The 52272-nt window shown below is 47.0% G+C and carries 49 protein-coding genes and 1 pseudogene; 12 read left to right on the top strand and 38 right to left on the bottom strand.

All coding sequences use genetic code 11. The features are described 5' to 3' along the window. Nucleotides 1-155: 155 nt before the first annotated feature. The 3 genes from FC20_RS02610 to FC20_RS02620 all read right to left on the bottom strand — a co-directional run bounded on the left by FC20_RS02610 (nt 156) and on the right by FC20_RS02620 (nt 5634). Nucleotides 156-2780, bottom strand: coding sequence for a cation-translocating P-type ATPase (locus FC20_RS02610; protein ID WP_008462377.1), 2625 nt, complete (start codon nt 2778-2780; stop codon nt 156-158). A 174-nt stretch (nt 2781-2954) separates the two neighbouring features. Next, a complete protein-coding gene (locus FC20_RS02615; protein WP_008462380.1) occupies nt 2955-4721 on the bottom strand; it encodes a hypothetical protein in 1767 nt (588 codons plus the stop codon). Between the two features lie 328 nt (nt 4722-5049). Further along, entirely contained in the window at nt 5050-5634 is a 585-nt protein-coding gene (locus tag FC20_RS02620) for a hypothetical protein (protein WP_008462384.1), read from the bottom strand. 404 nt (nt 5635-6038) lie between these two features. On the opposite strand from FC20_RS02620, the gene FC20_RS02625 reads away from it, so the two are divergent. Continuing rightward, entirely contained in the window at nt 6039-6650 is a 612-nt protein-coding gene (locus FC20_RS02625) for a DedA family protein (protein ID WP_008462385.1), read from the top strand. Nucleotides 6651-6702: 52 nt separating this feature from the next. Here FC20_RS02625 and FC20_RS02630 read toward each other — a convergent pair whose 3' ends face one another. The 5 genes from FC20_RS02630 to FC20_RS02650 form a co-directional block, all read right to left on the bottom strand. Continuing rightward, nucleotides 6703-8562 carry an FtsX-like permease family protein gene (locus FC20_RS02630; protein ID WP_008462387.1) on the bottom strand — a complete coding sequence of 620 codons (1860 nt, stop codon included), beginning with the start codon at nt 8560-8562 and terminating at the stop codon, nt 6703-6705. Between the two features lie 16 nt (nt 8563-8578). Beyond that, entirely contained in the window at nt 8579-9331 is a 753-nt protein-coding gene (locus FC20_RS02635; protein WP_008462390.1) for an ABC transporter ATP-binding protein, read from the bottom strand. A gap of 330 nt (nt 9332-9661) precedes the next feature. After that, complete coding sequence (locus FC20_RS02640) at nt 9662-10162, bottom strand: hypothetical protein (protein ID WP_008462392.1); 501 nt, start codon at nt 10160-10162, stop codon at nt 9662-9664. A gap of 87 nt (nt 10163-10249) precedes the next feature. Further along, entirely contained in the window at nt 10250-11101 is an 852-nt protein-coding gene (locus FC20_RS02645) for an alpha/beta hydrolase (RefSeq protein ID WP_008462393.1), read from the bottom strand. Nucleotides 11102-11424: 323 nt separating this feature from the next. After that, nucleotides 11425-12468 carry a zinc-binding dehydrogenase gene (locus FC20_RS02650; RefSeq protein ID WP_008462395.1) on the bottom strand — a complete coding sequence of 348 codons (1044 nt, stop codon included), beginning with the start codon at nt 12466-12468 and terminating at the stop codon, nt 11425-11427. Between the two features lie 179 nt (nt 12469-12647). Between FC20_RS02650 and FC20_RS02655 the strand changes: the two genes are divergently transcribed. Beyond that, nucleotides 12648-13988, top strand: a complete 1341-nt coding sequence (locus FC20_RS02655; RefSeq protein ID WP_008462397.1) for an MATE family efflux transporter — start codon at nt 12648-12650, stop codon at nt 13986-13988. Between the two features lie 131 nt (nt 13989-14119). Further along, on the top strand, nt 14120-15118 hold the full coding sequence (locus FC20_RS02660; protein ID WP_008462398.1) for a D-2-hydroxyacid dehydrogenase: 999 nt from the start codon (nt 14120-14122) through the stop codon (nt 15116-15118). 90 nt (nt 15119-15208) lie between these two features. Here FC20_RS02660 and FC20_RS02665 read toward each other — a convergent pair whose 3' ends face one another. From FC20_RS02665 to FC20_RS02675, 3 genes are all read right to left on the bottom strand, one after another. Then, on the bottom strand, nt 15209-15769 hold the full coding sequence (locus FC20_RS02665; RefSeq protein WP_008462399.1) for a hypothetical protein: 561 nt from the start codon (nt 15767-15769) through the stop codon (nt 15209-15211). 143 nt (nt 15770-15912) lie between these two features. Then, nucleotides 15913-16689: an alpha/beta hydrolase family protein gene (locus tag FC20_RS02670; RefSeq protein WP_008462400.1), complete on the bottom strand. Its 777-nt coding sequence runs from the start codon at nt 16687-16689 to the stop codon at nt 15913-15915. Between the two features lie 146 nt (nt 16690-16835). Next, nucleotides 16836-17885, bottom strand: coding sequence for an IS30 family transposase (locus tag FC20_RS02675; protein ID WP_008462401.1), 1050 nt, complete (start codon nt 17883-17885; stop codon nt 16836-16838). 303 nt (nt 17886-18188) lie between these two features. Here FC20_RS02675 and FC20_RS02680 point away from each other — a divergent pair, with 303 nt between their 5' ends. Then, the gene (locus tag FC20_RS02680; protein WP_008462402.1) at nt 18189-19019 is read left to right on the top strand and encodes a site-specific integrase; all 831 of its coding nucleotides are present in this window, start codon (nt 18189-18191) and stop codon (nt 19017-19019) included. Between the two features lie 97 nt (nt 19020-19116). On the opposite strand, the gene FC20_RS02685 is transcribed toward FC20_RS02680, so the two are convergent. Beyond that, nucleotides 19117-19500 carry a hypothetical protein gene (locus FC20_RS02685; RefSeq protein WP_008462403.1) on the bottom strand — a complete coding sequence of 128 codons (384 nt, stop codon included), beginning with the start codon at nt 19498-19500 and terminating at the stop codon, nt 19117-19119. A 217-nt stretch (nt 19501-19717) separates the two neighbouring features. Here FC20_RS02685 and lepB point away from each other — a divergent pair, with 217 nt between their 5' ends. Beyond that, entirely contained in the window at nt 19718-20281 is a 564-nt protein-coding gene (lepB, locus tag FC20_RS02690) for a signal peptidase I (RefSeq protein WP_008462404.1), read from the top strand. An 84-nt stretch (nt 20282-20365) separates the two neighbouring features. Continuing rightward, nucleotides 20366-20551: an LBP_cg2779 family protein gene (locus FC20_RS02695; RefSeq protein WP_008462405.1), complete on the top strand. Its 186-nt coding sequence runs from the start codon at nt 20366-20368 to the stop codon at nt 20549-20551. Between the two features lie 364 nt (nt 20552-20915). Here the strand turns inward: FC20_RS02695 and pepT are convergent. From pepT to FC20_RS02710, 3 genes and pseudogenes are all read right to left on the bottom strand, one after another. Continuing rightward, nucleotides 20916-22153: pseudogene (gene pepT, locus FC20_RS02700) on the bottom strand (peptidase T). Between the two features lie 30 nt (nt 22154-22183). Continuing rightward, nucleotides 22184-22981: a Nif3-like dinuclear metal center hexameric protein gene (locus FC20_RS02705; RefSeq protein ID WP_008462408.1), complete on the bottom strand. Its 798-nt coding sequence runs from the start codon at nt 22979-22981 to the stop codon at nt 22184-22186. A 9-nt stretch (nt 22982-22990) separates the two neighbouring features. After that, the gene (locus FC20_RS02710) at nt 22991-23674 is read right to left on the bottom strand and encodes a tRNA (adenine(22)-N(1))-methyltransferase (RefSeq protein WP_008462409.1); all 684 of its coding nucleotides are present in this window, start codon (nt 23672-23674) and stop codon (nt 22991-22993) included. 136 nt (nt 23675-23810) lie between these two features. Between FC20_RS02710 and FC20_RS02715 the strand changes: the two genes are divergently transcribed. Together FC20_RS02715 and FC20_RS02720 are read left to right on the top strand one after the other, a co-directional pair. Then, nucleotides 23811-24251, top strand: coding sequence for an 8-oxo-dGTP diphosphatase (locus FC20_RS02715; RefSeq protein WP_008462410.1), 441 nt, complete (start codon nt 23811-23813; stop codon nt 24249-24251). Next, the gene (locus FC20_RS02720; protein WP_008462411.1) at nt 24251-25099 is read left to right on the top strand and encodes a M23 family metallopeptidase; all 849 of its coding nucleotides are present in this window, start codon (nt 24251-24253) and stop codon (nt 25097-25099) included. The genes FC20_RS02715 and FC20_RS02720 overlap by 1 nt, the downstream gene beginning before the upstream one ends. A 28-nt stretch (nt 25100-25127) precedes the next feature. Here FC20_RS02720 and FC20_RS10280 read toward each other — a convergent pair whose 3' ends face one another. Then, nucleotides 25128-25283, bottom strand: a complete 156-nt coding sequence (locus FC20_RS10280; protein WP_008462412.1) for a hypothetical protein — start codon at nt 25281-25283, stop codon at nt 25128-25130. A gap of 140 nt (nt 25284-25423) precedes the next feature. After that, nucleotides 25424-27154: an FAD-dependent oxidoreductase gene (locus FC20_RS02725; protein WP_082610472.1), complete on the bottom strand. Its 1731-nt coding sequence runs from the start codon at nt 27152-27154 to the stop codon at nt 25424-25426. A 129-nt stretch (nt 27155-27283) separates the two neighbouring features. On the opposite strand from FC20_RS02725, the gene FC20_RS10800 reads away from it, so the two are divergent. Together FC20_RS10800 and FC20_RS10805 are read left to right on the top strand one after the other, a co-directional pair. Next, on the top strand, nt 27284-27661 hold the full coding sequence (locus tag FC20_RS10800) for a hypothetical protein (RefSeq protein ID WP_008462416.1): 378 nt from the start codon (nt 27284-27286) through the stop codon (nt 27659-27661). Between the two features lie 195 nt (nt 27662-27856). Beyond that, nucleotides 27857-28168: a helix-turn-helix domain-containing protein gene (locus FC20_RS10805; protein ID WP_236697625.1), complete on the top strand. Its 312-nt coding sequence runs from the start codon at nt 27857-27859 to the stop codon at nt 28166-28168. 164 nt (nt 28169-28332) lie between these two features. On the opposite strand, the gene FC20_RS02735 is transcribed toward FC20_RS10805, so the two are convergent. From FC20_RS02735 to rpsU, 13 genes are all read right to left on the bottom strand, one after another. Then, complete coding sequence (locus FC20_RS02735) at nt 28333-29067, bottom strand: LrgB family protein (protein ID WP_008462419.1); 735 nt, start codon at nt 29065-29067, stop codon at nt 28333-28335. 300 nt (nt 29068-29367) lie between these two features. Next, nucleotides 29368-30504, bottom strand: coding sequence for a sigma-70 family RNA polymerase sigma factor (locus FC20_RS02740; RefSeq protein WP_008462421.1), 1137 nt, complete (start codon nt 30502-30504; stop codon nt 29368-29370). Between the two features lie 36 nt (nt 30505-30540). Beyond that, nucleotides 30541-31662 (bottom strand): RNA polymerase sigma factor RpoD, encoded by a 1122-nt coding sequence (rpoD, locus tag FC20_RS02745; protein ID WP_008462422.1) that lies wholly within the window; start codon nt 31660-31662, stop codon nt 30541-30543. A gap of 57 nt (nt 31663-31719) precedes the next feature. Then, the gene (rpoD, locus tag FC20_RS02750; protein WP_056945306.1) at nt 31720-32844 is read right to left on the bottom strand and encodes an RNA polymerase sigma factor RpoD; all 1125 of its coding nucleotides are present in this window, start codon (nt 32842-32844) and stop codon (nt 31720-31722) included. Then, complete coding sequence (gene dnaG / locus FC20_RS02755; RefSeq protein ID WP_008462424.1) at nt 32834-34654, bottom strand: DNA primase; 1821 nt, start codon at nt 34652-34654, stop codon at nt 32834-32836. The genes rpoD (FC20_RS02750) and dnaG overlap by 11 nt, the downstream gene beginning before the upstream one ends. A gap of 30 nt (nt 34655-34684) precedes the next feature. Continuing rightward, nucleotides 34685-36751: a glycine--tRNA ligase subunit beta gene (glyS, locus tag FC20_RS02760; RefSeq protein WP_008462425.1), complete on the bottom strand. Its 2067-nt coding sequence runs from the start codon at nt 36749-36751 to the stop codon at nt 34685-34687. Beyond that, the gene (gene glyQ, locus FC20_RS02765; protein ID WP_008462426.1) at nt 36744-37655 is read right to left on the bottom strand and encodes a glycine--tRNA ligase subunit alpha; all 912 of its coding nucleotides are present in this window, start codon (nt 37653-37655) and stop codon (nt 36744-36746) included. The genes glyS and glyQ overlap by 8 nt, the downstream gene beginning before the upstream one ends. 248 nt (nt 37656-37903) lie before the next feature. Then, nucleotides 37904-38668 carry a DNA repair protein RecO gene (gene recO, locus FC20_RS02770; RefSeq protein WP_008462427.1) on the bottom strand — a complete coding sequence of 255 codons (765 nt, stop codon included), beginning with the start codon at nt 38666-38668 and terminating at the stop codon, nt 37904-37906. Then, nucleotides 38668-39573 carry a GTPase Era gene (gene era / locus FC20_RS02775; RefSeq protein ID WP_008462428.1) on the bottom strand — a complete coding sequence of 302 codons (906 nt, stop codon included), beginning with the start codon at nt 39571-39573 and terminating at the stop codon, nt 38668-38670. Before era ends, recO begins: the two co-directional genes overlap by 1 nt. Next, complete coding sequence (gene cdd, locus FC20_RS02780; RefSeq protein ID WP_056945307.1) at nt 39557-39976, bottom strand: cytidine deaminase; 420 nt, start codon at nt 39974-39976, stop codon at nt 39557-39559. Before cdd ends, era begins: the two co-directional genes overlap by 17 nt. Beyond that, the gene (gene ybeY, locus FC20_RS02785) at nt 39976-40500 is read right to left on the bottom strand and encodes an rRNA maturation RNase YbeY (RefSeq protein WP_008462436.1); all 525 of its coding nucleotides are present in this window, start codon (nt 40498-40500) and stop codon (nt 39976-39978) included. The genes cdd and ybeY overlap by 1 nt, the downstream gene beginning before the upstream one ends. Further along, nucleotides 40500-41447, bottom strand: a complete 948-nt coding sequence (locus FC20_RS02790; RefSeq protein ID WP_008462437.1) for a PhoH family protein — start codon at nt 41445-41447, stop codon at nt 40500-40502. The genes ybeY and FC20_RS02790 overlap by 1 nt, the downstream gene beginning before the upstream one ends. Nucleotides 41448-41606: 159 nt before the next feature. After that, entirely contained in the window at nt 41607-41783 is a 177-nt protein-coding gene (gene rpsU / locus FC20_RS02795) for a 30S ribosomal protein S21 (RefSeq protein WP_002880182.1), read from the bottom strand. Nucleotides 41784-41951: 168 nt separating this feature from the next. On the opposite strand from rpsU, the gene FC20_RS02800 reads away from it, so the two are divergent. Next, on the top strand, nt 41952-42812 hold the full coding sequence (locus FC20_RS02800) for a pyruvate, water dikinase regulatory protein (RefSeq protein WP_008462555.1): 861 nt from the start codon (nt 41952-41954) through the stop codon (nt 42810-42812). A gap of 308 nt (nt 42813-43120) precedes the next feature. Here the strand turns inward: FC20_RS02800 and FC20_RS02805 are convergent, their stop codons facing one another. Then, on the bottom strand, nt 43121-44005 hold the full coding sequence (locus FC20_RS02805) for a YitT family protein (protein ID WP_008462560.1): 885 nt from the start codon (nt 44003-44005) through the stop codon (nt 43121-43123). Nucleotides 44006-44191: 186 nt separating this feature from the next. Here FC20_RS02805 and FC20_RS10285 point away from each other — a divergent pair, with 186 nt between their 5' ends. Beyond that, nucleotides 44192-44563 (top strand): hypothetical protein, encoded by a 372-nt coding sequence (locus FC20_RS10285; protein ID WP_156402946.1) that lies wholly within the window; start codon nt 44192-44194, stop codon nt 44561-44563. A gap of 152 nt (nt 44564-44715) precedes the next feature. On the opposite strand, the gene FC20_RS02815 is transcribed toward FC20_RS10285, so the two are convergent. From FC20_RS02815 to lysA, 7 genes are all read right to left on the bottom strand, one after another. Next, on the bottom strand, nt 44716-45021 hold the full coding sequence (locus FC20_RS02815) for a hypothetical protein (RefSeq protein ID WP_008462564.1): 306 nt from the start codon (nt 45019-45021) through the stop codon (nt 44716-44718). 388 nt (nt 45022-45409) lie between these two features. Next, nucleotides 45410-46177: a glycosyltransferase family protein gene (locus tag FC20_RS10810; RefSeq protein WP_008462565.1), complete on the bottom strand. Its 768-nt coding sequence runs from the start codon at nt 46175-46177 to the stop codon at nt 45410-45412. Between the two features lie 17 nt (nt 46178-46194). Further along, on the bottom strand, nt 46195-46752 hold the full coding sequence (locus FC20_RS10815; RefSeq protein WP_236697626.1) for a glycosyltransferase family protein: 558 nt from the start codon (nt 46750-46752) through the stop codon (nt 46195-46197). Further along, entirely contained in the window at nt 46745-48253 is a 1509-nt protein-coding gene (gene gtfA, locus FC20_RS02830; RefSeq protein WP_008462568.1) for an accessory Sec system glycosyltransferase GtfA, read from the bottom strand. Before gtfA ends, FC20_RS10815 begins: the two co-directional genes overlap by 8 nt. 281 nt (nt 48254-48534) lie before the next feature. Continuing rightward, entirely contained in the window at nt 48535-49245 is a 711-nt protein-coding gene (locus FC20_RS02835; protein WP_008462572.1) for a hypothetical protein, read from the bottom strand. A 178-nt stretch (nt 49246-49423) separates the two neighbouring features. Further along, nucleotides 49424-50608: an aminotransferase class I/II-fold pyridoxal phosphate-dependent enzyme gene (locus FC20_RS02840; RefSeq protein ID WP_008462573.1), complete on the bottom strand. Its 1185-nt coding sequence runs from the start codon at nt 50606-50608 to the stop codon at nt 49424-49426. A gap of 182 nt (nt 50609-50790) precedes the next feature. Continuing rightward, nucleotides 50791-52095 (bottom strand): diaminopimelate decarboxylase, encoded by a 1305-nt coding sequence (gene lysA, locus FC20_RS02845; RefSeq protein WP_056945308.1) that lies wholly within the window; start codon nt 52093-52095, stop codon nt 50791-50793. Between the last annotated feature and the right edge of the window lie 177 nt (nt 52096-52272).

The following is a 52272-nucleotide window of genomic DNA, read 5'->3' on the forward strand; positions in this document are numbered from 1 at the left end:
AAATGGTTCCCCCAACCTTTGTTAGCCATGGCCTTTTTAGACAAAATAATTCCCCCAAACTTTGTTAGCCAAAATACCAAAAAGATCATGCAAACTTTGTTGCATGATCTTTTAGCGACTCGATATCTTTTTATAAATATTAATTATTATGCTAATTAGCTCTTTTCACGAATCACTTTCACCGCCTGAATGACCACCGTTGGCAAGAATGCCAGCAAGGCAATCATCCCGACCTGACCTCCTGCAAGCGGCGTTACCGTAAACAGGCTGTGGAGACTTGGGACAAACAGGATCAAGCCCAGTAATAAGCCGCCAGCCACAAAGGCAGCCAAGCTGTACCAGTTATTTTTAAAACCAATCTTGAAAATGCTGTGCTCTGATCGGCAGTTGAAGCCGTGAAAGAGACGTGCAAAGGTCAAGGTTGAAAAGGCCATGGTGCAGGCTACAGCAGAGCTGGTCTTCAGCCCAATCAAGAAGGCCGCAATAACGCTGACCGCAATCAAGGCGCCTTGCACAGTTACCCTAGTTACCATCTGCTTGTTCAAGATCCCTTCCTTAGGGTCACGCGGTGGCCGGTTCAAGATATCGTTAGCCCCGGGTTCCATCCCAATTGCCAGGGCTGGCAGAGAGTCGGTTACCAGGTTGATAAAGAGCAGCTGAACGGCCATAAATGGCACTGGCAAGCCCGCAATTGAGGCAAAGAGCACGGTAATGATGGCTGACAGGTTGCCGGACAAGAGATACATCACGGCATTTTTGATATTTTCGTAAACCGTCCGGCCGTTGGCCACGGCCTTGATGATGGTCGCGAAGTTGTCGTCAGCCAAGATCATGCTGGAGGCATCCTTAGAAACTTCGGTCCCGGTAATCCCCATGGCCACCCCAATGTCCGCCTTCTTCAAGGCTGGGGCGTCGTTCACCCCGTCACCAGTCATAGATACGATCTTGCCCTTTCTTTGCCAGGCGTCAACGATCCGGATTTTGTTTTCAGGAGAAACTCGGGCGTAAACGGAGATTTTTTCAATCTTGTCGTCCAGTTCTTTATCGCTCATGGCGTCAAGTTCTAAGCCAGTTACCGCCAGGTCGCCCTCTGCAAAAATTCCGATCTTCTTAGCAATTGCAACAGCCGTCACCTTGTGGTCACCAGTGATCATCACCGTCTTAATGCCGGCCTTCTTTGCTTGGGCAACGGCAGCAACACTTTCTGGTCGTGGTGGGTCCATTTCAGAAATGAGACCGATAAAAATCAAGCCGTTTTCGGCATCCAGGTTTAGCTCTTCGTCACTTTCCTTGTAGGCAAAGGCCAAAACCCGCAAGCCGCTTTCAGAAAAGGCTTGGTTTTGGTCCAGGATTTGCTGCTTGGCTTCTGCCGTCATCGGCTTGATTTCATCGCCGATCCGGTAGCTGACGCAGCGGTCTAAGAGAACGTCCACCGCCCCCTTGGTAAAGATGGTTGGTACGGTATGGATCAGGTGCTTGGTGGACATGAGCTTGCGGTCCGAGTCAAACGGTACTTCTTCTTGTCGGTCCAAAAAGTCCCGCAAATCGTCCTCGCTTAAGGCAATTTGGTCATCCCCCATATCAATGCCTGGTACCTGGCGGTACATTTCTAAGAGTGCATATTCAGTTGGGTCACCAATCCCCTTGCCATCTGCTTGTAGGCGGGAGTCGTTGTTTAAAACTACGTCGTACAAAAGATAGCGGTGGAGCTGGTTGTCAAGGCGCAACTCGTTAGGCTGTAAGACTTCCCCGCCAATGTAGATATCTTGGACGGTCATCTTGTTTTGGGTCAAAGTCCCTGTCTTGTCAGAGGCAATGACGGAAACTGAGCCCAAGGACTCAACGGCAGCCAGATTTTTAATAATGGCGTGCTGCTTAGCCATCTTTTGGGTCCCCATGGCTTGCACGATGGTGACGATTGAGGAAAGTGCTTCTGGAATAGCGGCCACCGCTAAGGCTACGGCAAAGAGCAAGGCATCCATGAGCGGCTGCCCTCTCCAAATTTGGAGGCCAAAGACCACCAAGCAGATTAACAAGATGGCAGTAGCTAATTTTGATGAAAACTTATCTAAGGACTGCTGGAGAGGGGTCTTCTTTTCCTTGGTGTCGTTCATCAGCTTGGCAATCTTGCCAATTTCAGTACTCATCCCAGTGCCAGTCACTAAGACATTGGCCCGGCCGTAGGTTACCAGAGAACTGGAATAGACCATATTGAGCCGGTCACCCAGGGGCCGTTCTTGGTCAAAATCCATATCGGCCTTGTCAATATTGGTTGATTCCCCGGTCAAGGAGCTTTCGTTGACTTGCAAAGAAAAGTTGTCCAAGATTCGCCCGTCAGCGGTAACCAAGTCCCCGGCTTCAAGCACCAAGATATCGCCTGGCACCAGCTTTTTCGAATCAATTTCCACCTTTTGCCCATCGCGCAAGACCTTGGCGCTTGGTGAAGACAGTGATTTCAAGCTTTCTAGCGACTTCTCGGCCTTCACATGCTGGACCGTCCCCAAGACCGCATTCAAAATTAAAACGGCGATGATGACAATGGTGCTTTCCGCGTCCCCGGTAAAGGCCGAAATCAAGGCGGCGATGATCAAGATGATGACCATCAGGTCTTTGAACTGGTCTAAGAAAACCTGGAAAACGGTCTTTTTCTTCCCTTCTACCAAGGCATTTTCCCCATATTTGGCCAAACGTTCCTTGGCTTCACCGCTACTCAAACCATTAGGGCTTGCCTTGAATTCCTTCAAGACCTCGTCTTTACTTTGCAGATAAAAATCCTTCAAAAAATTCCTCCTAATCTGCCCGGCAATAAAAAAGAGACTATTGCTAGGCTAAAAAAGTCTATACAATAGTCTCACCATTTAAACTCACAGCGGAAATTACTTTCGAGCTTGACGCCATGAGTGCACGTGTAATGCCGGTTACTCCCTACGCATATTTGTATGATAGGCTATAGTTTATCTGAATTCCACCTTGCTTGCAAGTCTTTTGCCAAAAATTAGCCAAATGGCCGCCAGGATATTCAGGAGTAGCGATAAGGCAATTCCAGCCTTGACCCAACAAGGATCGTTAAAGGATAAGATGGCAGTATTCTTCCCCTGCTTGCTCAGCACCGTCGGGCAGCCGACCAGAGACTTCTTATAGTTAGTTACCTTCTTTCCATTCACGGTTAGGCTAGATTGGGCGTAGGTGACCACTGGCAATTGCTGTTTACCTGCTTGCCTTTTGGTCCAAGTCAATTTAATCCGGCCACCACTGATCACAGTCTTTTTTACACCCTGATTTTTCCAAACGACTGAGTTAAAAAAGGAATAGTTAACCTTTTTAGTCGTTGCCTTTTTCTTGACCGCCAGGTAGTCTGGCACAATTTTTTGAGCCTCAAAGATGAAATAGCCCGGGTGATCAGTATGACTGGTATTTTGAACAATTTCAAAATCGTCAGGGTCATTGTCTTCTCCTAAAAAAGTCGTGTGACTCTTTTTAACCCCTGGCATGTAGCCCCAGCCAGAATTGGAGTAGATCTGGTTGTTGACCATCTTGACTCGGCTCCCGGTGAAGAAGATCAGAGAAGCAACTAAGAGTAGCTGAAGCATGGCCTCATCATGCTGCTTGGCCCAAGCAATTAGGTATTCGGCACTGATTCCAGCCCCTAAGAGCAAAAGCGGATATGCAATAGACACCAGTCTTGATGGAAATTGTAGATCTTTTGACAAAAAGCTCGTCTGGAACAATTGCCAAGGAAATAGCTTAGAACTGATGAACAGTAGCAAGAGGCCATATGCCGTAATAGCCAAGTTGAATTTTTGCTTTTTCCGCAAAATAACTGCAGCTGCTGCTTGGAGCAAGAAAAAGAGCAGGACCCAGCGGCTTAAGATGTCTCGGGTATTGGAATCAATCAGCAGTCCGGTTTTAATCGACCTTGACGGCTGGGCCAAGTGCAAGGCATTAGCAATTAGGCTCATGCGCTGGGGCATGTGCAAGAGGTTGGTTTTAGAAATCAACAAAAGCGGCAAGAGCACCTGAAGACTCAGGATAACCGTTACGGCAACTGCCTTGGCAGTATCCAGAATGAACCGCTTCTGCTCTTCGCTTTTACGCAGGCCGTACAGCCAGAAAGGCAAGAAGAGCAGCGAAAGGAGCAGTGCCGTCAAGAGGTGGCTTTCAACGGATATTGTCATTAAGGCCGCTAGTCCAATCCAGGGCAGCTTTTTTTCTTCCAGCATCTTAATGATGACTACCAGCATGTAAGGGGCCAGCATCCCGGTAATGGCCGAATAGTTGCTCCCCATCTGCCAGCGGGGCACCCAGCCCATGGTCATGTAGATAGTGGCAATTAGTGCACCAATCCAAGGTCTCACCTTGGCCTTTTTCAAGGCCCAGTACATGCCGCAGCCTGCCACTAAATAGACTAAAAAGCTCGTGATTACCTGCAGCCGGTACCAGCTCTTGACTGCCAAGAGCAAAGCGCCAAGCAGATAGGTCAAAATCGGGCCATAAACAGCGTTGATCACCCGCCCGCTTTGGTGAAAGGCGTAAATCGACATGAAGTAGCTGAAATTATGATTCTTGATTTGCTGCTCTGCTTCATAAATTTGGTTAAAGTGAAAAATACTGTCTGAACCAATGATCAAGCGTCCTGTCCGCATCTGGATGAAAACAAACTCCATCGCCATCATAGTCAAAAATAAGTACGGCAGCCACTTGGCTAATCTTTGATGATTCATTTACCCTCCTCGGGAATTCCCTTTCAGTAATAAATTACTGTTTTCATCATATACCATTTTCTTCACCTTGTTCATGACTTTTTCACACTTAATCAACATTTTATAAATATTTAAACTATTATTCTCTCAATCCGCATGTTATGAACGCGAATGTAGACCTGGCTGGTCTTGATTTCCCAATGGCCAACTGCCAGCACGGTTAAGAGGCCAAACAGGAAGGTTGCCAAGGTTAGTAAAATCAGGATATTTTTAAGTAGAATGGCAAAATAAAAAAGACGTTCTTCACTTAGAAGAACGTCTCGTTAATCTCTTATTTGTTGTTTAGGAATTAGATAGCCATCTTTACGCTGTCTTCAACTGCGCCAAGTCTAGCCAAAACTACGGCTGGCGTGTTTTCGTTAGCAGCAACAGCTTGCTTGACCAGGCTGAACTGATCCTTAGCTAAATCAGCCAAAACGTCAGCTGGAGTTGCCAGATTTTCTGCCAGATTCTTGCGGACAGCTTGGTTCTTATCCTTAGCTAGTTCACGCAAAACTGCTACATCTTGGCTGACCTTGGCTACCAAAGCACGCAGACTTGCACAGTTGGAGTTAGCCTTAGCACTGATGGCTTCTGCCCACTTGCTCTTTGGTACGATTTGGTCCAGCTTCAGCCATTCAGTGACCTTGCTGTCGCCAAAGTCGGTTACTTCGCCCCAGCCGCTTACTTCGTAGATTACCAGCTTCTTGCTGCTTGGGTATTGGCTGGCGTTGACTGCAGCCTTGGACAAATCTTCAAAGATGCCCACGTAGCGGTTGTGGTAGCTCTTGCCTACGAAGTAGGAGCGACCTTCACGGAAAAGCTTGCCCGTGCTTGCTTCTACTGAAAATACCAGGTAACCCTTAACAGCTTGTTCAATGTTTACTTTAGTCATATTTACCTCTCCTTGGATAAATTTAATGATCCTTAAACGAACGATATTCAATTTTCTTACCTATAAGGTTTGGCTTTTGCTTGGCAAAAGTCCTTTTTAACAGTTTTTTCTACTAAACTTAGGCTGTTTCCGTACAGGTATTGAGATGATTATAGCAGAAAGATTCTCAAAAATGTGCATAAAAATTGTTTTCAGCTAAAAAAATGTCTTCTTTTTACTTTTTAAAGTGCTTAGGTTAGTTTTCTTAAAAATTATCGCTCTTCACTTAAGATGATTAGGTAAACTTTAAGTTAAACAAATCAAACAATTTCTTAAGCTTGCAGCCACTTAATCCTTTAAGTGGTTATTTCTGCTATGCTATTCTGCATAAAAGAAAAATTATTCCATATAACCGAGGTCAACCGATGTTTAACGAAACCATAACCGAGCTGATTTCCAGCTACGGCTACCTGGCCATTGGCGGCTTGATCGCCCTTGAAAATCTCTTTCCCCCGCTTCCATCAGAATTAATCCTAACCTTTGCCGGCTATTTGACATTAACGACTGCCATTACGGTTCCAGGCGCCATCGTTGCTGCCACCATCGGGGCAGTGGCCGGTGCCTTGCTCCTCTATCTGGTTGGAACTTTTTTCAACCGGGAAAAATTGACTGCCTTTGCCCAAAGCAAGGTCGGCAAGGCCTTGGGCCTCAGTCCGGAAAAAGTTGAAAAAGCCGAAAACTATTTTTTAACCCATGGCAAAACCGCAAGCTTCTTTGGTCGCTTTATCCCAGTGGTCCGCAGCCTGATCTCCATCCCAGCCGGGATGAGCCGGTATTCCTTGCCGAAATTCCTCCTCTTCACTAGTTTAGGGACAGCGGTCTGGAACACGGTCTTGATTATGGCGGGCCACTTTGCCGGCAACGCCTACCAGGAATTTTTGCAAGGCTACGAGCAGATCTTCATGCCGGTCGTTTTAGCAATCTTAGTAATCGCTGGTATTATTTATCTCTTGAAGAAAAGAAAAGCTTCCACTTAGCGGAAGCTTTTTTGCATAGATAAAATAATGTAAAATAATTAGTTTTAGATTCTTAATCCTCAATTACCAAGCCTTCATACAGCTTAACCGTGATCAGGTAGTAGACCAAGTAAAGGATGAAAAAGATTACAAAGGGAATCCAGATCTGGCTGTATGGGTTTGGCAGCAGCAGCTTAAAGAACTGGAGACCAAAAAGCACATCGATGGCGCCTAAGAGAGCCGGGGCTAAGAACAAGACGCCAATTTCTTTTCGAAGGGACGCCTTCAGGACGCGCGCCTGCGCCCCAATCTTGTGCAGCATCTCATAGCGGAGCTTGTCGCTAGCCGCACCGGACAGAACCTTGAACATCAAGGTTGAGGCCAGCATCATGAGGAAGGCGAGGCCTAAAAAGAAGCCCATGAATTCAAAGCCAGAGCACATGGAGGCTACTAATTGGTAACTAACCGGCTTGGTCATTTCTAGGAGCAAATATTCGTTGCTGCCCTCTTTGTAGCGCTTTTCCTGTTTTTGGGTAATCTTGAATAAGGCTTGAGCCTTTTGGGCAAAATTATTCACCTTGTAAAAGGTAACAGTTTGACTTTGAGCCTTGATTTTGGCAAAGGCGGCACTGTCCAAAGCAACAGCCCTAGAGGCAGTTTGAGAGAAAAGCTGGGCCGCACTATAAGAAGCCATCAAGCCCTGCTTGGCTGCTTTTTCCGTTAATTGGTCTGCCTTCACCGTTACCGTCTCATAAAGACCGGATTGAGTTCTTGATTCCGACTTTTTGCTAGACAAATTCTTAATGTAACGCTTAATCTTGAGCGGGTTCTGTTCAACTTCGGCCTTTAACAAGTAAATTCGGGCATTGTTGCTATCATACTTATATGTGTAACTAGCTTGAGCTTTGCCGCCAAGCTTTTCGATCTGCTTATTAGCAGTTTGGTCATTATTTAAGATGATTGCATCGTAATACTGACTGTCAGTCAGGGCGTCTTTTAGGCTATTAAAGTTCAGCCCAACCGTAATGGCTCCCAGGGCCAGGGCAAACATGATGGAAATTGCTGACAAGATTCGGGTATAGTCGTGCAAGCGGAACTTGAGCTGTCCCAGGGTAAAGGGCCGCATGCCCTGGTAAAAGAATTTTTTCTGTTTCCGCAAAAAGTCAATAATGTTGATAAAGGTAGCTGAAATTAGGAAGTAGCTGCCAAGAACAATGGTCACCAAGGCAATTGGCAAGGCTTTTAACACCAGTTTTTCAACATTAGCCATGGCCAAGTAGCCAATCGCCAAAAGGATCAGACCAGCGATCCCTTCGATCGCCCGCAAGACGGGACGGTTCTTGATCTGGCTAGGCTTTTGGTCATCTTTTAAGAGCTTGATCACTGCCGTCTTGGTCAGCTTAGCCGCATTCCACAAAGCTGCCAGGAAAAAAAGCGCCGTGAAAAAGGCAAGCGTCCAGAGTAAGGCTGGCAGGTAAAGCGGATTGAAGTGCTTTAAAGTTAGGCCTAGCTGGGCGACCATCAGGCCCGACACCAGCTTGGTTAAGATGATCCCTAAGATCAAGCCAATCCCAGTTGCCAAAAAGCCAGTAACCAGGGTTTCCAGAAAGATCAGCTGGCCAATCTTAGAAGCTTGCGCCCCCAGCATCATGTACATGCCGTAGTCGCGCTTGCGCATGCTGAGCAAAAAGCCATTAGCATAAAATAAGTAAACCAAGGTCAAGATGGCCAAAAGGACCGTTCCAAAGCCAAAGGTAACCGTAGTCGTTTGGGCACTGATCAAGCCGCCACCACTGCTTTTCAGAAATTGCGGGTTAGTGGCCAGACTCAAAAACATATAAAAGATCATGCTGGCGGCTGCGAGACCGGAGAAAAGAACCGTATAGTCCTTTAGCCGGCTCTTTACCCCAGTAAGCGATAATTTAAATAACATACTCTCCTGCCCTTTCTTAGTCTTCTATTTCTCCCAAATCAGCGATCAGCTTCTTGTAAAAGTCCTGTCGGGACAAATCGCCCTTCTTGACCTCTTTGCCGATGATCCCATCTTGGATAAAAAGAATGCGGTCAGCAAAAGAAGAAGAAAATGGGTCGTGGGTCACCATCAAAATGGAAACCTGGTCGCGGCGATTTAACAGTTCCATGGTGTCCAGCATGGCGCGAGAAGACTTAGAGTCAAGCGCCCCAGTAGGCTCGTCAGCCAGCAGGATGGCAGGTTCATGAACCAGGGCCCGGGCAGCGGCCACCCGCTGCTTTTGCCCGCCAGAAATAGCTGCTGGGTACTTATCAAGCAGGTCTTGGATGTTCAGCTTTCCAGCAATTTGCTCAACCAAGGGATCGATCCGGTTAGTGGATAGGCCTTGCAAAGTCAGGGGCAGAGCAATATTCTCTCTAGCAGTTAGGTTGTCCAGCAAGTTGAATTCCTGGAAGATAAAGCCAATTTCCTTAGCCCGGAAGTTAGCCAGCTTCTTTTTATTGAGGCGGGTAATGTCGTGGCCGTTAACCAGGACTTCTCCGCTCGTTGCCTGATCAAGGGTTGACAAGATATTCAACAGAGTTGACTTACCAGAACCCGACGCCCCCATGATAGCGACGAATTCACCCTTTTCCACCGTGAAGCTAACTCCCTTTAAGGCTTGGTACTGCTTTTCCCCCTTCTTACCGTAAGTTTTGGTAACGCTAGTAACTTTCATTACCTCTTCCATATGTGTCCTCATTTCTATTCCGTAGTATCTAGTATTTAGTAATCAGTGTACTATGATTAGTGATACACTTAGTATAGCAGTTGGGATTAAGTTGTCAACAAGGATTTTTTGAAAAAATAAAAACTGAGAAGCATAGCTCCCCAGTTTCAAGGCGATGATTACTGCATTCCCAGCTGCTCCAGGTCATTCTGGTCCAGCAAAATATTGTCTTCCACAATGTTATAAAGGTGATTTTTCAAATTTTTTAATATTGCTCCAATTCTACCAGATTAGACCGACAAAAAGAAAGCAAAGACACTCAAAAAGGCGACCTAATAGGTCGCCTTTTCTTTAATAGTCAAAGAAGAAGTCACTGTCATCATCAAAGTTGTTAAACTGGGCCATTTCTTCTAGCCAGTATTCCTTGTTGTCCTTGACCATTTCCAGGAATTCTTGATATTCCACCTTTTCAATCACGCCCTTGTCCAGCATTAGCTTGAAAAAGCGCTTGAGACCGGCAATGGTGTCCTTGACGGTGCTTTCGTCGCTGTACATCAGGTGGCTCGGCATCCAGGAGAAGAAGCTGTTCAAGTTGTCAACGTCGCAGCCCTCACCCGGGCCTTCACCTAGCCGCAGAGCCAAGAAGTCATTTAAGTAAACTTCGACATTTGACAAGTGCTTACGGACGGTTTTCTCCGTAAACTTTGCTTCCAGCTCTCTAGTAAACATTTCAAGGCAATCCTTGTTGTCCAGCAAGATCTGCCCAAATTCCGGACTATCTTCGATAATCGGACCATAATTGTCCTCAAAATCGATGTACTTGTCCAAGTGATAGTTTTTAAATTTAGCCATCGCTCTTACCCCACTTCTTGCCAAAAGCTGCTCTTTTTGAGACCAAAGGTTTTCAGCTTAATTTTAGCATTTTTAGCAAAAAATAGCTTATTTGCCCCACAAAAACTTGATCAAGACCTTGTCAACTTTAGGATTTTCGTGGAGCTTGGAGTGCTGGGCCATTTTACCAGTAAATTTAACCACCTTGTAAGACTTGGCCCGGTCTGCTACTAGGTATTTTAAAGTAAGGGAAGAGATGTTTTCAACTGTTCCATCTGTCCCATGGCCCTTGTCGCCAATGATGTTCAAAACGCTAACTTGACCTTTTGGATAAGTTTTGCGGACGCCAGTCATTTCTTTATAAGTAGAATTCATCTTGTTAGGCTTGCCGTTTTTGTCCAGCTTAAGACCAGCTGGCTGGCGAGTCGCTGCCGGCAGTCCTTCAAAGTTCAGCCCATCAAAGTGTCCAGCCATGTCCACTTGTTTGACTAGCTTTGGCATCTTCTTGTTTTGGCCATTTTGCAGCATATAGTAGATGATGGAAACATTGCCTTGGGAGTGACCAACCATATTCATCTTCTTGATGCCGTAGCGCTTTTGCAGCTTTTTAACAACATTAGTCGCATATTGGCCTAAAAGCTCGTAGTTTTGAGAGCGGTTATTGTCATAGCCCACTTCCACCACGGGATTTTTGGCATCCTTTTTCCAGGTGCCGTAAAGAGTGACCTTGCCCGACTTGGCTACCTGCGCCCGGATAACAGAGTCGACAGCGCCGGCCTTTTTAGCGGCATTCACCATGTGCTCTTCAGCGTGGTAGCTGGACCCATAGCCATGGAAGAAGATGGTCGGGGTGCCGGTAACGACGGTCTTTTTGGTACTAGTGTCAGCTTGACTAGAGCAGGCCGTTAAAAAGAGGCTGGCAATAGCCAATATACCTAAAAGTACTTTTTTCTTTTTCATTTGATTTTTCCCTTCACTATACAGATTAGCTTTTATTTTATTGTATTACTTAAAGTGAGCTTTAAGTCAATGCTTTTAACGTCCCTTATGCCTTCCAGGATGATCTCTGGACCAAGAACAGTGCCTGGGCGGTAGCACAAGCCAATAACTACATGGGCCACCCAAAAGTTATGAAACTTAGTCCAGCTGACTCCACCATGCTCAATCTGATGAAGTCCAAGCTTACCCACTAATTTGAATCGTAAAAGCAAAGATCCGAATCAATGATTCGGATCTTTTTTACTTCTATAACTCAAATTATTTCAATATTTACACTTGTTCTTTTAGTCCACAACAACATAAGACTTGATGGTCTTGCGGTCAGCCATGTCCCGGTAAGCTTGGTTGATGTCATCCAGCTTGTAGGTCTTGGTGAAGACCTTGCCAGGGTTGATGTCGCCGTCCAAAACCGCCTTCAGCAAAAGCTGCTTGTCGTAAGTCGTAACGCTGGCACTGCCGCCGGCAACTGAGATGTTGTGGGAGAACAGCATCCCCATGTTTAAGCCATCTTCGTGTGGCGCGCCCACGTAGCCAACCCGGCCGCCCTTGTGCAAAACGCCCAAGGCTTGGTCCATAGCTGCTTGAGAGCCCACGCACTCTAAAGCAGCATCCGCGCCGCCACCCAAGATTTCCTTGACCTTGGCAATCCCGTCTTCGCCTCTTTCAGCGACAAAGGCCGTTGCCCCTGATTCCAGAGCCATCTGCTGGCGGTCTTCATGCCGGCTCATGATCACGATTTGGGAAGCCCCGCGCATCTTAGCCGCAATGACAGCGCATTGGCCAACTGCCCCATCACCAATGACCACGACCTTGTCGCCGGGCTGAACGTTAGCAGACCGAGCAGCGTGGTAGCCAGTCGCCATAACGTCAGCCAAAGTCAAGAGATTCTTCAGCATCCCTTCGGTGTAGTCTTCTGGCTTGCCTGGTACCTTAACCAAGGCCCAGTTGCCGTATGGGAAGCGGATGTATTCACTTTGTGACCCATTGCCCCAGTTGGAGTAGCCTGGGTGGTTGTCGCAAGTCCCGTCATAGCCAGCTAGGCAGGCTGCACAGTGGCCGCAGCCGTGGGTAAAGGGCACAATGACGAAGTCGCCCTTCTTTACCGTCGTAATGGCGCTGCCTGTTTCTTCCACAATTCCAATTGCTTCGTGGCCATCGTTGACGGAGTGCTTTTCCTTGGCATCGCCAGCTGAATAGGCCCACAGGTCTGACCCGCAGACGCAGGTTCTCACCACCTTGATGATGACGTCTTCTGGATCTTGAATGGTCGGCATTGCCACGTCTTCAACTTCAACCTTGCCTGCTTCTTCAAATACCGCTGCTTTCATGTTTTCCCTCCTGTAAAAATCTATTGATCAATTACTTGCAATTCTTTTCAACTTACAAGCTCATTCTAATACTTAAAGCTAAGTTTAAGTCAAGATTTTTTTGAAAAGTCTATCCTTTAATATTTAGTCAACTATGTTAGAATTGGTTAGATATTCAATGTTTTAGGAGAAAATAGAAAATGGATGAACTCTTTGCCAAGGCTCCAGTGAAGAAGGTCTACTTTCAGCTGTCCTTGCCCCTGGTCTTAGCCATGATTACCTCGATGATCTACAACCTGGCCGATACCTTCTTCGTTGCCCAAACCGGCGACACCAAGCTCGTAGCCGGCGTTACCGTTGGCGCGCCGCTCTTTACTTTTTTGATCGCCATCTCGGATATTTTTGGTCTTGGCGGGTCTTCACTCGTTTCCCGCCTCTATGGCAAAAAAGACTTCGCTTTAAGCAAGCGGGTTTCCAGTTTTTGCCAGTATGCCGGGATTATTTCTGGCCTTTTAACCACGGCCCTCATGCTGGCCTTTGAAAAGCCGATCCTGGGCTTCTTAGGGGCCAAGCCTGCCACCTACCAAGCAGCCAGCGACTTTTACCAGGCCATCGCTCTTGGCGCCGTCTTTATCGTTTATTCAGTAATTCCGCAAAACTTGATCCGGACCGAAGGCCTGGCTAAAGAATCGATGGTAACCACCTTGGTCGGCACCATTACCGCCATCATCTTAGACCCCATCTTCCTCTTTGTTTTCAAGATGGGGGCCTGGGGCGTAGGGATTGCCAACGTGATCGGCTATGCCGTAACTTCTTTCATGCTGGTTTACTACGTCAATAAAAAGGCCCGCTACATCACCTTGAATCCCAAGTTGGTCAAAATCAATGGCGCCAGCATCAAGGAGATCATGGAGATCGGGATTCCCGGATCAATTACGAATTTTGCCCAAAGCTTTGGCATGGCCCTGTTAACTTCTTCTTTAGCTGGCTATGGAGCTAGCCGGGTCGCGGCACTTGGTATTACCCAGAAGATTTATAATATCGTTGTTTTAGTCATGGTCGGCTTTGCCTTTGGGTCCCAGCCGCTGATTGGCTACAACTACGGGGCCAAGAACTGGGAACGGCTAAAAGCAATCCTTCGCTTTGACATGCTGGTTGAAGTTGTCTATGCCGTGATTTCAGTTGCGATCTTGCTTATTTTTGCCCACCCAATTGCGGCCCTCTTTATGAACAAGCCGGCCATTATTACTAGCACCTCTTACATGCTCTTGGCCACCTTGATCACTACGCCCTTGGTCGGCTTAATCCTGGTTTACACCACTGTCTTTCAGTCTACCGGCAACGGCTTTGCAGCCTTAATCATGGCCCTGTCAAGACAAGGCGTGATCTACTTCTTTGCCTTAGAGCTATTAAAAAATGCTGCCGGCTATCACGGTATCCTCTGGGCCCAAGCGGTCAGTGACGTCCTCACTTGTCTAATCGGCTACGCCCTTTACCGGAAAAATCTCAACTTCAAGAAACTAGAAAAGCCATCAGCTTAAGCTGATGGCTTTATTCTTTTGGCTGAAGTCCATTTTCGCCAGTTTCAAGGCAGGAAAAAGCCCTTTCTAATAGTTTTCTTTTTTACTACAATAGACTTGGAAAACAAAGCAAAAGTTAAAGGAGCAAATTTATGAAAATAGCAATGTACAATGTCGCTCCCATTGAAGTTGACCATATCAACGAATGGGTTGCAAAGAATCATGTCGAAGTCGTAACAACCGACAAGCCATTAACCGCTGAAACCGTCTCTTTGGCAGAAGGCTGCACCAGCGTTTCCTTAAAGCCACTTGGGCCGATTGCTGAAGAAGAAGTCTACAAGAAATTGCACGAATACGGGGTTAAGTGCATTGGCCTCCGGATTGTCGGCTTTAACACCATCAACTTTGACTATACGAAAAAGTATGACCTCTTGGTCACCAACGTGCCCGTTTACTCCCCGCGCGCCATTGCTGAAATGACGGTTACCCAAGCCATGTACCTGCTTAGAAAGATCGGGATCTTCAAGTACCGGATGGACCATGACCACGACTTCACCTGGCCAGCCGACATGATCAGCAACGAAATTTACAACCTGACGGTCGGTTTGATCGGGGTTGGTCACATCGGCTCCGCGGTTGCCCAAATCTTCAGCGCCATGGGCGCCAAGGTCATCGCTTACGATGTCGCCTACAACCCAGAATTTGAGCCATTTTTGACCTATACCGACTTTGACACGGTCTTAAAAGAAGCAGACATTATCTCCCTCCACACCCCACTTTTCCCATCAACGGAAAAGATGATCGGCGAAGCCCAATTCAAGGAAATGAAGAATTCCGCCTACCTGATCAACTGTGCCCGGGGCGAACTGGTTGATACTGAGGCCCTGATCAAGGCCCTGCAAAGCGGTGAAATTGCCGGTGCCGGTCTTGACACCCTGGCCGGAGAAAGCAGCTACTTTAGCCACAAGGGGATCAGCGATGACGAGATTCCCGAAGACTTCAAGACTCTCTCCAAGATGCCAAATGTTGTCATCACCCCGCACGCTGCCTTTTACACCACCACGTCAATCCGCAACATGGTGCAAATGTGCCTCGATGACCAAGTGAAGATCGCTAATGGTCAGCGCGTCAGAACCATTGTAAATGGGTAAATCGATCAAAACTAAGACAAAAGCCACTGGAATCGTTCCAGTGGCTTTTTGCTAGTAAAGTAATGTAATTGTTGGAGATTAGCGAAAAAATTAGTCTTGGGCAGCTTCAATCTTGCCGGCAGCAATTGGCAAGGTGGTGTTAGCGCTGTAGCACATCACTTCCCCGGCCACCGTATCTGGGAGGGCCAGAGAGTCAGGGATGCCGTGAACGTAGACAACCCGCTTGTCTAATTGCAGGTCTTCTGAGCCGAAGGCTTCCTTGAACTTAGCTTGCAGCTTGTCCAGCGGCACATCCTTTTCGTATTCATAGTGGCCGTTTGCGTCAGCAACTGGGTAGCCATCGTGAGGGATGTTCATTTCGTGCGGTGCATCGTCAAATGGCACCATGGTGGTACCGGAAACTGGTTCAGTTTCGATCAAGTCGATGTAACCATCCAAGTTGGTGTCTTGTTCAATAGTTGGCACTGATGCTTCCTTACCATCTGGGAAGCCATGAAAGTGTTCCCAGTGTTCAATGTTTTCTGGAGTGTCGAACATTTCCACCTTGATGTGCAGATTGTTGCCTTCCACCGTAAATTCAGCTTGGCCGTGAGCTTCGTAGCCAATCTTCAGGGCGTTCAATGGTTCAATTTTTGCAATATATTTTTTCATGTTAGTTTTCCTTTCCACTATTGCTTTATTTATGTAATCATTATAGTGAGAAAGAATCTAACAAAAAATGATCTATATCAAGAAATAATTTTTTTATAAAAAAAGCTTCTACTTAGTTACTTCGACCCTAAGGATCTCGCTTACTATAACTGTTTCTCTAAAAATTTCTTTACTGTACAAGTAGCCTCATCTAGCTGCCCATCCCCAGTATAGTTGTGGTCAGCCCCAGCAATTGGCACAAAAGTGAAGTCGCCAGTTGCCTTCCGCTCCATCCCGGCCAGCATCTTGGCGTAGTCAAATGGTACAGTTTGGTCGCTCGTCCCGTGGATCAGGCAAACCGGCCCATGGTAACTGGCCACTGCTCGTTCTAGGGGAAGCAGCCGCAGGGTTAAAAAGAATTCTGGCTTCAGCTTACGACTTTTCCTTGGCAATAAATATTCGTCTTCCATCTGCTCAGGGTTAAACTTGACGCCAAACAGCTCTCCTTTTCGGGCACCATAAACTTCCACTGTAGCTGGTGACAAGGGAATGAGACCTGCGATCTCTCCTGGCAGCATCCCGGCTGTCATCAAAGCGGTCAGCCCGCCTTGGGAGTGCCCGGCCAAAAAGATTTTGTCAACGAATGGGAGCTTTTTAGCATAAGCCACAAGCTCCATGGCTTGGTTCAGCCACTTTAAGATCGTATGGTCGGCAAAATTGCCACCGCTGGCCCCGTGCCCGTATAGGTCCACCCGCAAGGCCGCATAGCCGGCACGATTAGCAGCATCTTTAACTGCCACAATATGCCGCTCCTCCATCTGGCCGGTAAAGCCGTGAAAAATAATCAAGAGCGGATAGCTATCCCGTTTACTTTTAGGAAAGTCCAACTTAGCATGGACCGGCATCCCGTCACAATCGATAAAATATTCCTTATTGTCCATTTTTTTCACACTCTTAGTAAAGTATTTACTACAACTTTACCACATTTTGCAAAGTCCCTCTTTTACTAAATAAAAGTAAAAGATAAAAAGATCGTCAATTGCAAGAATAAATTGAACACTTACCAATAACATCTGGTAGATTTTGACTATCTACGCCGATAAATATGGTCAAGCTCTACGTCAAAGCACTCTTCTGGAGTCTTGTAGTTTAAGATCTTTCGAGGAAGAGAGTTGCACCATACTTCGATCTTAGCAATGTCTTCCACGCTGTATTTATCCATACGACCTCCCTTAGGGATATAGCGTCTGATAAGGCCGTTGTGCCGCTCTATGCTACCTTTATCACAAGATGTATAAGGGTGAGCATAGTACACAAGCGTCTTGGAAACTTGCTCAAGATTTGATAGATCCCCGAACTCGGAACCGTTGTCGGTTGTGATAGACTTAAAGATTTGATTCCATTTGAATCCATAGTATTCTCGAAGCTTATCAAATGCCTTCATAACGCTAACTGAGGTCTTATTCTCAATCTTGATCATGAAGAACTGACGAGTCTTTCGTTCGCACAGAGTAATCAACACATCGTCATCCTTAGTCTTGTGTCCAAGAACCAGATCGCATTCCCAGTTACCAAAGTCCTTACGGTTTTCGATTCTAGGACTACGTTCATCGATGCTTCGTCCCAGGATACGCTTGTTTACACGGGCACGGCGAGTCTTTGTATTGCGCTTGACCTTCTCTGGAAGATCACCGTTCTTGATGTCCATTAGGACCAAGTCAACGTAGTTATACAGGGTTTTGGTTGATACGATCTGATCCTTTTGAAAGATCCCTTCAGCCAAAGCATAACCCACGCAAGCATCAAGAGACCAGCCTCGATTATGGAAGCAGCGGGAAACATGGTCAATAAACTTATGTCTGCGAAGAAACAATCTCTTGCGGCCGCATTCGCTTCTATGTAGTTCGTAAGTGCTTTGTCCTTCGACAGCTTTATACCGCTTCAGATTGCCGGTATACAGGGATACTGTGCCTCTTTTGAGCTCATACCTGACCGTGCTAGGTGAGCAGTTAAGTTCTCTAGCAATAGCACGATTAGAGAAGCCCTTGGAGTGCAATTCCTGGATCGTAGTCCGGTCGTTTAACGTAAGGTGTTTGCCTTTTTGGTGTGGTTTAGTGTTAGAATATGAATGATCCATTTTAACCTCTCTAGAAATGTTTGTGGTGATTCATATTCTACCAGATGGTTGAAATAGATTTTTTGTGCTCTGATTCAGTGAAAGCATTTTTTCTTACTGGATCGGAACAGTGTTCAATTTGATTTTACAATCGGCGTTCAATTTTTCTGGCTTTTTTGCCAGAAAGTCAATGGGACAGTTCTTATCAACATACTTTTTGTTAACCTTGTTTTGTTGGGCGCGGCGAAGCCGCGCTATTGTGTTATAATTATTGTAGTAACAATTAGGAAGCTTAAACGATAGATAAATATAAAGGAGCAACTTATGTACCCTCACCAAACCGGCTTTGAAAATTGGTGCCGGGGCCCGCAAAGGCTCAGCTCCAAGTCAATTGAGAACGCCAATTACTGCTTGGACCATTTTTTCACTTATGCCCAAGTGAATTTTCCATCAAGCGAGGTCAACGAGATCACGGCCAACAATGTCAGAGACTACCTGCAACAGCTGTCTAGCAAGGAGAAGCTGCAGGTTACGACCGTCAACAAGTATGTCTCCTACATCAAAAAGTACTTCTACTACTTGGCCCTGGCCGGTATCACCCCGACCTACCACCTGCTGGATTTGAAAGGCTACTCTTTTGAGTGCCGCAAGACCTATGTAATTGACTGGCAGGACCACTTGCCAGCCTTGATCCCCTATGTCCAGCATCCTTTAACTTTATGGCTCTTGCAGCTTTTTGCCCTGGGCTACCAGGCTAAAGAGCTATTAAGTCTTAGATCCAGCGATGTCAAGGATGATTTAGCTGACATGACTGACTACTTAACTGGTACTCTTTCTTTTGCAGACAATCCCGACCCCTATATCTTTGCTTCTAGGTCAGGAAAGCCATATGCCAGCAGCAACAATATCATGCAGCTAGTCAAGCCAGACAAGGATCTCCTCTCCCCTATGCCCCTGACCTTGACCAACCTGCGCTTGTCCTATGTCTACTCTATGATCAGCCAGCAGAAATATTCTGACAAGGAGCTGCTGGACCTGCTCCATTGCCCGCCAAAGCGCCTAGCCTACTACCAGTACAACGCTGTCCAGTGCAATCTCATCCCCTTTTCTGAAGAGATAGTAAAAAAGGGCGGACCAGATGCCGCCCCTGCATGAATAAAATCAAAAAAATCTTCGAAACTCATTTCGAAGATTTTTTTGATTTCTCTACTTTTGTATTCTATCAGTTTAGTTAACAAGCTACATTAAGATTTTAGTACGCCCAAATTTCGACACCTGCCATCAAAGTTTTTGAACTATTGTTGTAAACTCTAACAGAGTAATCTCCTGACCCACTGAAATTCCTAAACTTCATTTTAATACCAGAAGTTTTCACCGTATATGAGTGAACCAATTTTCCGTATCTAAAAATTTTCACACGAACTTTCTTACCGCGAGTTGAAACACCAACTTTATATCCTTTTTTTGCATGAACTCGGTTTGTACTAGCTGAACTAACACCTTTATAAAGGGCGGTTTCACCATACGTTTCATTAGTGTCAGCAAGTACTTGCTTTGATTCTGGCATAACCCAACACACGGCCATAACTAGAATCGCAGTCAGAAATGAAACAAATGTTTTTTTGTGCTTACTCATTAAGATTCCCTCTTTCTTGATAACAGTTACTTTTGTATTCAATGCTATCACTAATCAAATGATTGTCAAGAAGTAAAAATATTATGCGCTTCAACACTATAGAAAATTTCTCCAAGAATTCTTTGCTCTCCTTTCCGTTTTGAACGTGAAAAGAATATTTTACTGTAACAACAAGTGCTATAATGAATTGATAGACAATAAAAGGAGATTTTAATCAATGAATAAAAAGAAGCAAGCCGCTGAAGAAGAAAGCTGGGGCAAATTTTTCCGTGACGTCCTGGTAATGTTCCTGATCTTTGTCTCAATCTATTATGTTGTCTTCTCCTTCTTCTTAGCCAATGAAGTGGTCTCTGGCCCATCCATGCAGCCAACCTTTGAAGATGGCGACCGATTGATTGCAGTGCGCAAATTTACTCCTAAACGTAACGACGTCGTGATCATCAAGGCCCCTGACCAAGCCGGCGCCATGTACATCAAGCGGGTGATCGGCCTGCCTGGCGACACTGTCCAATCTAAAAATGACGTCCTCTATATCAACGGCAAAAAGGTCGCTCAGCCATACCTTAATAACAAATATAAGAAGGCCGACAACCTGGCTGGGTCCAACTACACCAGCAACTTCAAGGTGAAAATCAAGAAGGACTACTACTGGGTCATGGGTGACCACCGAGACGTGTCTAAGGACTCCCGCAAATTCGGTCAAGTTAAGCGCAGCTACCTCTTGAGTAAGGTTGTTCTCCGCTACTGGCCGGTCACCAAGATCAGCACTAATTTTTACTAATTTTTCGGAAGTTTTCTTTTAAGTTCACGCCTTCATCCTTAAAAAATGGTAAAATTAACTTATGAAGATGAAGGAGTGAAGATCATGAAACCAGAAGAACTTTCAGACACAATCATCGAATTTCAAAGCAAGCACGACGTGAGTGACACGAGTTTGGCCTTTGCCAGTCACCTTTCTGTTGAAAAGGTGCACGCCATGAAGCAAGGCCGGGGCAACTTCACCAGTGATGAAGTCAACCAAATGCTCGACTACATCCAGTCACAAATGTAATCAAAGGCAGTCATTGACTGCCTTTTTCTTTTGCTATTTTTTACCATTTTTTCTTTTTACTACTTGTTATTGTTCCACGCTGGATATTTTACACTTGCTAAAAAATGTAAAACGCAATAAATCCCGATATTACAGCTTTTGTATCTATTTTTTCTTAACAGTTTGACTTGCTATCATTATTTTTTAAGTCTGATTCGCAAGCAACCAAAGCCGGTATAATAGTATTTTTATCCAAAAGCCTGTAAAGGCTTAACATCGTTTTTTGTTTCACACCCTTTTTCCACCAAAGTTATTCACAGAACATGTGATCTAAGCTTTTTAACAAAAAAGACTGCTGGCTAATCAGCAGTCTTTTCTGGTTATTCTATTTAGCTCTTTCCGCGTTTAGTTCGGCCATCTTGATCATGACGTCAACAGCCTTCCACATGGATTCCAAAACCGTGTATTCATAACGGCCGTGCATGTTTTCTTCCCCGGCAAAAAGGTTTGGACATGGCAAGCCCATGTAAGTAAGCTGGGAGCCATCCGTACCCCCTCTAACTGGTTCTTCGTTGATTTCGGTTAAGCCGCAGGCTTTGTAGGCATCCCGGGCCAGGTCGATGATTTCCATGTGCTTGGCCAGTTCATCAGCCATGTTGTAGTATTGGTCCCACATCTTCAGCTTGATCCGTTCGCCGTACTTAGCGTTTAATTCGGCAACCTTTTCCTTAACCAGGTTCTTGCGGGCTTCCAGGCCGTCGCGCTTAAAGTCGCGGATGATGTAGGCCAGGTGGGCATTGTCAACCGTTCCTGAGAAGTCCATCAAGTGGTAAAAGCCTTGTTCGCCATCAGTCTTTTCTGGCACTTCATCTTGAGGTAGGGAGTTTTGGAAATCGATCCCCACTTGGATGGCGTTGATCATTTGCCCCTTGGCAACGGCTGGGTGGACGTTGACGCCTTGGATGTCCAATTCAAATTGGGCAGCTGAGAAAGTTCCCCAGTCCAATTTGCCTGGGCCTTCGCCATCTACCGTGTAGGCAAATTCAGCACCAAAGTCTTCTACGTCAAAGTGCTGAGCACCAGTCCCGATTTCTTCGTCCGGGGTAAAGCCTAGGCGGATGGTCCCGTGCTTGATTTCTGGGTGAGCCAAGAGGTATTCGGCGAAAGTAACCAATTCACTGTCGCCGCACTTGTCGTCCCCACCGAGCAAAGTATCACCAGAAGCAGAGATAATAGTCTGACCCTTGTACTTCTTTAGATTAGGGAAAACGGCTGGATCCAAGTAAAATTCGCTGTCCCCCACTGAATCTTGGATACGCCATCGTAGTTTTCGGTAATTTGCGGCTTAACGTTTTCGGAATTAAAGTCAGCCGTGTCACAGTGAGCCAAAAATCCCATCACTGGCACGTCCCAGTCGACGTTAGATGGGATTTCAGCGATGACCGTCCCGGCCTTTTCGTTATAGTGAACGTCGCTTAAGCCAAGTTCCTTCAATTCTTCTATGATCACCATTTGGTAGTCCACTTCTCTTTGGGTAGATGGGAAGCGGTCTGCGTGCTCATCTGAGCGGGAGTTGATCTTGACGTACTTTAAAAATCTTGGCAACAGGGTTGGATATTCCATTTTTCTTTTCCTTCCTGGTAAAAAATCTATCTAAAAAATATTGTGAAAAGGATCAGTTGATACTTCACTGATCAAGATTTCGGTCTGCCAGCCGGCCGCTTTTTGCCAGTGCTGGAGGCGCTTAGCCACTTCGTACTTGAAGAGCTTTTCTGTGTAGTGGCCTGGGTCGACCACGGTCAGGCCGCTAGAAATCATGTCATGGCCCGTGTGGTAGTAAACATCCCCGGTAATGTAGGCATCGCAATCGTCCTTGAGGGCTTGCCGCCAGAACTTGTTGCCGTCCCCGCAGACGAAAGCCACCTTGCTGATGGACTTTGCTTCATCAGCTGTAATTAAACGCACCATGTCCACGCCCATTTTTTCCTTGACATATTCAGCAAAGTCCCGGGCAGTCATTGCTTTTGGCAAAAAGCCCTGCCGGCCAATGGCGATGCCGTCTTTGTCAAGGGCAAAAGGTGCGACCCTTTCTAAGCCCAGTTCCTGGGCCTGCCAGTCGCTTGACCCATCTTGCGCCTTGTCGGAATTGGTGTGAATAGAGTAAACGGTGATGCCATGTGCGATAATTTTGGCGTACATGGCCTTTTGCGGGTCGCTATAGTCCAAGTTATCAACTGGACGGAAGATCAGCGGGTGGTGGCTGATAATCAGGTCTACGCCCCGCTCAATGGCTTCATCGACCACGTTAGGCCGAACGTCCAGAGTGGTCATGACCTTGGTCACCGGCGCTTCAAGTGACCCGATCTGCAAGCCAACTGGGTCGCCCTCAGTCGCAATTGCTTCTGGGAAAAATTCATTCAGCTTAGCAACGATTTCTTTTACCTGAGTCATCTTTGCCTCCTAGTGAGCCAGTTCTTCTTGAATCATGGCCAGCAAGTCTTCAACCTGCTTGATCCGCACTTCGTCTTTTTGCTTGGCCTTGTTCAAATTTGCCAGCAGCTTTTGGTAGTATTTTTCTTGCCCTTCCCATTTTTGGTAAAAAACGGGAGTCTTTTGCTTCAGTAAGAGCGGGCCAAATTCCACTTCCTTAACCGTCAGAGGGTGAACCTGGTCGGTCAGCTTGGCCTTGATCAGCTCATAGATGTGGCCAGCTTCAGCCACAATGTCTTCTTCGACGATTTCATACCGATTATCCATCAGCCACTGGCGAACGTTGTTTTCGCCGATATTGGCTTCTAAGACCAAGGTCGGATAATAAGCGCCCCGGCTGGCAGCTTCGCTAAGCAAAGTCACCATCAGCTTGCCGCCCATGCCGGCGATCACGACCGTATCGATCTGGTCTTCCTTTTTCACGGTCTCAAGGCCTGAACCGAGACGGGTTTCGATTTGGTCAGCTAAGCCGGCTGCCTGGATGTCGGCTTCGGCATTAGCCAAAGGTCCCTTGGCCACGTCACTGGCGATGGCGTAGCTGACCTTGCCCTGTTCCACCAGTCTAATTGGCAAATAGGCATGATCGGTCCCAATGTCGGCAACCCGGCTATTAGGATCTACCATCTCTGCCAGGCGATTTAGTCTTAAATTCATTGAAAATCTGCTCCTTTACAGAAATAAATTTTATCATAATTGCCCAAGCAAAAGGGCTTTTCTGCAAAAAATTAACCAGCGTGCTATAATAGAGAGAAGTTTTGACTATCAAAAGCTAAGGAGGCTTTTAGGGAATATGGATCGCACTGAAGCAGTAACCTTGACCAACATGTGCATGATCGTGAACCAAGACCGCGTCTTAACCATCAAACGGGAAGACCCGGTTTGGCCTGGTCTCGCCTTTCCGGGCGGCCACGTCGAAAAGCACGAATCAGTTCATGACTCGGTGGTTAGAGAGGTTAAAGAGGAAACCAATCTCGACATCGACCATCCCCGCTTAGTTGGCTTTAAGCAATTTTTTGACAAACAGGACCACCGCTACCTGGTCTTCTTTTACCGGGCAGACCACTTTCAAGGAGAGATCAAGTCTTCAAGAGAAGGCAAGTTGGAGTGGGTCAAAATTGCCGATTTAGCAAAGCGACAGCTTGCCCACAATTTTGGCCAGGATCTGAAGCTCTTTTTAAATCCCGATTTGGATGAGCATATGTTGTTTAACAAAGAGGACTTTTTATATTAATGAGTAGTAAGAAAAGTACGAAAAAAAATCAGAAAAACAAGAAGAAAAAAAATAGCAAAAAGTGGCGAACCATCTTGACCATCTTGGTCTTCATCGGCCTCTTCGCCTTTGCCGGCTTTTACATTCACAGCTATCCCGTAGCTGACGACATTAAACTGATTGCTACCCAGCCAAAGGCCTTAAAGAAAAAGAAAACCGTTACCAAGTCTCAGATTTGGGGCTATCCTTTTGCTAAGTGCTACACCAAGAAGATCAAGTACTTGTCGGGTCAGCGCTACGGGAAAACCGACATCTGCCGGCGGACCTACCCGAAGAAGTCCTACTTCCATGACGGCTGGGACTTTGGCTGGAGCGAGGTCGGCAATAAGGCAGCAGTTTTAGCCGTCCACCCTGGCACCGTCAAAAAGATCGCCTACGTACAAGGGCTTGACTACTATGTCTGGGTTGTCTCAGACGATGGCTATGTGGAAATCTACCAAGAAGCCTTTCTTAACCGGAGCGACATTAGCGTTAAGGTTGGCCAAAAGCTGAAGCTGGGTCAAAAGATCGGCCGCTTGACCGACTCTCACCTCCACCTGGGCGTCACCAAGACCAGCAAGGACTACATCACCAAAAAGGGTCACCCTTACAAGAACTACTACAAGGACAATGGCACCTGGCTGAATCCAATGACGATCATTACGACCAGCCTGGGAAAGCAAGCCGAGGTCAAGGAATATAACCAAAAGGCTGACAGCTACAACATCAAGGCTACTAGCTACAATAAGACCCTGGCAGCCAAGAAGGCTAAATTAAAAGCAGAAGAACGCAAACACCTTTACCACTACGTTAAGGGCTTTATCAAATAAATATAAACAAAAAGACGACTGAAATTAATCAGCCGTTTTTTCCTGCCCTTTTCCAGGTCAAGGAGCAGTCTTTTAGCTTCCAGGCCAGCGGCATAGCCAGGTTGGAATCAAGGTCATAGCCCGGCAGGTTAGGCTTACAGCGGTCGCAAGTTTGAACTGCCTTCCACATTTCATTGTCATCCATAAACTTTCTCCTGTTTTTCCGTGAACTCTACATAAAATTTCAACATGTTTTGCATGTCTTTACTTTTGGATCTAGGAAATTCAATTGATTGGATGAAAAAGGCGGTTGACTGATGTCAACCGTCTTTCTGCCATATTCAATTATTTAGCAATGTATTTGGCTGCTTCCAGGCCGGCGATGCGGCCGGAGTTTACGGCAAAGCCCATAGTGTTGCCTGGCAGAGTAAAGTTGTAGCTGTCGGCATAGATGGTATTGGCATCTGATCCAGCGCTGTACAGGCCTGGGATTACCTTATCGTCGTCATCCAGGACTTGGCAGTTCTCATCAATCTTGACACCGCCAACCGTCCCGTAGGCCCCGCTGTAGAACTTGCCGACCAGGTAGCCGCCTTCCCCAGTCAGCTTGTGGAGGTAGTCAGGATTCTTGAAGAAGTCAGGGTCCTGGCCATGGTCACAGTAACTGTTGTAGTCGTCGATGGTTTTTTGCAGCTTGTCAACCGGGATGGCTAATTTTTCAGCTAATTCAGCGACAGTATCAGCCGTAATGATTGCCTCATAGCCATTCTCTTCAGCCTTCTTAATGACTGGGTCCAGCAGCTTAAAGCCGGCAGCTGGGTGGACGATGTCCATGATGTCAGGTCCTTCATCTTGGTACTGCTTCAGAATTGCCCGGTCCATGATGACATAGGCATAGTGGCCTGGCTGAAGGAACATGGCATTGCCAGAGAAGGTGGTATTGCCCAGCATCCCTTCATCCATAAAGCGGTCCCCATCCTGGTTGATCATCAAGTTTGGCTGGCGCAGAACCCCATCAGCCACCATGTATTCCAGGTTGTGCGGCAGGATGTAGATCATTTCGACCGTGTCGCCGTACTTTTGAGCCCCGGCCTGCCACATCATCTTCAGGCCTTCACCCTTGATCCCCGGCACGTTGAAGGTAAAGAAGTTCTTGTCCAGGTCAAAGCCCTGCCGTTCTTTCAGCATTTCCGCGCTTGATCCATAGCCGCCAGTTGCAACGACTACAGCCTTGGCTTGAACCGTGTATTCAGCTTCTTCACTTTCAGCCAGCAGGCCGGTCACCTTGCCTTCTTTAGTCAACAGCTGCTTGACTGGGGTCTCCAGGTAGAACTTGACTCCCAATTCTTCAGCCCGCTTGGTTAAAGCCTTGTTCATGGCTGAGGCGCAGCCAGGCCCGATCTTGCCATCTCCTGGGTCAACGATGTGCCAGGTGGCGTTAGATTCCTTAAAGTAGCGGAAAGCCCCGGCAAACTTGACCCCCATGCCTTCCAGCCAGTCAATAGTTGAGGCGGATTGCTTGAAGTAGCGGGCGACCAGGCGGCCATTAACCCGGTAGTGGGTGTATTCCATCTGGTTCTTCAAGGCTTCAGCCACAGAGATTTCATTGAAGTTGGCCTTTTGGATCTTGGTATTGATCCCCAGTGGCCCCATCCCCATGTTGGCGGTCCCGCCAGTAATCTTTTCCTTTTCAAAAACGAGGACCTTGACCCCCTGTTCAGCCGCGGCAACGGCGGCCGCTAAGCCAGCTGGGCCGGCAGCGACAATGGCCAGGTCGGTGGTCAATTCTTCCTTAGTCTTGTCCTGGCTTTCACCGCTAGCTTCCTTCAGGGCCTTCTTTACAGCAGTCATGATAGCATTGGATGAAACGGTCGCGCCAGATACAGCATCAACTTCAGTTGACTGGGAGGCGATGATTTCGTCAGCAATTACCTCATTGGCCTTTGACTGGTATTCACCTGCTCCGACCAGGACCTCTACAGCGCTGATCTTTCCATCAGTGATGGTCGTGGCCACCTTAACTGGGCCGTGCAGGCCTTCTGCTTCAGTTTGGTATTTTCCATCTTGATATGACATGGTATTTCTCCTCGTTTTTTCACACTTAATTTTCTTAACCGCTTACATTATATCGTGAAAAAAGTATAATAGTAATTAAGCCGGGTATCTAAATTATTAGCAAAAAGTAACTTTTAGAAGAGGGAGCAAATGTTTATTGAGCGGAAAGTCGTGGGCAGAATTGAACTTGGACATGATTCGTTTATCGCGGAAAAAGGCACAGAGATAAGCTCAGCTTTTCACTTAGAGCTGGTGGAGGTCCTCTCACCCTGCCATGCCCTTTTGAACAACTTGCCCTGTCAGCTGGATGCTTACGATATCGTGATCTCAAAGAAATTGCCGCGGATAGCTTTTTTCAACAAAGAGCCTTTTAAATTAAGGCTGATCAGCCTGGACTTTAAGCGGCAGGCAGTCCTTGACACCCTAACCATGGCCAATAACGGCCTGGTTCATGACGTTTTCAAGGACCTGGACCAGGCGGAAAGCTACGTGCACTACACTGGCCTGGACAACATGATCTGCCATTAGGGGCTGAACTTCTGCCAGCGGATTTCGGAGGCGGGAGAAGGCGACTACTTCCTTGATTATGAACTGTCGCTGGCCTGCGCGGGCTTCTTAACCGAGCTGTCCCGGCACTATCATGGGCGAGTTTGCCTGGATTCGTCCCATTTTCCCAGCAGTAATGTCCACTATACCAATTCGATGACCAGGAGCGGGATGATCATGAACTACCTGGTAGCCAATGTTCAAGACGTTAGCTTGGAGAAGATGGCCCAGCACTTTGGTTACCAGCCCAAGTACCTGTCCCGCCTGATTAGGCAGCTCTTTGACCAGACTTTTAGTCAGCTAAAGACGGAGACCCGGGTGTCGATCAGCAAGTCCCTTCTAGAGCTGACGACCAAGAGCATCGAGGAGATCAGCACGATCGTCGGCTACCCTAGCGTCAGTACCTACTACCGCGCCTTTAGGCAAGAAACGGGCCAGACGCCGAATGAATACAGGAGGCATCACCGGCAATCGCCGACAATTAAATAGCGCCACCAGAACAAATCTGGTGGCGCTATTGTTGCTTAAGTTACAATTTCAGCTTGGCGCGCGATCCCGGAACCTTATCGCGGCCAACCAGCCCACTGTCGCCTCTTGCCTGACAGCTGCTTTAAAAAATCCTGCCAAGTCCAGCTCGGCAGGATTTTTTTAGCTTACATAAACAGATTTACAAAGATCGGGACGATGAAGTTCATCACCAGGCCAATGATAACCACGGCAATTGAGGCCATTGCCCCTTCTACTGAGCCAAGTTCCACTCCCTTGTCCGAACCAACCGTGTGGCCAGCTGTCCCCAGGCCCAGACCCAGGCCGATGTCAGACTTGTCCAAGCGGAAGGCCTTGATCAAGATATCACCCGCGGCATAGATGATCACGGCATTTAAGATGCAGGCTAAAGAAGTGATCGCGGCTTGCCCACCCAGGGAAGTGGTGATCTGGGTAGCAATCGCCAAAGTCGCCGCTTGTGGCAGCATAGCAATCGTCGTTGCTCGACTTAATCCCAGCAATTTCGCAACGGCCAGGATGGCGAACATGGCGATAAATGAACCAGCAACCAGGGCCAGGATGGTCTCTTTCCAGTACTTTTTAACGACATCGTTACGCTTATATAGCGGGATGGCAAAAGCAATCGTTGCTGGCTGCAGGAACCAGTTGATAATATTGCCCCCTGGCAGGAAGTACTTATTGTAAACAGCTGCTGTGCTCATGTCGCTCAGCTTGCCCCAGACAACTAGAATGAGGATCCCGCAAACCGTCCCCACTAACAAGGGGTGGAAAAGGAAGAAGCCGTGGCTCTTTTTAAAGAGAAATTGACCAAAAAGGAAGACGGCCAGGCTGATGAAAATCCCAGTGAAGGGCAGGGCCAAATTAGCAGATAATGCGGACATGACGACTCCTCCTTAGATCTTGTGAACCAGCTCTTTATTGGCAACGTTGATGTTATCAATGGACTTCTTGAGCTTGGCCCGGTTTTCCTTGACTGATAGTACAAACAAGTTAACGTTGTAAACTACCGGCAAACCAAACAGGAATGGTTCGTTGATGTTAAACCGGATGCCTGCCCATAAAAGCGTTCACTCCCTTAAAAAAGTCATAATTGGTCATTTCGGGATCGCTGCTTTTTCAGCTTTTCTGTCAAAAGAAAAAACATGCTTCCAAAAAATGGAAACATGTTCTTCTTAATCTGCCTATTCAGCTGAGAAGTAGTCTTGCAGCATGTCTGAGTGGTGCTTGAGCTTCTTAACTGCCTTGGCTTCAATCTGCCGCACCCGTTCCCGGGTCACGCCCAGTTCCCGGCCAACCTCTTCCAGGGTGTGGGGTTCGTCATCGCCTAGACCAAAGCGGAGAGTCAAGACCTTAGCCTCTCTTTCGGTCAAGAAGTCGTCCATCATCCCTGACAGCTGGTCTTTCAGCATTTCAAAGGCCGTGTATTCTTCTGGGTTAACTGCCTTGTTGTCTTCCAGCAGGTCGCCTAATTGGGAATCCCCTTCTTCACCAACTGGCTTGTCCAGAGAATCGGTTTCCTGGTTCTTGGCTACCGTCAAAATTTCTTGAACCTTTTGAAGCGGCTCATCCATTTCCGCAGCCAGTTCTTCTGGCTTGGCATCCCGGTCCAAGTCTTGCTGGAGTACCCGCTGGATCCGGTTCATCTTGTTGATGCTTTCAACCACGTGAACTGGAATTCTGATCATCCGGTCTTGGTCAGCTAAAGCCCGGGTAATGGCCTGTCTGATCCACCAAGTGGCGTAAGTAGAGAACTTAAAGCCCTTGGAGTAATCAAACTTGTCAACTGCCTTCATCAGGCCAATATTGCCTTCCTGGATCAAGTCCAAGATGCCCATCTTCCCATTGTGCTTGGCATAGCGCTTGGCAATCGACACAACGAGCCGCAAGTTGGCAGCCGCCAGTTCGTCTTTAGCTGATTCATCCCCGGCTTCAATCCGCTTAGCCACTTCTACTTCTTCATCCCGGCTGAGAAGCGGCACCTTGCCGATTTCTTTTAAGTACATGCGGACGGAATCATAAACCCGGTCGCTGTCACTAGAATTGATTAATTCTTTCTTCTCTTCTTTTTCAGCTTCCTCCTGAATTTTCAATGCAAGGCTTGATGGTTCGCCCTGATCATCGACAATGCTGATCCCACTATCCGCAAACTGTTCAACCAGCTTGGCAGTATCTTCTTGGTTCAGCTGATATGGGACCAAAAGCCGTGCCTTTAGGTCTTTTTCGCTGATCTGCTTGGTCTTTGAGAGACCGGCAATCACCATTTTTACTGCCTTTTCCAGTGGAAAATCATTTACGTTAGAAGCATTTTCTTTTGCCATTCAATCCGCCCTGTTCATTATTAATTTGCTAATTTACTACTCTAAAAAGTCGCGAAGCTGGTTGCTTCGACTTGGGTGCCGCAGCTTTCTCAAAGCCTTGGCTTCAATTTGTCTGATCCGCTCGCGCGTTACGCCAAAGACCCGGCCCACTTCTTCCAGCGTGCGCGGGTTGTCGTCATCAAGCCCAAAACGCAGACGTAAAACATTTTCCTCTCTGTCAGTCAAAGTGTCAAGGACTTCTGCCAGCTGGTCTTTCAGCAGCTCATTGGCTGCGTGCTGCTCAGGACTCGTGGCATCCTTGTCTTCAATGAAGTCGCCAAGGTGTGAGTCGTCTTCTTCCCCGATTGGGGTTTCCAGCGATACTGGTTCCTGGGCCACCTTGAGAATTTCTCTGACCTTTTTAACCGGCAAGTCCATTTCGGCTGCGATTTCTTCCGGTTCAGGATCCCGGCCAAGGTCCTGCAGGAGCTGTCTTTGGATCCGGATCAGCTTGTTGATGGTTTCAACCATGTGAACCGGAATTCTGATGGTTCGAGCCTGGTCAGCGATCGCTCTAGTGATCGCCTGTCTGATCCACCAAGTGGCATAAGTGGAGAACTTGAAGCCAAGGCGGTAGTCAAACTTGTCAACTGCCTTCATCAAGCCCATGTTGCCTTCTTGAATCAGGTCTAAAAAGCTCATCCCCCGGCCAACATAGCGCTTGGCAATGGAAACCACTAACCGCAAGTTGGCATTGGTCAATTCTTCCTTAGCCTCTTCGTCTCCAGCTTCAATCCGCTTGGCTAATTCAACTTCTTCATTCCCAGTCAAAAGGTTGACCCGGCCGATCCGCTTTAGGTATTGGCGCACGGGGTCATTCATCCGGCTGCCTGGGGCTGCCAGATTTTCCAGCTCAGCCTTTTCCACGTGCTTTTGCTTGGTTAAGGCTAATTTCGAAGGTTCCCCTTTTTCGTTGACAATGCTGATCCCATTGTCTTCAAATTCCTGCACCAGCTGATCAACAGCCTTGCCTTCCAGCTGATACGGCTTAAGTAAACGATCAGTGAATTCCTTGTCTGTAATCTGCTTTTGCTTTTTGACATCCTTAACAACTATCTTTACCGCATCAGCCAGGGACAGTTGCTGGTCCTTGGCAGCGCTCTTTGCTTTGTCTGTCATTTGATCGCCTTCACTCTTTATCGTCAATACTGTTTTCTTAGCCTGCAATACTAAAAACTAATCAAGGAAATCGCGCAGTTGACCACTGCGACTTGGGTGACGCAGCTTTCTCAAGGCCTTGGCCTCAATCTGCCGGATCCGCTCGCGCGTTACGTCAAAATGCTGCCCCACTTCTTCTAAAGTCCGCGTCTTGCCATCGTCTAAGCCAAAGCGCAGGCGCAAAACATCAGCTTCGCGCGCGCTCAAGGTTCTCAAGACTTCTGAAAGCTGCTCTTTTAGCATTTCATTCGCTGCGTGCTGCTCTGGACTCATGGCATCCTTGTCCTCGATAAAGTCGCCTAGGTGAGAATCGTCTTCTTCGCCAATTGGCGTCTCCAGAGAAACCGGTTCTTGTGAAATCTTGAGGATTTCCCGGACCTTCTTGGTCGTGATGTCCATTTCGGCTGCGATTTCTTCTGGCTCAGGGTCTCGGCCTAGGTCCTGCAAGAGCTGTCTTTGGATCCGGATCAGTTTGTTGATGGTTTCGACCATGTGAACCGGAATTCTGATGGTCCGGGCCTGGTCAGCGATCGCTCTGGTGATCGCCTGCCGGATCCACCAAGTGGCATAAGTAGAGAACTTATAACCCAAGCGGTAGTCGAACTTGTCAACGGCCTTCATCAAGCCCATGTTGCCTTCTTGAATCAGGTCTAAAAAGCTCATCCCCCGGCCAACATAGCGCTTGGCAATGGAAACCACCAAGCGCAAGTTGGCTTCTGCCAGCTCTTGCTTGGCTTCTTCGTCTCCGGCCTCAATCCGCTTGGCCAAGGCCACTTCTTCTTCGCTGGACAAGAGGTTAACTCGGCCGATTTCCTTCAAATACATCCGGACCGGGTCATTCATCCGGATCCCGCTTGGAGCCGCCATGCTGTTTAATTCAGCCTTTTCCACGTGCTTTTGCTTGGTCAAGGCTAGTCTAGACGGCTTGCCGGCCTCGTCCACGATGCTGATCCCGCTGTCTTCAAACTCCTGCACTAATTGATCGACAGCCTGCCCTTCCAGCTTGTAGGGTCTGATCAACTTTTGGGTAAAAGCCAGCTCGGTAATCTGCCGGTCGCCTTTAACTTCTTCCACTACCAGCTTCACTGCTGCTTCTAGGCTGAGCTGGTCCTTCCCAGAGCTTTTATTCGTCTTATCCGTCACCGGCTGCCTCCTCCTGCCGCTTCAACTGCCGCAGCTGCAAAATTGCCTGCGTCTCTCTTAAAACCGATAATTGATCGCCCCGGCTCTTGGCGGCTGCAATTGCCTGCATGTGCTGATCAATTTCTTCGTCAATCTTGCACAAGTTGAGTACTCTAACCTGTGCTTCGAGTTCTTCCAAGGTAATTGTACCTGGTAACTCCATTATATCAGTACTAACAATTATACTCTGAAGTTCGTCAGGAATAAAATCTAAAAACTCCTTAATTGAAACTTTTTCATGTGTTTCAATGTAGGTCAGCCATAGCTTGGCCAATTTCTCGTAGCTGGCTTCTGGAAAAACAAAGCCATTTCCCAGCAAATATTTTCTGGCCTCATCTGAATAGATATAGGCATATAAGAGGCGCTGCTGGGCCTTTTGCGCCTTCAATTTTAAGGGCGACTCTGGCTGAACCATTTCTGGCATCGGCGCTGGCTCTTCTGGCAGCTGATAATTCGTATGCTGCTCAACCCGGCGGTTGCGCCGTCTAGCCCGGGACAAGTTGACCTTTAAGGCTTCAACCGATACCCCGCTTTCTTCAGACAGACGGTTTACATAAAGATCCTGTTCAACCGGGTTCAAACCAGCAATTTCTTGAATGGCTTCAGCCAGATAATTGACCTTCTCCCTTTCATTATTGAGATTGTACTTTTGCTTTAACCGGTAAAGGAAAAAGTCCGTCGTCGAAATAGCGCCCTTGATGGCCCCCTGGTAATGCTCGGCCCCGTACTGCTTGACATATTCATCGGGGTCCATTTTTTCCGGCAAGACAACAATCCCTAAGTTGAAGTTGCCGGCTTGCTTAAAGAGGCCGACTGCCCGCTCAGCGGCATGCAGACCGGGATCGTCCCCGTCATAGTTGATGATGACGTTCTTGGTAATCCGGCGAATCATGTAAACCTGCTGCTCGGTCAAGCTGGTCCCCATGGAGGCAATCCCGGTCTTGACGCCGGCCTTATAGGCACTGATCACGTCCATGTGCCCTTCAAAGAGTACCAGGTGGCCTTCTTTTCTCGCGTGCTTTTTAGCTTCAGCAAAGTGGAAGAGCAGGTTTGACTTGTTAAAAACGCTGGTTTCCGGACTGTTCAAATACTTGGCTTCTTCCTTATTGTCGCTAAGGCGTCTGCCGGAAAAAGCCACCGGATGCCCGGCCTCATCGGTCATCGGGAACATCAAGCGGTCCCGGAAGCGGTCAAAGAGCCGGCCATCCTTGCTTTGGACAAAAAGGCCGCTTTGGCTGAGCAAGGAATCTTCAAAGCCCTGCTCTCTTAGGTAGGTTAACAGCAGATCGCCCCGGTCTGGGGCGTAGCCCACCTGGAAGTGCTTCAGGGTCTCATCGTCCAGCTGTCTGCTTCTGGCATATTCTAGCCCCCGTTCCCCAATCTTTGTCGTCATCAGGATTTGGTGGTAAAAATCTGCTGCTTCTTTGTGCATTTCCATCAAAGGATTCAGCTTAACCGGCTGCTCTTTGTAGCTGGCTGGCAGGCTGATGCCGGCAAAATCGGCCACTTGCTTGACGCTTTCTGGGAAAGTCAGGTCTTCTTTTTCCATAATGAACTTGAAGACGTTCCCGCCCCGGTGACAGCCAAAGCAGTAGAAAAACTGCTTGTCTGGACTGACGCTAAAAGAAGGAGTTTTTTCTTGATGAAAAGGGCAAAGACCAACATAGTCTTTGCCTCTCTTCTCAAGTGACACGTATTGGCTGATTACGTCGACAATGTTGACGCTATCCCGAACTTCATTGACAAATTCTTCCGGAATTCTTCCAGCCATTTCATCACCCTTTATTTAATTTAACTTGTTTTATTTAATAACCAGCTTGCTCAAGTCGCCTAAGCGCTTAGTCAAGTCGTTAACCGCAGCCAATTGGCTCAAGCGGTTCTTCTTCACTGCTTCGTCCTTAGCCATGATCATGTTGACGTCGAAGTAGCGGTCAATTACTGGCTGCAAGCCAACAAAGGCTTCGTACAGGTCGTTATGATCACGAACAGACTTCAAAGCTTCAACCCCATTATAAAGGTCTTCTTCGCTTCTGTCTTCAAATAAGCTTGGATCAACTGGAGCAGCTTCAGTGAACTTAGCCTTAGACAAGATGTTGTTGATTCTCGTCAAGCTTTCAACGACTGGCTTGAAGGCTGCATCGTCGTGGTGAGCTTGCAGAACCTTGGCAGCAGCCAAGATTTCGCTTGGGTCTTGTTCACTTGAGGCCAAGACAGCGTCGATGACGTCGTATTGGTAGTTGTTCTTTTGCAGGTACTGCTTTACCCGGTCGCGGATAAAGTCAGCCAGCTGCTGGTCAGCTTCTTGGCCAACCGGCAACTTGGCAGGCGTCTTGCCAGACAAAAGGTCGACCAGTTCTGGAATGACTTCGCCAAATGGCAGGGACCAGCCTTCGTTTAAGAGGATGCGCACGATCCCGTAAGCATAGCGGCGCAAAGCGTATGGGTCGTTTGAAGATGATGGGATCATGCCAGCGCCAAAGAAGGCAATGATGGTATCCAGCTTGTCAGCAACGGACAAGAGAGCCCCAACCTTGGTCTTTGGCAATTCCCCTTCTGCAGTAGTTGGCATGTAGTGTTCCTTGATGGCAACAGAAACGTTTTCGTTTTCGCCAGCCAAACGGGCATAGTGCATCCCCATAACCCCTTGCAGTTCAGCAAATTCCCCAACCATTTGGGTAACGAGGTCGAACTTGTAGAGACCACTTACCCGGTCAAAGTCAGCAACTTCTTCGCTGCTTAAGCCAAAACGCTTAGCCAGGTAGTCGCCGATAATGCGAACTCTGGCCATCTTTTCTGCCATGGAGCCGATCTTGTCATGGAAGGAAACGCTGTCCATCCGGTCGACAAAGTGGCTGAGTGGGTACTTACGGTCTTCGTCGTAGAAGAAGACCGCGTCATCCAAACGGGCAACCAAGACCTTTTCGTTACCAGAAACAACATTTTCCAGATGTTCCCGGTTACCATTTCTAACAGAGATGAAGTGGTTGATCAGCTTGCCTTCTTGGTCATAGACTTCAAAGTAGCGTTGGTTGTCCTTCATGGAAGTAATCAGGACTTCGTCAGGAATTTCCAGGTACTTAGGGTCAAAAGAGCCGGCAAAAACAGTTGGATATTCAACCAGGTTGTTGACTTCTTCCAAAAGGCTTTGGTCTAACTTGATTTGCCAGTTGTTGCTCTTGACCAAATCGTTGATTTGAGAAACGATCATGTCTTTGCGTTCACTAGCGTCAACGATAACAAATTGGTCTCTCAAGGCTTCAACATAGTCATCGGCGTTTGCTAAAACCACGCTGTCACCTAAGAAGCGGTGACCAGCGGTCTTGCGGCCAGCAGTGATGCCCAAGAATTCCATTGGCACGACTTCGCTACCGTAAAGGGCAACCAGCCAGTGGATTGGACGAACGAATTCGAAGTCTTGTGAGTCCCAGCGCATCTTGGTTGGGAAGTTCATATCCTTGATCACGCTAGTCATGCCTAAAAGAAGGTCCTTAGCAAGCTTGCCAGGCTTTTGCACGTGAACATAAGCGTATTCAACACCCTTTAATTCTTCAAAGTAGATATCATCAGCGCTCATCCCTTGACCGCGGGCAAAACCGATGGCAGCCTTGGTCCAGTTGCCGTCAGCGTCCTGGGCAATCTTTTTAGCAGGGCCCTTCTTGACTTCGTCAACGTCTGCTTGCTTTTCAGCCAAGTCCTTAACTAGCACCGTCAAACGGCGAGGAGTGGAATAGGTTTGGATGTCCTTAAAGCCCAAGCCGTTTTCCTTCAAGAACTTGCCGGTCCGGTCAGCCAATTGCTTAACTGACTTGGTAACTACGTGAGCTGGCATTTCTTCAACGCCAATTTCAAATAAAAAGTCTTTAGTCATTACTTGCCTCCGCCTTCAATTGTGCACTCTTCAGCAATGGGAAACCGCGCTTTTCGCGTTCTTCCACGAACTTAACAGCTACTTCGTGAGCCATGTTCCGGATCCGGTGCAAGTAGCCAGCTCTTTCGGTAACGGAAACAGCGCCGCGCGCGTCAAGCAGGTTGAAGGTGTGGGAACACTTCAAGATGTAGTCGTATGCTGGGTGAACCAGGTTCTTGCTCAAAAGGCGCTTGGCAATTCTTTCGTAAGTGTCAAAGAATTCCAGCAGCTGCTTTTGGTCGCTTTCTTCAAAGGCATACTTGGAGTGCTCGTATTCAGGTTCCTTGAAGATGTCCCGGTAAAGGACGCCGTCGCCCCATTCCAGGTCAAAGACAGAGTTGACGTCTTGGATGTAAGAAGCTAGACGTTCAACACCGTAGGTGATTTCACCCATGGTTGGCTTAACGTCTAATTCGCCGACCGTTTGGAAGTAAGTAAATTGAGAAACTTCCATCCCGTCCAGCCAAACTTCCCAGCCGACCCCGGCACAGCCCATGGATGGGTTTTCCCAGTTGTCTTCAACAAAGCGGATGTCGTGTTCAAGCGGTTCAATGCCCAAAACCTTCAAAGAATCCAAGTAGTATTGTTGAATTTCTAATGGAGCTGGCTTTAAAACGACCTGGAACTGGTGGTGTTGGAAAAGCCGGTTAGGGTTGTCACCGTAGCGGCCGTCAGCTGGCCGGCGGGATGGCTCAACGTAGCAAGCCTTCCATGGTTCTGGGCCAACTGCCCGCAAGAAAGTGTATGGACTCATGGTCCCTGCACCCTTATTTTCATCGTAAGACGGCATGATCATGCAACCCTTGGAAGCCCAAAATTGTTCCAGCTTGAAGATCATGGTCTGAATATCTAATTTTTGTGCCATATGTTACCTCCTATGCAAGGCCATAAAAAAAGCCTATGCAATTACTGTTGCATAGGGACGAAATAAGTATTCGCGGTTCCACCCTAATTCAGAAGACATATTGGTCTCCTGCTCTTAATTAGCTTGGCTAGAGGTGCCTTTTCCCGCCGTATCCTTCCACCAGCCGATACTCGCTTGCACGGTACTTTTCTGATTCCTCATCATTGCCAATATAGCTTATATTTTACCACAAACACTGCTTATTTTCATTATTTTTTAGGAAAAATATCGGACCGGATTTCGTCTAAAAAGTTCAAGCTGGACAGCCGCAAATCGACCGTTGCCTGGTAGATCTTGCGGATCGCCTGCCGAGTCTCCAGCTTTAATTGATCGCTGACCCCAATTTCGCCCAAACGGTCAATCGGGATCAAGCCCAAAGTCCGAATGAGGCCAGTTGCTTTTGGCGACAGGTGCTCTCTTTGGACGCGGTTAAAGTGGTCACTGCAGACAACCCCGCCTAAGGCGATGGAATAGTCAAAAATGCCCTGCTCTTTGCCGCAAATAAGGCAAGAGGCCAAATGCGGCATCACCCCGTAGGCAGCTAATAGCTGCAATTCCACCATTTGGGTGATGATTTCCGGGTCTTGGCCGGCCACGATCCGCTTAAAGGCGCTGACCAATAGCCCATAAAACTCATCTAAAGGTTGGTATTCGCTAAAAGCGTGGTCGGCCAGGTCAAAGAGATAAGACAGGTAGGCATTTTTTACCAGATCGCTATAGAGCTCATCGTGCTGCTTGAGATCCTTGGTCGCCCGCAGCTGGCTGATGCCCCGTCTTTTGGTCAAGATGCTAAAAGTGCCTTCGGTAAAGGGCAAGGCAACCGCGTTAAAAGGGGACTTGGGCCGCATCCCGCCCTTGATGATCACGGTCACGATCCCGAGTTCCCTGGTCCAGAGCTTGGCCAGGAGGTCTGCTTCTTGGTACCTCCGCCTTTTAAAGAGAATCCCGGTCACATCCAGCAGGTCATAAGCCATTAGAGGTCCTTCTTATCGTAGCCGATCGACTTCAAGAAGGCAGGATCTTGGCGCCAGTTGTGTCTGACCTTGACCCAGAGCTGGAGGTTGACCTTTTCGCCTAAAAGGCTTTCGATTTCTTTTCTGGACTTCATCCCGATCTGCTTGATCATGGCGCCGCCCTTGCCGATGATGATCCGCTTTTGGCCATCTTTTTCCACATAGATGGTGGCGTTAACCTGCAATTTGCCATTGATCCGCTCGTTCATCTGTTCTACCCAGACCGCGGTTGAGTGGGGCACTTCTTGCCCGGTCAAGCGCAAGATCTGCTCTCTGATCATTTCGGCAACGACAAAGTATTCAGGCCGGTCAGTTACTTCGTCAGAAGCGTAGTATTGGGGGCCTTCTGGCAGGTAGTCCTTGATCGTCTTTAAAAGGTCGTCCACCCCGTTGCCCTGGCTGGCTGAAATTGGCAAAAATTCATCAAAGTCGCCAACTGCTTGGTAAGAGTCAATAATTGGGAGCAAGTCGTTTGGGTGAACCTGGTCAATCTTGTTAATGACCAAAAAAACTGGTACTTCCACATTTTTCAAAAGGCCAGCAACGTATTCTTCACCCTTGCCCGCTTTTTTAGCATCAACCATAAAGAGGACTAGGTCTACGTCGTTTAAGGCAGACAGGCTGGCCTTGTCCATGTATTCGTCCAGGTCAGAGTGGCTCTTAAAGATCCCGGGCGTGTCGACAAAGACGGCCTGCATATCGTCTTCGGTATAAATGCCAAAAATCTTGTTTCTCGTCGTTTGCGGCTTGGCGGAAGTAATCGCCACCTTCTGCCCGATCAAGCGGTTCATCAAGGTTGACTTGCCAACGTTTGGCCGGCCGATTAAGGCCACAAAGCCTGACTTATGCTTATTTGTTTGCACCATCTTCAATATCCTTTTCTGTAAACTGGTATGGCAAAAGCTGCTCAACCATGTATTCCGCAAAGTCGCCCTGGCTGTCGGGCAAGATGACTTTGGCATCCCGCGCCATCAGCTCACTCATTACCTGCCGGCAGGCCCCGCAAGGGGAAATTGGCCGGTCGGTGTTGCCGATGATCAACAGGGTCTTGATCTTGCCTGGCCTGCCGCTGTTGACCCAGCCAAACATAGCCGTTCTTTCTGCGCAATTGGTTAGACCAAAAGAAGAATTTTCAATGTTAACCCCAGTAAAAATCTCCCCTTGGTCAGTTACAAGAGCTGCCGCCACATGGAAGTGGCTGTATGGGGCATAGGCGTCTTTTAAATGGTCCTTGGCCAGGTCAAAAAGCTGCTTTTCTTCAGGAGTCATTACTTGCCTCTCCCTTCATCTAATTGGTCTGGGTAAAGGGGCAGACCGTATTCTTCTAAGACCTTGCCCTGGATGCCAAACATTTCCTTGGCTTCACCCGGTTCAATGTGGTCATAGCCATTCAAGTGAAGGTAGCCATGAACGATGGTGTAGCCAAATTCCCGGTCAAAGCCGGTGCCGTATTCTTGGCTATGGCGTTCGATGACGCTTGGACACATGAAAAGGTCACCGATATCTTCAGTGAAGTCTGGGTCGTCCATAAAGGCAGACAGGTCTAGGCCATCTTCTCCATCTTCAATGGCAAAGGAAATCACGTCCGTTGGCCGGTCCTTGTCCCGGTAGTCGCGGTTGATTGCTTGAGAGCGGTCTTCATCCACAAAGTTGATGCTCATTTCTTGAGCGTTGTCTTTGCCAATCTCCTTTTTGGCTAATAAAAGCAAATCCATGATCCACTTTTCCCAATCGCGGCCCTCTTTTTCTAAAAAGCCGACATCATCTTGGTAGCTTACGTCAATACCTTCCATTATTTTCCTTCTCTTTCATAGGCCTGAATAATCTTGGCCACCACTGGGTGCCGCACCACGTCGCTGGCGCTGAATTCGACAAACTTGATCTGGTCAATCCCCTGCAAAATGTCTTGGGCCGTCACCAGCCCGCTCTTAGCCTTGCCCGGCAAGTCGATCTGGGCCATGTCGCCATTAACGACCATCTTGGAGTTAAAGCCTAGTCTCGTTAAAAACATCTTCATTTGGGCATCAGTCGTATTTTGCGCTTCGTCCAAAATGACAAAGGCGTCTTCCAAGGTCCGCCCTCTCATGTAAGCAAGAGGCGCAATTTCAATGACGCCCCGCTCCATCAGGCGGTCGGTTGGTCCCTGGCCCAAAATTGCGTAAAGTGAGTCGTAAATCGGCCGCAGGTAAGGGTCAACTTTTTCCTTCAAGTCCCCTGGCAAAAAGCCGAGGGATTCCCCAGCTTCTACAGCAGGCCGGGTCAAGATGATTTTGGAGACTTCACCCTTTTTAAAGGCAGCAACAGCGCAGACCACTGCCAAAAAAGTCTTCCCGGTCCCAGCCGGTCCAATGCCAAAGACCACGTCGCTCTTATTGATGGCTTCAACGTAGTCTTTCTGGGTCATATTTTTCACCCGAACAGGCCGGCCCTTGGCATCCCGGATCAAGATTTGCTTGTAGAGGTCGCCAAAATACTCGGTCGTCCCCCGGTCCGCCATCTTCATGGCACTGACCACGTCAGCAGCCGTCAGGTTGATGCCGCTAGAAGCCACCTTATCAAGGGCCTTCAAGGCCGTGATCACCTTTTCGACTTGATCTTCTTCGCCCTTGATGTTGATCTTTTCTCCTAAATCATCCAACTCAACATCGTAGCCCTCTGCAATCAGCTTTAAATTGCCATCATTTACGCCAACGAGCTTTTGAATATTCTCGACGCTCTCAGGCGAAAACTTCTTTTCCAAATGCGGGACACTCCTTTAATCAACAATTTTCAAATTCTTAAGGTTCCTATCTTAATGATACACATTTGCCAAACATTGGACAACCGGAATGCGTCATTTATAGGCAAGAAGAAATAAGGGCATGAAAAAAGCTCCCGTTTTCACGAGAGCTTCAGTCAATTAATAATGTCTACGCTTACGAGCAGCCTCAGATTTTAACTTTCTGCGAACGCTTGGCTTTTCGTAGAATTCACGCTTACGGTATTCTTGCAAAGTACCACTTCTAGAAACGGAACGCTTAAAACGACGAAGAGCATCATCAATAGACTCGTTTTCGTGAACGATAGTCTTAGCCATGTGTGATCCCTCCTTCCATTTCTTGGCATTACTGCCATAAACATTTATCTAAATTATAGCAAATTTAGCCTAATCGTCAAGGCCTTCAAGAGATTTTTTTGAAATATTTGCCATCATCAACCGCTTTCACGCTTTTTCCGGTATAATAGAGTTAACGAGGTGATTAATATGACTGAAACGACTACAGCCAATACTGAAAAGACAACTGAAAAAGAGAAAATCGAAGTTAACATTATCATTATTTCCGACTCAGCTGGCGAAACGGCCTTTAACAACGCCCAAGCCGCTGCCGTTCAATTCCCCGGTGCCGAGATCAACTACCGGCGCTACCCTTTCATCACTGACCAAAAGAAGCTGAACAAGACCTTAGATGAGATCGAACAATACCCTAACCTGGTTATCGTCTACAGCTTGGTTGATGAAAAGCTGCAATTACCAATCATCAAGTACGCTAGAGAGCACAAGGCCAAGTACATCGACATCTTATCGCCAATCATCGAAGCCATCAGTCAAACGACCCACTTGAAACCAGAAGGCTTGGTTGGGGCCAACCACCAGCTGACCACCAAGTACTTCAACCGGATTTCAGCTATGGAATTTGCGGTTATGTACGACGATGGCAAGGATCCAAGAGGCTTTTTGGAAGCGGACGTGGTTTTGCTCGGGGTTTCCAGAACCTCTAAGACGCCTTTGTCCTTGCTATTAGCCAACAAGGGGCTCAAAGTCGCTAATCTGCCTCTAGTTCCGCAAACCCACATCCCAAAGGAAATCTATGAAATTGACCCGAAGAAGATTATCGGATTGACCAATGATCCAAAGGTTTTGAACCGAATCCGCCGGCAAAGAATGATCTCTTACGGGATGGATCCAGACACGACCTACTCCAACATGGACTCCATCAACGAAGAGCTGGAAAGTGCCATGGCGCTCTACAAGAAGCTGGGCTGCTTCGTAATCAATGTTGCAGAAAGATCTATCGAAGAAACTGCTGCCTTGATCATGAACCACCTGGGCTACGAAGAAGACTAAGAAAAATGCGTTACCTGCAACTTGCAAGTAACGCGTTTTATTATTCTCAGAGCCTCTAATCAACTCTAAACGCTTCATCAGAAACTGGATCAACGATAATGTCAAACAGCTTTTCCTCGGCTTTTTCAGTCGATTCGCCAACAATGCGGAAAGTATAGAAAAAGTCCGCATGTCTGCGCCGATCAGGCTTAGAAATTTGCACCTTGGCGTTCTGATGTCCATGTTCGTGGGCGTATTCACTTGCGATTTCTATTTAGCCTTCACTAAGGAAGTAAGCAAAAAGCGCGCCGTAGCGCGCCTTTTTACATCTAAACAACTTCCTGCTCACGAAAGCGTCCATAGATCTTTTGCACTTCCGTAACGCTCATAAAGGCAAAAGGATCGCATTTTTGGACGGTGGTTCGGATATCGTACAAGTCGTAGGTATCGATAATAGTGATTAGGACCGTTTTTTCCGTATGACCATAGGCTCCTTCGACATCGTGGAAGATGGTGATCCCGCGGTGCATTTTTTCCTGGATGCCTTCAATGATGGCTTCTGGGTGCTCGGTAACGATCATTACCTGCAACTTGTGGTGCTGGGTGTAGACGGAGTCGATCATCCGACCATTGATGAAGATGTTTAAGGCCGTGTAAAGAGCCCGTGACCAGTCAAAGAGGAAACCGGCGATCAGGACAATCACCAAGTTGACCAGAATGTTGAACTTGCCATAGTTCATCCCGGTCTTTTTTCTAACAACAATACCCAAAATATCGAGTCCCCCAGTTGAAATCCCACTCTTCAGAGCTATCCCAGTGCCAAGACCGTTCACCGCGGCCCCAAAAATGGCGCAGAGGATAGGATCCAAACTGATGTGGGTCGGCTGAATGTAGCGCATCATGATCGTCGACATGGCAACAGCAAAGACCGTGTAGCCAGTAAATTCATGCCCGATCTTGTTCCAGGCAAGGATAAACAAAGGAACGTTCAAGGCAAAGTATGTTGCTTCAGTCGGGATCGTGAACGGCAGATAGCGGCTCGTCACCGTGTTGACGATCTGGGCAAAGCCAGTAATGCCAGAAGAATAGATATGTCCAGGGTGCCAGAAAAAGTTTAAGGCGACGGCAACCATGACAGAATAAAGGATAGCCGTCCCAATTCTTACTAAAAAACTATTGTTGCGTGAAAAGCGATTTAAGTCAAAATCATTCATTTTTTCATGCGACCTCAATTTCATAAAGTTCTGGCTTCAGCAAGTCTGAAGCCTTTCTACCATATTAATGATACAGCTTTTCTCGGGCAGTTTGAACCGAGGAAGAGCTTTTTCAAAAGAAAAAACGTCTAACAATTTGTTAGACGTTTTCCTTTACTCAAATAAGACTATTTGTTGCTTGAAACGTTGGCTAAACTGTCGCTTTCAGAACTTGCTGCGCTTGAGTTGAAGGCTGATTCAGAAGCAGACACAGAGGTACTTGCTGAAACGGAAGTCATGGCGCTTTGTTCAGCAGAAGTTGGGTCACTCATACTTGCCAATTCTGAAGCAGACATTTGCTCAACTTCAAGTTCAGATTTGATTTTAGACTTTTCTTCGCTAATTGAAAGACTCTCTGAATTGTATTCCAACAAGCTCTTAGATGCGGAAGCACTTGCACTAGCTGATTTTGAAACGGACTCACTTGTGGACTTTGAAGTGGATATTGATTCACTTACGCTCTTACTCTTCGATTCCGACAAACTCGTGCTAGTTGACTTTGAAGTCTTTTCTGATTGAGAAATCGATTCAGATTCTTTGATAGATTCTCTAATACTCTTTGAAACAGCTTCACTCTGACTTTCTAAAACAGATTTTGACGCACTTTTCTGTTTCTTGCTATCTGATTCTGACGCAAGACTCTTTGAAATGCTGTCAGCTTCACTAGCGCTTTACGAGTCAAAAATACTCTTACTTTTTGATGCAGATTCAATAGCAATAATAGAATTGCTCTCGCTGATTGCCTTACTTGCACTCTCAGACTCAGGAACTGATTCACTTTCAGAATTCTTGCCTTCAGACTGACTCTCTTCAGATCCAGTTTGGCTGCTCGTTTCAGACTTTTCTTCTGATGCCGCTTCAGTCTTGCTCTCAGTATTCTTAGCCTTCTCAGCTTTAGCTTCACTTTCGCTGCTTGACTGACTCAGACTAGCCGTGTCTTGAGTCGCGTCAACCGCTGCTTCAACTTGGGACGTCATCCCATAAGCCTTAGGGTCAATCAGTGCATTCGCTGCCGCAGCTCCGCCCGCAAAGCGGTGATCCCTTTTAAAGCAACTATTTTTGCATTATATTTTACGTAAGGATCATTTTGCTTTACTGATTATTTTGCTCTGAATTTACCTAGGAATTTTACTCAGATCTTTTTCAAGTTTCGCCATTACTCAGCAATTTCAGCAAATTACGGAAATTTGCGAATACTGACCCTTTTTACTTAGATTATAATACGACCTCTATTGGTTTTAATAGCAAATGTTTACCAAGTTATTACATTAATTCCAGTTGTAAAGAATAGGATAAATCTATATCTGCCAGCTAAAAAGTAAAGGCTTTTTTGCCTTCACTTTATGTTTTATTATTATTTGCTTATTAAGAGAAAAAGTTGCCCAGTTCGTTTTGATAGTTTGAAACCGCTGTTGTTTCAGCTTGTACCATTTGTGACCTCAGGCTTTTATTAAAGGCAGATGGATCTTCCAAAACTTTCTTTATTTTGGTAATTAAACCATCAAAGTCTTGAGCAGCAAAGATATTTTCTGGCGCCGTATACTTGCTGGCATGCAAGGTATCCCGAAAAGCTAAAATCAGCTGCTGGTTTTCAAAAGTCTGTCTTCCCGCTTCCAGAATTTCGTTGGCATAGTTGATGTCTAAGTATAGATCATCTTCAGCCAACAATTTTTGTGTATCTTCATCCCTCACTACTGGATACAAGGCCACATTATCATAGTGGCCAAAGCCCATCAAGCGGCTAGACATTTCCATAATGGCTGCAATATCAAAGTGGACTTCTGGCAAAGCTTCAACAATCTGTTTCAAGCCTTCGATTTGATCGGAGTTGGTAAAAGTCAAAGCCCGCTTCCGGTGCTGGTTTTCCCTTCTAAACGGGTAGATCGTGCCTAGGTATGATACTTTAGCCTTTTCTGCCTCGCCCAATTGACCAGTGATTTTTTCATATTCTGCCTTATTCTGAATCACCACTCGGCTTTCTGGCAGTTTGCCGTGCAAAAGATAAAGCATGTTGTCAGGAACATTGCCTTGGCTTCTTTCTTGCCAGAAAAGCATGTTGCGCTTTGGCTTATTCTTGAGGTTAATCAAGGTAATGAGGCAGGTCCCCAGGGAATTAAAAATCACCCCATCCATTTTGTAATCAGCGTGGTCTAGATGTAAGCCGTCAGCTGGTTGAGACTGGTAAAGTTGTAGATCTTGCCATCTGGAGCGTTATAGGTGTAGTCACCCGTAAAGTGGTTTTGAATCAGAACTTCTTGCCCATTGTCAGCAAAATAACTGGTCATGGCTTGATTACCAGCTTTGTCGCAGGATGTGACCGCATATTTCCAGCCCCATTGGTTGTAGTGGTCGATAATCCGAACTCGCCCTTGCTCATCTAGCCAAGAAACTTCACTAACCAGGCGCTTGCGGTCATTTTTCCAGTACTTGATCCGCCCTCTTTGCTGACCATGATTCAGGACTTCACCTGATTGGGCGTTAGCCTTGATTTCCCAGTATTCCGGTAAATCAATCTCGTTAAAATACCGTGGCCGTCCTTGAAATTTTGAGCCAGCAGCTTGCAAAAAATACTTAAGTGGCGATTCCACATCACTTGGCAAGAAGCCATTATCCTTAATCACCACCGTAGGGTGCTGGTAGCCAGCCGCTTTAAGCGAGCTTTCTAAATCTTGGCTTTTTTCTGTATATTCAAAAAAGAGATTAATCATGGCAAAGCTCACTTTCTATCGCCTTTTTCCAAAGCTTGGCAACCTTCTTGCTCTTATATTTTTCCGCTACTTGGTAAGAAGCCTCTGAGAAACTTGGCAAATCTGAATTAAAGAGTTTGCCGATCGCGGAAGACATCAGGTCAATATGCTGATTGACTGTCTCCAAGCGATCATACGGCAGCAAGTAGCCGTTTTGTCCATCATGAATAAAAGTTGGATTGCCGTAGCGGACGTCAAAACCGATCATCGATAGTCCTGACCCCACTGCCTCAAGCAGGGTTAAGCCAAAGCCTTCACTGGTTGAGCAGGACAGGTAGCCTTGATAGTTTTGGTAGATCTCATCCATCTTTTGGTGGCCCATCAGTCGGATGTAGCCACCGGCTCCGCACTCGTTAATTACTGCTCTTAAAGACGCTTCTTCAGACCCTGACCCGTAAATATCTAAGGTTAAGTCAGGCAAGCCTTGCTTAGCTTTCGCCACAGCCCGAATGGCCCAGTCCAGGTGCTTTTCACTGGCTAATCGCGAGGCCGTTACCAGGCTGCACTTTTTCCGCTTGGCAAAAGGCACCTTGTGCAACTTTTCCAGACTGCCCACTGGAATGGCATAGACAACTGGCTTTCTGCCTTGGTACTTAAGGAACTGCTTTTCCATCAATTCTTTTTGCAATTCAGTTGCGGCCACGTAAAAGTCGATCTGCTTCGAGTGCTGGAATTCATACTCATAGTAATTGTTCCAGAGGATGGTATCGTCATTAGTTTCAGCCTCGCTGAAGTGGTCGGCATGGACAATGGTTCCTACTCTAGCCTTGCCGCGGTTTTCTAGGATTTCCTGGCCCTGATCCTCCGCCCGGTCAATCAGGATGATGTCTTTTTTGCCAAAATCGAGCTCTTTCAGCATTTTGGCTAACAGCTCATGCTTAGAATAGAGAATCTCATCTTTGAACTTAAACATGGACTCCCCATCTCCGTCAATGATTTCATCATAAACAGTCGTTCCATCTTCATTGTAAAAGCGGCGCTGGTAAAGCTTTGCCCGGTTGTCTTTAGGGGCATAAAATTCCGTGCAGTAGCGGCCATAGTTAAAGTAGTCCTTGCGAACTAAATTAGCTCCTGACACATATTCAATCCGCTCAACAATGTCAGAACCATCACTCTTCAAATAAGCCGTTGCCCAAAAATCATTGTCAAAAACGTAGCGCACCGACTTGGTCAACTTTTTCTTTTCCACGATTTTTGGCAAGTGCTTTTCCAGTCTCTTTAAAGTATAGCTGCCTGGCTTAATCTTAAAGTCAGTGAAAAAAGTATAGAGCCAGATAACTTCATTATCACGGAAATCGAGGTTTTCAGTTAAATGGGCAATATTTTCATAACCGATCCAGTCGGTAAAGATAAACTTGGCCTTGATGCCAAGCTTACGAAAAACCTGCCCCCGGTAGCTTTGGGCATATTCAACCCCACTAGAAGCCCAGCCAATCCCCTTGTTAATACTGTAAACTGTCATCGTAAAATCCTACATTAACCTAAAAATTGCCAACAAAGCGCTAATAATTATGACCGCCGAAATAATCATCCCAAACAGACGGTAGCCTGTTAATTTCGTTTTTTCCGGCTTGGCCACCTGATTGCGGACTTCCTTTAGCTGGGCATCATGTGGGCAGTTAGCAAGTCTCGATCTTGGCCCTTGCTTGATCTTTTCTCATTTTCTTGCTTAGACATAGTAAACATCCTTTTCGCCTAATTTATTGATTGAAATACTGCTCATAAGCAATCCACATCAAAAGCTTAAAAAACCGTCTGGGAATCTGCCAAATCAAGGCTTGACAGATCCTCATTAAAGCTATAAGACAAGCTGTCTAAGATAAAACGACTCAATTCTTTCTTGGTCACATGCGGATGTTGCTTGAGAAAGTCGGTAAAAAAGACTTTGAGATAGCCTTCCAGGTCATAATTTACTCCATCGGAGAAGATAATCTGGTTCCGGGTATCATAAACTTGTTCACGCTGGATTTCATCACTAGCCCCCATGGACAGCTGCTGTTTACGGGTATTATAGTCTTCTTCATCACTCTTGATCTGGGACGACCGGATGGCATTTCTAATCCGCCAATTTTTTAACTCGTGGGGTTCAGTCATATCCAGATCTTCTGAACGATATTTCTCCCGGTACTTATCTAGCCACAAGGGACCATGCTTGATTACCACGTCATCTTCAAGAAAAACGTAGAATTCGCTGCTGCCAGGGTCGCCCTGCCGGCCGATGGCATGAAGCTTTTTAACTTCTTCTAGACTGGCCAATAGCTTACTTGGCAGGTCAGGATAAATCCGGTCCGGCATGTCTTTTCTAATCGCCGGCCGGTTGATCGTGATTCGGACCACCTTAGTTCCATAAATCTTAAAAAATTCATCTTTAGCTGAATAACCAGTCCCAGTGTGCGTTTGGGCAAAGGGCAAGGGGATGTGCTTACCGAAAATAAAGATGCCGAGGTAGAGCAAAGACCACCAGGCCTTGGTTAAAATGGTCCTTCTGCCCCATGCTTTTTAAATTCTTAAGTTAAATGATAACATAGGCGCTAACTTTGTGGTAATTCTGGACTAGCTCTTTCAGAAAATAAAATAAGAACATGACTTATGTCATGCTCTTATTTATCATTGTATTACAACTTTGTTATTCTTAATTTTCCTTAACGAACTTAGTAATTCGCTTCAAGGCTTCGTGCAAGTGTTCATCACTTGAAGCGTAAGACATGCGGACGTAGCCCTTGCCCCCTTGACCGAAGAAGAAACCTGGCGTTACCCCAACGCGGGCCTTTTCAGCCAACGCCTTGGCAAAGGAAACGTCATCGCCGTTGTACTTTTCTGGGATCTTGGCAAAAATGTAGAAGGCCCCTCTTGGCAGCGCCATGTCAAAACCTAATTCCTTCAAGCCCTTTTCCATGAAGGTCACCCGGCGCTGGTAGATTTCCTTAAATTCCTTCGGGTCATCCAGACCGTTTTCCAAGGCTTCGATCCCAGCAGCTTGCACATTGTTAGTTACAGAAGTAATGGTGAAGTCGTTCAGCTTAGCAACGTTCTTCATGATTTCTGCTGGGCCACAGATAAAGCCAAGCCGCCAGCCAGTCATGGCGTGGGACTTGGACAAGCCAGAAATATACAAGGTTCTTTCTGGGATGTAAGTAGCAACTGAGTAGTGCTTGGTATCGCCGTAGATCAGTTCAGCATAGATTTCATCGCTCAAGGCATACAAGTGGTGCTTCTTGATGACTTCAGCCAAGCCTTCGATCACTTCTTTTGGATAAGTTACCCCAGTAGGGTTGCTTGGGTCGTTCAGCATTACTGCCTTCACGCCCTTGCCTTCTCTTTCAATCACTTCTTCCAGCTTTTCTGGAGTTAAGACAAAGCCATCATCAGAAGTGTCAACTTCCACTGGCGTTGCCCCAGTTAAGCAGACTTCTTGCATGTACATAGACCAAACAGGAGTTGGGATAATTACCTTATCACCAGTATTTAAGAGAGCGCCCAAGGTAACGTTCAAGGCTTCGGTTGCCCCAACCGTTACCGTGATTTCCGTTTCCGGATCATAGTCAACGCCGTCCAGCTTTTTCACATACTTGCTAATGGCTTGACGCAGTCTTGGCATCCCAGATTGAGGAGCATAGTGGGTGTCGTTAGCTTCAATGTCCTTGATAGCCGCTTGCTTAACATGTTCTGGCGTGTCCAGGTCTGGTTCCCCCAAGGTCAGCTTGATTACGCCCTCATATTGAGAAACGTAGCGATCAAACAAACGGATGTCAGATGGCATCAAAGCGTCCAGCTTGTGGTTAACAATTCCTTCCAAGTCCTGTGCTAATTTTGGCATAAAAAATTCTCTCCTTGAATCGAAAAGTAAATAGCTTAACAATCAAGTTGATTTTACCATATTTTGTTAGTAATTACTCAAAATCAAAACGAATTTTCATGGAAAAGTATCGGATAAAGTTAATTATTTTAGATTACTGCCAGGCTGTACTTAACTATGTTAAATATTACCCGGTCAATTCTTTAATATTTTAAGTCATTCTTGATCAAGTCGTAATAGCTTTCCCGCTTGATCACCAGCTTGTCTTGCCCATCTTCAGCAAAAACCACGGCAGGACGGGGGTTGCGGTTGTAGTTTGAAGCCATGGAGTAGCCATAGGCACCGGTGCTTAATAAGACAACTACGTCGCCTGGTTCGTTTTTTGGCAAGGGACAATTCTTAATCAAGATATCGCCGCTTTCGCAGTACTTGCCGACCAGATTGACCTTTTCTTCTGGTTCAGCCAAGGGCTGGTCAGCTAATACGGCAGAATACTCGGCTTGGTAAAGAGCCGGCCGGATATTGTCCCCCATCCCGCCGTCTACGGCTACGTAGCTGGTGTAGCCTGGCAAGTCTTTCCGAGAACCAATGGTGTAAAGGCTGTAGCCCGCCGGCCCCACAATCGCCCGGCCCGGCTCAATCCAAATTTGCGGCACCGGCATTTCATGCTGGCTGCAATAAGTCTTGATCTCCTTGACGATGGCACGAACAAATTCTTCAGCTGGCAAGGGGGTATCTGCTTCGGTATAGGAAATCCCAAAACCGCCCCCAACGTTCAATACTTGGCACTGGTAGCCATATTTTTCCAGCCAGTGGCTGCTGAGTTCGCAGAGCTTTTGCCCGCAGCCTTCAAAGCCGCGCACGTCAAAAATCTGAGAGCCAATGTGGGCATGGACGCCGATCATTTCAAAGTCAGGGTTAGCTAATACTTTTTCCAATGCCAAGTCTGCTTGCCCACTGCCCAGGTCAAAACCAAACTTTGAGTCCACTTGTCCAGTTTGGATGTATTCGTTAGTGTGGGCGCTGATCCCCGGCGTCACCCGGAGCATGACCTTAATCTTGGCTTTTTTCTCTTTCAAGATTTGGCTCAACAGATCAATTTCATGGAAGTTGTCCAACATGATCACGCCAACTTGGTTGTCAACCGCCATTTCCAATTCGCTCCGGGTCTTGTTGTTGCCGTGGAAGCTGACTTTATCCATGGGAAAGCCGGCTTTAATCGCCGTATACAATTCGCCTCCTGAAACCACGTCAGTGTGGGCCCCTTCTTCAGCCATGACCTGGTAGATAGCCAGACAGGAAAAGGCTTTTGAAGCATAGCTGACTTCATAGTCGACGCCTTCTTCTTCAAAAACGCGCTTAAAGGCTTGAACAGCTTGGCGAATCTTAGTTACGTCAAAGACTTGCAGGGGCGTTTGGTATTTCTTGGCTAAAAAATCCGCATCAACGCCGCCGATTTGCAAGTGGCCAGCATCATTTACATCGCTTGTCTTGATCAATTTATTCACTTAGATAACCTCATTTTTTTATCATCTTTTAATCATTACTTTCAGTTTAGAGATAACTTTTGCTTTGGTCAAGTAAAAAGGTAAAAACGAGAAAAATATCAAAAGCAAAACAAAAGAGGACATGCCTACTTGCATGTCCTCTTTACCAATTGCGTTAGCTGGATTCGAACCAGCGCA

The sequence above is a fragment of the Lactobacillus equicursoris DSM 19284 = JCM 14600 = CIP 110162 genome (assembly GCF_001434815.1).
In the GTDB taxonomy this organism is placed as follows: domain Bacteria; phylum Bacillota; class Bacilli; order Lactobacillales; family Lactobacillaceae; genus Lactobacillus; species Lactobacillus equicursoris.

What these genes read in the sequence shown, in the direction of transcription:
- rpsU (WP_002880182.1), bottom strand. Translation starts at nt 41,783, where the DNA reads ATGGCTAAGACTATCGTTCACGAAAACGAGTCTATTGATGATGCTCTT.
- FC20_RS02720 (WP_008462411.1), top strand. Translation starts at nt 24,251, where the DNA reads ATGAGTAGTAAGAAAAGTACGAAAAAAAATCAGAAAAACAAGAAGAAA.
- FC20_RS02735 (WP_008462419.1), bottom strand. Translation starts at nt 29,067, where the DNA reads ATGTCCGCATTATCTGCTAATTTGGCCCTGCCCTTCACTGGGATTTTC.
- ybeY (WP_008462436.1), bottom strand. Translation starts at nt 40,500, where the DNA reads ATGGAAGGTATTGACGTAAGCTACCAAGATGATGTCGGCTTTTTAGAA.
- FC20_RS02725 (WP_082610472.1), bottom strand. Translation starts at nt 27,154, where the DNA reads ATGTCATATCAAGATGGAAAATACCAAACTGAAGCAGAAGGCCTGCAC.
- glyS (WP_008462425.1), bottom strand. Translation starts at nt 36,751, where the DNA reads ATGACTAAAGACTTTTTATTTGAAATTGGCGTTGAAGAAATGCCAGCT.
- FC20_RS10280 (WP_008462412.1), bottom strand. Translation starts at nt 25,283, where the DNA reads ATGGATGACAATGAAATGTGGAAGGCAGTTCAAACTTGCGACCGCTGT.
- FC20_RS02665 (WP_008462399.1), bottom strand. Translation starts at nt 15,769, where the DNA reads ATGAAAAAATATATTGCAAAAATTGAACCATTGAACGCCCTGAAGATT.
- FC20_RS02655 (WP_008462397.1), top strand. Translation starts at nt 12,648, where the DNA reads ATGGATGAACTCTTTGCCAAGGCTCCAGTGAAGAAGGTCTACTTTCAG.
- FC20_RS02650 (WP_008462395.1), bottom strand. Translation starts at nt 12,468, where the DNA reads ATGAAAGCAGCGGTATTTGAAGAAGCAGGCAAGGTTGAAGTTGAAGAC.
- FC20_RS02660 (WP_008462398.1), top strand. Translation starts at nt 14,120, where the DNA reads ATGAAAATAGCAATGTACAATGTCGCTCCCATTGAAGTTGACCATATC.
- rpoD (WP_008462422.1), bottom strand. Translation starts at nt 31,662, where the DNA reads ATGACAGACAAAGCAAAGAGCGCTGCCAAGGACCAGCAACTGTCCCTG.
- lepB (WP_008462404.1), top strand. Translation starts at nt 19,718, where the DNA reads ATGAATAAAAAGAAGCAAGCCGCTGAAGAAGAAAGCTGGGGCAAATTT.
- FC20_RS02645 (WP_008462393.1), bottom strand. Translation starts at nt 11,101, where the DNA reads ATGAAAAAGAAAAAAGTACTTTTAGGTATATTGGCTATTGCCAGCCTC.
- FC20_RS02705 (WP_008462408.1), bottom strand. Translation starts at nt 22,981, where the DNA reads ATGACTCAGGTAAAAGAAATCGTTGCTAAGCTGAATGAATTTTTCCCA.
- dnaG (WP_008462424.1), bottom strand. Translation starts at nt 34,654, where the DNA reads ATGGCTGGAAGAATTCCGGAAGAATTTGTCAATGAAGTTCGGGATAGC.
- FC20_RS02805 (WP_008462560.1), bottom strand. Translation starts at nt 44,005, where the DNA reads ATGAATGATTTTGACTTAAATCGCTTTTCACGCAACAATAGTTTTTTA.
- glyQ (WP_008462426.1), bottom strand. Translation starts at nt 37,655, where the DNA reads ATGGCACAAAAATTAGATATTCAGACCATGATCTTCAAGCTGGAACAA.
- FC20_RS02615 (WP_008462380.1), bottom strand. Translation starts at nt 4,721, where the DNA reads ATGAATCATCAAAGATTAGCCAAGTGGCTGCCGTACTTATTTTTGACT.
- FC20_RS02815 (WP_008462564.1), bottom strand. Translation starts at nt 45,021, where the DNA reads ATGACGTCCCAAGTTGAAGCAGCGGTTGACGCGACTCAAGACACGGCT.
- FC20_RS10815 (WP_236697626.1), bottom strand. Translation starts at nt 46,752, where the DNA reads ATGATTAATCTCTTTTTTGAATATACAGAAAAAAGCCAAGATTTAGAA.
- cdd (WP_056945307.1), bottom strand. Translation starts at nt 39,976, where the DNA reads ATGACTCCTGAAGAAAAGCAGCTTTTTGACCTGGCCAAGGACCATTTA.
- FC20_RS10810 (WP_008462565.1), bottom strand. Translation starts at nt 46,177, where the DNA reads ATGGATGGGGTGATTTTTAATTCCCTGGGGACCTGCCTCATTACCTTG.
- FC20_RS02680 (WP_008462402.1), top strand. Translation starts at nt 18,189, where the DNA reads ATGTACCCTCACCAAACCGGCTTTGAAAATTGGTGCCGGGGCCCGCAA.
- FC20_RS10800 (WP_008462416.1), top strand. Translation starts at nt 27,284, where the DNA reads ATGTTTATTGAGCGGAAAGTCGTGGGCAGAATTGAACTTGGACATGAT.
- FC20_RS02625 (WP_008462385.1), top strand. Translation starts at nt 6,039, where the DNA reads ATGTTTAACGAAACCATAACCGAGCTGATTTCCAGCTACGGCTACCTG.
- FC20_RS02710 (WP_008462409.1), bottom strand. Translation starts at nt 23,674, where the DNA reads ATGAATTTAAGACTAAATCGCCTGGCAGAGATGGTAGATCCTAATAGC.
- FC20_RS02695 (WP_008462405.1), top strand. Translation starts at nt 20,366, where the DNA reads ATGAAACCAGAAGAACTTTCAGACACAATCATCGAATTTCAAAGCAAG.
- FC20_RS10805 (WP_236697625.1), top strand. Translation starts at nt 27,857, where the DNA reads ATGAACTACCTGGTAGCCAATGTTCAAGACGTTAGCTTGGAGAAGATG.
- FC20_RS02840 (WP_008462573.1), bottom strand. Translation starts at nt 50,608, where the DNA reads ATGCCAAAATTAGCACAGGACTTGGAAGGAATTGTTAACCACAAGCTG.
- FC20_RS02675 (WP_008462401.1), bottom strand. Translation starts at nt 17,885, where the DNA reads ATGGATCATTCATATTCTAACACTAAACCACACCAAAAAGGCAAACAC.
- era (WP_008462428.1), bottom strand. Translation starts at nt 39,573, where the DNA reads ATGGTGCAAACAAATAAGCATAAGTCAGGCTTTGTGGCCTTAATCGGC.
- FC20_RS02620 (WP_008462384.1), bottom strand. Translation starts at nt 5,634, where the DNA reads ATGACTAAAGTAAACATTGAACAAGCTGTTAAGGGTTACCTGGTATTT.
- FC20_RS02630 (WP_008462387.1), bottom strand. Translation starts at nt 8,562, where the DNA reads ATGTTATTTAAATTATCGCTTACTGGGGTAAAGAGCCGGCTAAAGGAC.
- FC20_RS02800 (WP_008462555.1), top strand. Translation starts at nt 41,952, where the DNA reads ATGACTGAAACGACTACAGCCAATACTGAAAAGACAACTGAAAAAGAG.
- gtfA (WP_008462568.1), bottom strand. Translation starts at nt 48,253, where the DNA reads ATGACAGTTTACAGTATTAACAAGGGGATTGGCTGGGCTTCTAGTGGG.
- FC20_RS02670 (WP_008462400.1), bottom strand. Translation starts at nt 16,689, where the DNA reads ATGGACAATAAGGAATATTTTATCGATTGTGACGGGATGCCGGTCCAT.
- FC20_RS02635 (WP_008462390.1), bottom strand. Translation starts at nt 9,331, where the DNA reads ATGGAAGAGGTAATGAAAGTTACTAGCGTTACCAAAACTTACGGTAAG.
- FC20_RS02685 (WP_008462403.1), bottom strand. Translation starts at nt 19,500, where the DNA reads ATGAGTAAGCACAAAAAAACATTTGTTTCATTTCTGACTGCGATTCTA.
- FC20_RS02715 (WP_008462410.1), top strand. Translation starts at nt 23,811, where the DNA reads ATGGATCGCACTGAAGCAGTAACCTTGACCAACATGTGCATGATCGTG.
- recO (WP_008462427.1), bottom strand. Translation starts at nt 38,668, where the DNA reads ATGGCTTATGACCTGCTGGATGTGACCGGGATTCTCTTTAAAAGGCGG.
- FC20_RS02640 (WP_008462392.1), bottom strand. Translation starts at nt 10,162, where the DNA reads ATGGCTAAATTTAAAAACTATCACTTGGACAAGTACATCGATTTTGAG.
- FC20_RS02740 (WP_008462421.1), bottom strand. Translation starts at nt 30,504, where the DNA reads ATGGCAAAAGAAAATGCTTCTAACGTAAATGATTTTCCACTGGAAAAG.